Below are 52,981 nucleotides of genomic sequence, written 5' to 3'. Positions count from 1 at the left end.
GCGAAGACGAAGGGGTAGCGGCGGATATAGGCCGGGATGTAGATGCCCGGATCGAACAGGCCGTTCTCGCCCACGAACATGTTGTCGCCGGCGTTCAGGCCCATGACGGCGATCGGGGTCTTGTCGTCACCCACGAAGATGATCGGGCCGGAGACCGCGGCCAGCGGGAACTCGCCCACGGTCAGCGGAACGGCGTGGCCGGCCTTGGCGAAGCGGAACGGCTTGTCGCTCTGGACCACGCCCAGCTTGCCGTGCAGCTCGGGGCTCAGCGGCTCGGGCTTGGAATAGAACAGGACGTTGCCGGAAATCTGGCCGGGCATCTGGGCGGTGGTGGTGGTCATCGAAGCCTTCGAAAATCGAGGAGCTGGGCCGTGGCGAGCACGCCACGGCGCAAGGTCGCCGCTTCTAACCGATCGGGGCCGGGGCGGCAATTGAGGCGCCACGCCGCTTGCCGCCGGTGCGCTTCGGGGCTTCAATCGCCGCTATAGAGACGACGCCCCTCGCCCATACTCCGGAGGACCGATTTCATGCCGATCTATTATCCCGACATCCTCGAGCAGAAGACCGAGCCCCGCACCTTCACCTATGGCGACAAGGACGTGATGCTCTACGCGCTTGGCGTCGGCATGGGCCGCGACCCGATGGACGAGCGCGAGCTGCCGTTCGTCTACGAGAAGGACCTCAAGGTGGTGCCGACCGCGGCCACGGTGCTGGCCGCCGGCGCGGGCCGCCGCGCCGCGCAGAACGTGGAGCAGAAGCAAGGCCTGCGGGTCAGCCAGCTGAACTATCTGATGGTCGTCCACGGCGAGCAGAAGGTGGAGCTGCACAAGCCCCTCCCCGCCGCCGGCTCGTTCACCGCCGCCAGCCGCACCATCGGCGCCTTCGACAAGGGCAAGGACAAGGGCGCGGTGGTGGTCAACGAGACCGTCTGGACCGACGACAAGGGCGAGAAGGTCGCCACCCTCACCGGCTCGACCTTCGCGCGCGGCGACGGCGGGTTCGGCGGGCCTTCGGACGGCGCGCCGGAGCCGCATGCGACGCCGACCCGCAAGCCGGACATCTCCGTGCCCATCGAGACGCGGCCCGACCAGGCGCTCATCTATCGCCTGAACGGCGACCGCAACCCGCTGCACTCCGATCCGGACGTGGCCAAGCGGGCCGGCTTCCCGCGGCCGATCCTGCACGGGCTGTGCACCTATGGGATCACCTGCCGCGCCGTGCTGCAGGAGATCTGCGACTACGATCCGCAGCAGATCCTCAGCCACCAGGCGCGGTTCTCGGCCCCGGTGTTCCCGGGCGACACCGTGACCGTCGATCTCTGGAAGGACGGCGACGTGGTCTCCTTCGAGGCCCGGGTGCTGGACCGCGGCGCGACCGTGATCCGCAACGGCAAGACCGTGCTGCGGAGCTAGAGGCAAGACGTTGATCAGGTACGGAGTTCTCGGTGCGGCGGCCGCTCTGACGGTCGCCGCCATCGCGTCGGCGCAGGGCGCGAAGCTTGCGGGCTATATGCACAAGGGTGAGCTGGACGGGACCCTGATCCTGGGGCCGCCGCCGGCCGCGGACAGCCCGCGGGCTCGCAGCGACCGGCAGACCTACCTCGACACCCGGACGCTGGCCGGATCCAAGCGCTGGACGCTGGCGGAACGGGACAACGACCTCTGGCAGGGCGGCGCGGTTCACCGCTTCTCCTGCGCCCTGGGCGCCGAGATCGGCCCGAAGACCACGCCGGTCGCCTATCGTGTCCTGCAGCGCGTGGAGCTGGACGTCCGCACGGTCGGCACGCCGCCCAAGGATCACTACAACCGCACCCGCCCGCCGATCGGCGACGCCCAACCGCTGTGCGTGCCGCGCGAGGACTGGATGCGGACCAACGCCTCCTATCCGTCGGGCCATTCGATGGCGGGCTGGGCCTGGGGGCTGATCCTCAGCGAACTGCGGCCCGACAGGGCGAGCGAGCTGATGGTCGCAGGCCGCGAAATCGGCCAGAGCCGGGTGGTCTGCGGGGTGCACTTCCAATCCGACGTCGACGCCGGGCGCGAACTGGGCGCGGCCATGGTGGCGAAGCTCCACGACCATCCGGAGTTCCGCCAGGACTTGGAGACCGCCCGCGCCGAGCTGGTCCGCGACCGCACGCCGCCCACCGATTGCGACTACTGAGGCGACCTCGCCACGAAGACGATGTGGCGTTTCAGCGGATGGTCGTCCGCGAGGCCCGGATGATCGAAATCCTGGTCGGGGTCCCGACTCATGCCCAGCCGCCGGGCCACCGCCTGCGAGCGGTGGTTCAAGACCCCGGTGAAGGCGAGGATCTGCGGCAAGCCGAGGCGACTGAAGCCGTCGGCGAAGACCGCCCGCGCGGCCTCGCTGGCGTAGCCCTGGCCCCAGCCGCCCTGGGCGAGGCTCCAGCCCACCTCGAAGCCGCCGTCGAATGGCAGGGTCTCGGCGATCGGCATCAGGCCGCAGTAGCCGAGAAACGCCCCGTCGGAGCGGCGCTCCATGGCCATGCGACCAAAGCCGTGAGCCTCCAGCGCCGCCTCGTTGCGCGCAATCCGCGCCAAGGCCTCCGCCTCGTCGAACGGGCCGCCCAGCCAGCGGCTGACGTCCGTATCCAGCATCATGGCCACGTAGGGCTCGGCGTCGTCCTCCCGCCAGCGCCGCAGGACCAACCGTTCGGTCTCGATCTGCGGCGCGCGCGTCACTGAGGCCGGCCCTGGGCCAGCACTCCGTAGAGGTCGGGCCGCCGGTCGCGGAAGAAGCCCCAGGCCGCGCGGTGGGTCGTGAGGAAGTCGAGATCGAACTCGGCGCTCAGCACGCCTTCGTCCTCGCGCCCGAGGGCAGCGACCAGATCGCCGCGATGGTCGGCGATGAAGCTGGAGCCATAGAACTGCTGGCCGCCGTTCGGATAGTTCGCCCAGGGTTCGAAGCCGGTTCGGTTGGCGCCCACCACGGGGATCACGTTGGAGACCGCGTGGCCCTGCATGGCGCGCCGCCAGGGCGCGGCGGTGTCCAGCGCCGCATCGTGGGGCTCCGAGCCGATGGCCGTCGGATAGAACAGGATCTCCGCGCCCATCAGGGCCATGGCGCGCGCCGTCTCCGGGTACCATTGGTCCCAGCAGATGCCGACGCCCAGCCGTCCGAACCGCGTCGGCCAGACGCGGAAGCCGGTGTCGCCCGGCCGGAAGTAGTACTTCTCCATATAGCCCGGCCCGTCGGGGATATGGCTCTTGCGGTAGACGCCGAGCGGGCTGCCGTCGGCGTCGATCATCACCACGCTGTTGAAGTAGTGCGGCCCCTCGCGCTCGAAGATCGAGACCGGGATCACCACGCCCAGCTCGGCCGCCAGCGGCGCGAGGGCGGTGACGCAAGGGTGCTCGCGCCAGGGATAGGCCTGGGCGAACCAGCGTTCCTCCTGGGCCACGCAGAAATAGGGTCCCTGGAACAACTCGGACGGCAGGACGACCTGCGCGCCCTTGGCGGCGGCCTCGCGCACGAAGCCGGCGGTCTTGGCGATATTGGCCGCCATGTCGTCGCCGTAGGACGACTGGATCGCCGCCACCGTGACCTTGCGGCTCATCAGGCGGGCTCCTGCTGGGTGATGCAGTGGAACGACCCGCCGCCGGTCAGGATGGCGGTGGACGGCAGCCCGATCACCTGGCGGTCGGGAAACAGATGCTCCAGCGCCTGGATGGCGAACTCCCCCGGCTGTTCGGCATAGATGGGCACGATGACCGCCCGGTTGGCGATCAGGAAATTCATGTGGCTGGCCGGGGCCGGCCGCTCGCCGTCGTCGCCGATGAAGCCCGGCGAGGGGATCCGCATCACGCTGAGCGGTCGTCCCGCCGCATCGGTCATGGCGGAGAGCCGGCGGGCGGTCTCGTCATAGACCCGGGCATTGGGGTCGCCACGCCCCCAGCCGATCGGGCAGGCCACCACGCCAGGCGCCACGAAGCGGGCGAGATTGTCCACGTGGCCGTCGGTATGGTCGTTCAGCAGGCCATCGCCCAGCCAGAGCACGCGCCGCGCGCCGAGCGCGTCGGCGAGCGCGGCTTCGGCCGCCTCGGGGGTCCAGCCGGGATTGCGGTTGCGGTTGAGCAGGCACTGGGTCGTGGTCAGCACCGTGCCTTCGCCGTCGTGGTCGAGGGCGCCGCCCTCCAGCACGAAGTCGTGGCGGATCAGCGGGACCTGCGCGGTCTCGGCGACCTGCCGGCCGACGGTGTCGTCGTGCTCCAGCTCGTACTTGCCGCCCCAGCCGTTGAAGCGGAAGCCGTGCGCCTCGGGGTCCCCGTCCCGCTGGCCGAAGATCGGGCCGGTGTCGCGCAGCCAGATGTCGCCGAACGCGCCCGGCGTGATCTCGACGCCGTCCACGTCGCCCAGCAGGCGCTGAGCCGCCGCCTCCCCGTCCGGATGGCCGGTCATCAGGCGCACGCGCTCGGCCCCGGGGCCGGCCAGGGCGCGGGCCAGCGCCGCCACCTCCTGCTGGGCGGGCTCGAGGTCGGCCTCCCACAGCGCCGCATGGCTCGGGAAACCCAGCCACATGGCGCGGTGCGGCGCCCACTCCGGCGGTACGGTGAAGCTCATCCAGCCCTCGACCTGAAACGACGCGCGCAGATGGGCGCGGCCGGGCGCGGCGTCAAGCCGGCACGGAAAAGGGCGGCCCGTCGCCAGGCCGCCCCTCCTCGTTCCAAAGATGACGCTGAGTCTAGAAGTTGACACCCAGGGTCAGGACCGCGGTGCGCGGCGCGCCGACCTGAAGGGAGGACGTCGAGGCGAAGAAGGTCCGCGGCGGCGTGGTGTTCGGGATCGGGAACGCCACGTTGGTCGCGTTGGTGGTCGCCCGCGAAATGTATCTGCGGTCGAACAGGTTCTGCACGTTGAACTGCAGATAGGCGCCGTCGTACCAGGGCAGGTTCCAGCGGGCGTCGGCGCCGAACACCGCGTAGCCGGGGATCCGGTCGGTGTTCAGGTCGTCGAGCCAGCGCGAGCTCATGTACTTGGCCTGCAGGCCCAGGGTGACAGGACCGGCGTCGTAGGAAATCCGGCCGTTGAAGATTCGGTCGGGGGTCAGGACCAGTTCCTTGCCCGCCACCGGCAGCTGGAAGCTGATGCCGGAGGTGCTGAGCGTGTAGCTCTTCAGCACCTTGCTCTTGTTGAGGTTGGCGCTGGCGTACAGGTGCAGGTGATCGATCGGGGTGTAGCCGAGCTCGAGATCGACGCCCTGGATCCGCACATCGCCCACGTTGCGGTCGATGGAGAGGGTGGGGTCAAGCGGGTCCGGCGAGGACACGATCCGGTTCTTGTAGTCGGTCCGGTAGAGGTTCGCCGAAACGTTCAGCGCGTTCGTCTGGTACCGATAGCCGGCGGCGTAGTTGTTGCTGGTTTCCGGCTGCACCAGGTTGGGGGACGAGGTGTAGAGGTTGTCCGTCTTCGGCGCCGCCAGACCCTTGGCGTAGGACGCGTAGATCAGGTGATCCTCGGCCAGGCGGAAGCTGATGCCGGCGTTCGGCAGGGTCTTGCGGTACTTCAGGTCCGCCTTGAACGGGAAGCGGAAGTTCGGAAGGCCGTTGGGACCGATGGTGGGCGTGATGCCGCCGCGGAACACCGCGGCGAGATTCGTCGCCGTCGTCGGCGGCGCCCGGCCGGCGGCGACGGCGGCATTGACCGCCGCCACGTCGGCGTTGAACGCCGTCTGGACAGCCGCCGGGTCGATGGTGTCGCAATAGGCGCTGGTGCCGTTGAAGGTGTAGCAGAACTGGTTGAGCTTGCGCTCGAAGTCCGGCATCCGCACGCCCAGGTTGATGTGCAGCCGGTCGTCGATGAACTTGCCGATGTAGTTGGCGGAGACCTGGTTCAGGATGGCGATCGAGAAACGGTCGCGGCCCCGAAGGATCGCGCCGTCGGCGGTCTTGATATCCGCGCCGCCGCCCGCCGGGCTGCCGCCGAACACGTCCTGCGGAAGGCCGGTGTTGAGGTCGACGGGCGTGAATTCGCCCGTCTGGCGGTGCCGCCCGTAGTCCAGGGTGTAGGCGAGCTGGAAGTGGTTGCTCTCGTTCAGGTCATACAGCAGCGAGGTGGTCAGGCCGACCCGGTGCGTCCGGGTGTTGCTGGGGCCGTAGGCCACCAAGGTGTCCAAGGTGTCCCCGTCGCCGTTGAGGTCGACGCCCGAGGCGGTGGAGTTGCCGATCAATCGCGGATCGTTCTCCTTCAGGGTGGTGCCGCCGCCCCCGTTGGCCAGGGTGTAGAACAGGCTGGGGTCGACCGTCAGCACCAAGTTCTTGGCCAGCGTGAAGTGCGACTGGCCGCGGAGGCTGCCGAAGTTCACCGGGTTCGGGAACAGGGCGTAGAAATTGTTGTCCGCGCCCGATGGGCCGGCATTGGCAGGAATGAGGTCCGCCCTGCCAGGGGTGACCGTTTCCGGCGTGAAGCTCGGGTTGTCTCCGAAATACCAGAAGCCAAGCGAGGAGATCTGCGCCCGGGTCAGGCGGAAGGCCGGATATTGGCGCTCCTGCACATAGATGCCGGCGAGGCTGAGGAAGTCGTTGCCGCTCAGCGGCTGGTAGATACGCCCCGAGACGTCCCAGCGCTTGCTCGTGCCCGGACGGCCCTTGAAGTTGTGCTCCGTGCCGTACTCGCCGGCCACGAAGGCGCGTGTGCCCCAAGGCCCGATCGCCCCGGTGTCATACTCACCGAAGCCGCGCAGGTATTTGTAGCTGCCGGCGCTGGCGCGGAGCATGCCGCCGGGGGTTTCCTTCGGCAGCTTGGAGACGGCGTTGATCGTCGCGCCCAAGGCCGAGGCCGAGGGGCTGTCCACGTCGGCGGAGCCGACGTTGACGGTGATGTGGTCGATCAGTTCGCCGATCATGTATTCGCCGGGGAACACCGCGTAGTTGCCGGTGTCGTTCAGCGGGGCGCCGTCGAGGATGACGGCCACGTGGTTGCCGTCGAAGCCGTGGATCCGCAGATCGCCTGAGTTGAAGCCGCCGGGGTCTTCGGTCGAATAGCTCACGCCCGGCAGCACGTTGATCAGCTGGGCGATGTTGGCGCTGGGCATCTGGGTCTCGATGAACGCCTTGCCGACGATCGAGACGTCCTTGGCTTCGTTCACCTGAGTCGCCAGACCCGCCGTCGAGGGCGCCTGGCGATTGCCGGTGATAATCAGTTCCTGCACCTGCGTCGCGGTGGACTGCGCGAACGCGCTCCCCGCCAGCAGGAGTCCCGTAGCAAGCGCCGTCGTCGCGCAAAGCGCGCGGCTAAATCTGTTCATCGAGTAACCCCCTTCATCGACCCCTCAGGTCAGCCCCCTGGCGCGCCTGAACCTTCGAGCCGTATAGCGCGGAAGATAAGACTGGTGGTGACGGTTTTGCTACGGTGACGCTCCGTCGCACATCTTGTCCACAACTGTGGCGCCGGCGCCTTTACAGGCGACGTTGGAGCCTTAGGGTCCGCCCGCAGACGAAGGACAGCTGATGGCGCGTAGCGCGAGCCTGCGGAGCCCCGATGCCGACTGGACGGCGGCGATCCTGCTCACGGCGGGTCTGACGCTCGCCCGCTTCGTCGCGCTGTTCCGGAGCCCGCTGGAGCTCTACCCCGACGAGGCCCAGTACTGGCTTTGGTCGCGGACGCTCGACTTCGGCTACTATTCCAAACCGCCGATGGTCGCCTGGGCGATCTGGGCCACCACCCAGCTGGGCGGCGATTCGGAAGCCTTCGTGCGGCTCTCGGCGGCCCTGTTCCAGGCCGGAGCGACGCTCTGCGTCTTCGCGTTGGGCCGCAGGCTCTACGGCGGGCCGGCGGCGCTGGCTGCGGCCGCCCTCTACGCCTTGATGCCGGCCGTGCAACTGTCGGGCCTGGTGGTGGCGACCGACGCGCCGCTGCTGTTCTTCCTCGGCCTGACCATCCTCGCCTACGCCGACCTGCAGCCGGCCGCGGGCGGGCGGCGTCTGGCGCTGGCCTCAGGGTTCGGCGCGGCGCTGGGCCTGGCCTTCCTGAGCAAGTACGCCGCGCTCTATGTCGTCATCGGCGTCGCCCTGCACCTGGCGCTCAGCCGCGAGGCCCGGCGGGCGTGGAGCCTTGGCTCGGCCCTGTTGGCGCTCGCCGTGTTCGGCCTTGTGCTGTCGCCCAACCTGGTCTGGAACGCCCAGCACGGCTTCGCGACCCTGCACCACACCGCCGCCAACGCGGCCTGGGGCCAGCACACGCCGTTCAACCCGGCCAATTTCGGGACCTTCCTGGTCAGCCAGTTCGGAGTGTTCGGGCCGATCCCGTTCGGCGTGCTCATCACAGGCCTGATCCTGGCGGCGCGGCGGCGCGCCCTGCCCCGCGAGGACCTGCTGCTGCTCTGTTTCATCCTGCCGCCGATCGCCGTCGTCGCCATCCAGGCGTTGCTCAGCCGAGCCAACGCCAACTGGTCGGGGGCGAGCTACCTCGCGGGCTCGGTGCTGGTGGCCGGCTGGATGATGCGCTGGCGGGCGCGGCGCTGGCTGACCGCGGCGATCGCCATCCAGGCGGTGCTGGCGGCCTTGGTGCTGCTGGTGCTCGTCGAACCAAGGGCGGGCGACGCGCTCGGGGCCTCCAACAGCCTGAAGCGGGTCCGCGGCTGGTCACAGACGGCCAGGATCGTGGTGGACCGCGCCAGGATCGAGGAGGGCGCCGGCCTCTCGGCCGTGGCGGTCAACGACCGCTTCACCTACTACGCGCTCGCCTACTACGGCCGCAGCTACTTCGGGGCGGCCGGATCGCCGCCGCTGGTCTACTGGCTTCTGACCGGCAAGCCGGAGAACCAGGCCGAGAGCAGCGCCCCGCTCACCCCGCAGCTCGGCGCGCGCGTCCTGGGCGTCGCCTACGAGGGCTGGTTCCTGCGCGACATGGAGGGCGACTTCTCGAGCGCCGTTGGTCACGAGATCGACAGCGTCTTCCTGGATCCCAAGCACGAGAGGCGCGTCGAGATGTTCGTCGGCCGGGGTTTTCACGCCCAGCCGCGCGATCCGGTCACCGGCCGCCCCAGACCACCCTCAAGGTAGCGTCGCGCCCGCAGCCGACGCGGTAGGCGTTGTAGGCGCCCGGGTTCTTGCGCGCGTAGTCCTGATGGTAGTCCTCGCCCATCCAGAAACGGGCGGCGGGGCGGATCTCGGTGGCGATCGAATGGCGCAGTTCCTTGCCGATCTGGGCCTTCACCTGTTCGGCGGCCTGGCGTTCGGCGGGGTCGGCGGCGAACACCGCGGTGCGATAGGTAGGCCCGCGGTCGCAGATCTGGCCGTCGGGGTCGGTCGGGTCGATGTGGTGGAAGAAGGCGTCCACCAGCTTGGGATAGCTGATCTTGGCCGGGTCGTAGGTGACCTGGATCGATTCCAGATAGCCCTCGTGGTTCTCGTAGTTCGGGCCGGGCCGCGTGCCGCCCGCATAGCCGACCGCGACCTTCACCACGCCCGGCGTGTGCTCGATGTCGTGCTGGGCCGACCAGAAGCAGCCGCCGGCGAAGACGGCGGTTTTCAGCGCCTGCGCCGCGGGCGCGGCCTGGGCGGAGAAGATGGCGGCGGCCGCGATGGCCGCGAAGAGGCGAGTGTTCATGGGATCAGTATCTCACATGACGATGGGAACGAGGCGCGCGAAGGCGCCGGCGGCGATGAAGGCGGCGAAGGTGTCGGCGAGCCTCAGGTCCGATTGGGCTTCGAGCGCGGCCTCGCCGGCCGCCGCCAGGCTCAGCCCGGCGCGGCAGGCGTCCAGGAAGCCGAGACCGCCGGGACTCAAGAGCTCGGTGCGGACCTCCAAGTCCGGGCGCGTGAGGAGCAACCCCTCCGGCTCCGGCGAGAGCTCGACATCGGCCGGCGGATCGTCGCCCTGCAGGGCGCGCCACAGGCTGGGAGCCCCGTCGGCAAAGCGCAGGACGCGCGCCGCCGGGTGCAGCTCAGCGGCCAGGCCGACGTAGGCGTCGGCCGGCAGCGCCGCGACCGCCTCGGCGCGCAGCGGCGGCAGGTCGCGGGCGAACAGCGCCTCGCCGCGCGCCCAGTCGATGCGGGCGAGGCCCGCGAGCCACGGCATGTCCGCGGCCGGCGGGAAGGCCGCCAGCCAGGCCGGGAAGCCCTCGCCGTAGTCCGCCAGACTGGCGCTGAGCGGCGGATGAGCGCGGGCGAACAGCGCCGCGGCGGCGCGCAGCCAGGGCTCGCCCACCACGCTCGCGAGCGTCGGGAACTGCGCGGCGACGGCGTCCGCGCAGCCCTTGGCGACCGTGTTGCGATAGACCGCGAAGCGCGGCGCAGCCTCCGGCGCGATCCAGGGCGCGAGGCCGGCGACATCGCCGCTGAGGGCCTCGGCGAAAGCGGTCTGGAAGCGGGCGAGGTCAGACATGTTCGACCACCGGTGCGGCGGCGCGGACCAGTATGGCCTGGGCCCGCGCGCGCTCGGCCATCAGCTCGGCGAACGCCGGCAGGTTGTCGTCCCGCTCGATCAGCGTCGGCCGCGGCCCGATCCGCCCGATCAGCCGCTCGTAGAGGCGCCAGACGGCGGCCGCGACCGGCGCGTCATGACTGTCGATCAACAGCTCGCCGCCGAGCTGCGGGTCGGCCGTGTGACCGGCCAGGTGGATCTCCCCGATCGCCTCGGCCGGCAGGGCCTGCAGATAGGCCTCGGCGGCGTAGCCGAGATTGTGCGCGCTGACGAAGACGTTGTTGACGTCGACCAGCAGGCCGCAGCCGGTCCGGCGGACCAGCTCGGCGAGGAACTCGGTCTCCGGCAGCTCATGGCCGGCCAGGGGCAGATAGAGCGCGGGGTTCTCGATGAGCACCGGGCGGCCGATCGCATCCTGAAACCGTGAGACATTCTCGGCGATACGGCCAAGCGCCTCCGCCGTACGCGGGAACGGCAGCAGATCCGGCAGATAGCGCCCGGCGCTTCGCGACCAGGCCAGGTGCTCGGACACCAGGGCCGGATCGAAGCGGTCCACCAGTCGCTTCAGCGCCGCCAGGTGCGCGGCGTCGGGCGGCGCATCGCCGGCCAGGGACAGGCCGACGCCATGCAGCGAGATCGGATGGCGTTCAGCGATCGCCGCCAGCCCCGCCAGCCGCGGCCCGCCGGCCGCCATGTAGTTCTCGGGGTGGACCTCGAACCACAGGCCCTGCGCTGTCGCGGCCAGCGCCTCGGCGACGTGCGGCGGCTTCAGGCTCAGCCCGGCGGTCAGGCCCTGGCGCATGGGCGTCTCATCAGGCCTTCGGGGTCAGCGAGCCCATGCCCTTCGGCGTCTTGATGGTGACGCAGGTCCCCTTCGGGACCTCCTTCCAGGCCTTGCCGTCGTAGTCGGTCTTGGCGGTGCCGGCGCAAGAGGTGCCGGGCCCGGACATGCAGTCGTTCTGGCCCGCCTTGGCGATGCCGAAGCATTTCTCCTTGGCGGCCGGAGCGGCGTCGGTCTTCTCGTCGGCGGCGGCCGCGGCGCCGGCCATCAGGGCGAGCACCGCGGCGGCGGCGAGCGTCGTCTGGGTCTTGGTCATCGGCTTGGCCTCCTCGGGCCCGCGATCCTGCCATCGCCAGGCTTCGAGGCCAATTCGCGATCGGGAGCGAGCCGGTTACACCGGTATTCGGCTCTTTTTATGTCGCCGTCGGCCTCAAACGGGCGCCAGCGCCTTGGCCACCTGGAAGCCCGGCTCGGTCTTGGCCTTGACCTCCTCGAGGGTGACGCCCGGCGCCAGCTCCAGGAGTGTGAGCGGCGACTTGCCCCGATTGACCTCGAAGACGCCCAGGTCGGTGACGACCAGATCCACGACGCTGCGGCCGGTGAGCGGCAGGGAGCAGGCGTTAACCAGCTTCGGCGCGCCGGACTTCTCGGTGTGCTCCATGACCACCACCACGCGCTTGACGCCGGCCACCAGGTCCATGGCCCCGCCCATGCCCTTGACCATCTTGCCTGGCACCATCCAGTTGGCGAGGTCGCCCTGGGGGCTCACCTGCATGGCGCCCAGGATCGAAAGGTCGATGTGGCCGCCGCGGATCATGGCGAAGCTGTCGGCGGATGAGAAATAGGATGAGCTCGCCAGCTCGGTGATGGTCTGCTTGCCGGCGTTGATCAGGTCTGGATCGGCCTCGCCCTCATAGGGGAACGGGCCCATGCCCAGCATGCCGTTCTCGCTCTGCAGGGTCACCGAGACGCCGGGCGGGATGTAGTTGGCGACCAGGGTCGGGATGCCGATGCCCAGGTTCACATAGAAGCCGTCACGCAGCTCGGTCGCGGCGCGGGCGGCCATCTGTTCACGCGTCCAGGCCATTATGCGGTCTCCTGCTCGCGCGGCCGGGTGGTGACCCGCTCGATGCGCTTCTCGAACACCGCGCCTTCGAAGATGCGGTCCACGTAGATGCCCGGGGTGTGGATGTTGTCGGGGTCGAGCGAGCCCACCTCGACCAGCTCCTCGACCTCGGCGACCGTCGCCTTGCCGGCGGTGGCCATCATCGGATTGAAGTTCCGCGCGGTCTTCCGATAGACGAGGTTGCCCGCCGCATCGCCTTTCCAGGCCTTGACGATGGAAAGGTCGGCCGTCAGGCCGCGCTCCATGACATAGGCCTCGCCCTCGAACTCGCGGACCTCCTTGCCCTCGGCCACCAGGGTGCCGACGCCGGTCTTGGTGAAGAAGGCCGGGATGCCCGCCCCGCCCGCCCGGATGCGTTCGGCCAGCGTGCCCTGCGGATTGAACTCCAGCTCCAGCGCCCCCGACAGATAGAGCTGCTCGAACAGCTTGTTCTCGCCCACGTAGCTGGAGATCATCTTTTTGATCTGGCCGCCGGCCAGCAGGATGCCGAGGCCGAAATCGTCGACCCCGCAATTGTTGGAGACCACGGTCAGGTCCTTGACGCCTGAGGCGCGGATCGCCGCGATCAGGTTCTCCGGGATACCGCAGAGGCCGAAGCCTCCGGCCATGATGGTCATGCCGTCGAACAACAGGCCGGCCAGGGCCTCGTCGGCGGTCTTTTGCAGCTTGTTCGCCATGGGCGCTCTTTAAGCCGCGGGCCTGGATTTGAGAACGGGTCTTGCGTGAAAAGGCGGCGACGGGGGCCGAACGCCCGGATTCCAGGCGGTTGGAGGCGCTCGGTTTCCGGGTGTAGAAATGAGTTCATGAGCCAAGCCCCGACCCTGCCGCGCACCATCGCCCCCGTATCCTTCACCGGCTTCAGCCGCGACTTCTCCGGGTTTTCCAAGGCCCTGGGCGACTCGTTCGCCCGGTACGGCTTTGCGGTGATCTCCGACCACGGCATCGCGCAGGCGAAGATCGACGCCGCCAACGAGGCCGCGAAGCGGTTCTTCGCCCTGCCGGAAGACGCCAAGCGCAGGTACAAGCTGCCGGTCTCCGGCCAGCGCGGCTACACGCCGTTCGGCGTCGAGACCGCCAAGGGCGAGACGCACTACGACCTCAAGGAATTCTGGCACGTGGGCCGCGACCTGCCGGCCGGCCACCGCTATCGCGACCACATGCCGGACAATGTCTGGCCCGACGCCGAGGTGGCGGAGTTCCGCGAGACCGTCGGCTGGCTGTTCGGCGCGCTCGACGAGATGGGCCTGAAGGTCCTGGAAGCGATCGCCGTCTGGCTCGGCCTCGACCGCCACTTCTTCGATCCCACGGTGAACGAGGGCAATTCGATCCTGCGCCTGCTGCACTATCCGCCGGTGCCGAAGGACGGGCCGCACATCCGCGCCGCCGCCCACGAGGATATCAATGTCATCACCCTGTTGCTCGGCGCCGAAGAAGCCGGGCTGGAGGTCATCGAGAAGGACGGCGGCTGGCTGCCGATCAATCCGCCGCCGGGCTCGCTGGTCTGCAATATCGGCGACATGCTGCAGCGGCTGACCAACCACAAACTGCCCTCGACGACCCACCGAGTGGTCAATCCGGCGCCGGAGCGCCGCGGCTTCCCGCGCTACTCCACGCCGTTCTTCCTGCACTTCAATTCGGACTATCTGATCGAGACCCTGCCGAGCTGCATCGACGCCCAGCACCCGGACCGCTACCCGACCCCGATCACCGCCGATGCGTACCTGCAGGAGCGGCTGCGCGAGATCAAACTGGCGTAGGCCTTTTTGCTCGGTCGCGCATCCGGACGGAAAAGCGGTTCCCACTTTTCCTGGCTGTCGCTCCTAGGCGTCGTCGAGACCCGCCAGCGCTTCCGGGCCGCCGACGTCGATGCCGAGGTCGTTCACAAGGCCGTCCTCGATCGAATAGACCCAGCCGTGGACGCAAAGGCTCTGGCCGCGCGCCCAGGCGTCCTGGACGAAGACGTCGGAGGCGACGTTGCGAACCTGGCGGATCACGTTCAGCTCGCAGAGCCGGTCGAGGCGGGCGCGCTCCTCAGGGATGGCGTCGAGCTCGTGGCGATGCTCGTGATGCACCTCGCGGATCGGGTGCAGCCAGTGGTCGACCAACCCACGCCGCTGGCCGTCGACCGCCGCCGCGATGCCGCCGCAGCCATAGTGGCCGACCACCAGGATGTGCTTCACCTTGATCACGTCGACGGCGAACTGCAGCACGCTGAGATAGTTGGCGTCCTGCGGCGGGGCGAGGTTGGCGACGTTGCGGTGGACGAACATCTCGCCGGGATCGAGGCCGACGATCTCGTTGGCCGGCACGCGGCTGTCGGAGCAGCCGATCCAGAAGTATTGCGGCGCCTGCTGGCCCACCAGCCGCTTGAAAAAGCCCGGATCGCCGGCCGTCTTGCGTTCGGCCCAGGCTCGGTTGTTGTCCTTAAGGTCTTCGAGCATGGGCGCGCTCTAGAGCGCCCGCGCCCGCGCCACAACCCCTCTCACGCGGGCTTGGCGTCCGGCTGGTTGTTCGGATGGGCGCTCTGGAAGGCGGGATGCTCGGCCGCCCGCTCTGCGACCGCCCCGATCGCCGGATAGGGCGCAAGGTCCACCTCATAGCGGTTGGCCGAATAGATCTGGGGGATGAGGCAGCAGTCAGCGATGGTCGGTTGTTCGCCGAAAGCGAAGCCCTTGCCATGCTTCGCCACCATGGGTTCGAGCGTATCGAAGCCGTCTTTGATCCACCGCTGGGTCCAGGCGAGGATGCCCTCCGGGTCGATGCCGCGCTTGTGCAGCTCGCGGCCCACGCGGGTGTTGTTCAGCGGGTGGATGTCACAGGCCACGATATCGGCCATCGCGCGCACCACGGCCCGGTCCAGCGCGGCCTTCGGCAGGATCGCGGGCTCCGGCCGGGTCTCTTCCAGCCACTCAAGGATCGCCAGGCTCTGGGTCAGCACATGGCCGCCGATGTCCAGCGCCGGCGTCAGGCCCTGCGGATTGACCGCGCGATATTCGGGCTCGCGCTGGTCGCCCTTGATCAGGTCCAGCGCCACATAGTCGTAGCCGACGCCCTTCAGCGCCAGGCCGATGCGCACGCGGTAGGGCGCCGTGGCGCGCCAGGCGGAGTAGAGGGTGTAAGCCATCAGACGACCCTGAAGGCGAGCTTGCCCACGCCCTCGACTTCGCCCGTGACGGCGTCGCCGCGGACCAGCGGACCGACCCCTTCCGGCGTGCCGGTGAAGATTAGGTCGCCCGGCGCCAGGCGCCACAGCTTCGAGGCCTCGGAGACGATCTCCGGAACGTTCCAGATCATGTCGGCGACGACGGCCTCCTGCTTCACCTGGCCGTTCACCGAGATGGCGATGCGGCCCTGCGGCGGGGAACCGGCCCAGCGGCGGACCGGCGACATGGGCGCGGACTGGTCGAAGCCCTTGGCGGCTTCCCACGGCTGCATCTTCTCGCGGGCGGCGGCCTGCAGGTCGCGTCGGGTCAGGTCGACGCCGACCGCGTAGCCGAAGATCATGTCGAGCGCCTGGTCGACGGCCACGTCCGCGCCGCCCTTACCGATCGCGACGATCAGCTCGATCTCGTGGTGCAGGTTCGCCGTCGCTTGCGGATAGGCGACGTCGGCGCCCGGCGCCACCAGGGCGTCGGCGGGCTTGGCGAAGAAGAACGGCGGGTCGCGGTCGTCGCCGCCCATCTCGCGGCGGTGGGCGGCGTAGTTACGGCCGACGCAGAGGATGCGGCGCACCGGGAAGCGGGCGTCTTCGCCCTCGATGGGGGCGGAGACCTGGGCGGGCGGATCGAAGACGTAGGAAGCCATGACCAGCGACTTAGCGCTCCGGCGGGATGATGGGAAGCCAGCGCTGCCGGGGCGTTGACAAGGGGCCCGCCGCGCGGCTCCTGGCCCCATGACCGACGCCGACACCCCTACCGCGCAAGGCCCGCTCGCCGACCTTCGGGTGATCGAGATGGGGACCCTGATCGCCGGTCCCTTCTGCGGCCAGATCCTGGGCGACTTCGGCGCCGAGGTGATCAAGCTGGAGGACCCCAAGGTGGGCGATCCGATGCGCCAATGGGGCCGCAGCCTGCCCAAGGGCCTGTCGCCCTGGTGGCCGGTGATCGGCCGCAACAAGAAGTCGGTGGGCCTCGACCTGCGTACGCCGCAGGGCCAGGAGATCGCGCGCGCCCTGATCCGTTCCGCCGACGTGGTGGTCGAGAACTTCCGACCGGGCGCCCTGGAGAAATGGGGCCTCTCCTATGAGCGCCTCAGCGCCGAGAACCCCAGGCTGGTGATGGCCCGGGTCTCCGGCTTCGGCCAGACCGGGCCCTATTCGCAGCGCGCCGGCTACGGCCTGATCGGCGAGGCCATGGGGGGCTTGCGCTATGTCACCGGCGAGCCGGACCGGCCGCCGGCGCGGGCCGGCATCTCCATCGGCGACAGTCTGGCGGCGATGCACGCGGTCATGGGCGTGCTGATGGCGCTGCATTCGCGGGCGCGGACGGGCAAGGGTCAGGTAATCGACGCGGCCCTGTTCGAGAGCGTGCTGGCGGTGATGGAGAACCTGGTCACCGAATACGACCTGACCGGCTATGTCCGCGAGCGCTCCGGCTCGGTCCTGCCGGGCATCGCGCCCTCCAACGCCTACCCGTGCGCGGGCGGCGAGCTGATCCTGATCGGGGGCAACGGCGACACGGTGTTCGCCAGGCTCTGCGAAGCCATGGGACAGCCGGCGCTGACGTCCGAACCGAAGTTTCTCGACCATGCCTCGCGCGGGCGGAACCAGGCCGAGCTCGATCAGATCATCGCCGGGTGGACCGGCCCCCAGAGCTTGCCAGACCTGCTCGCGCTGCTCGAATCGCACGGCGTGCCGGCCAGCCGCGTGTTCCGCGCGCCGGACATGCTGGAGGACCCCCAATATCGGGCGCGCGAGGCGATCGTCGAGGTGCCCCACCCGGTGTTCGGGCAGGTGAAGATGCAGAACGCCTTCCCGAAGCTCTCCGCCACGCCGGGCCGTGTCCGCTGGCCGGGCCCGGCGCTGGGGGCGCATACCGATGAGGTGTTGCGGGAGATCGTGGGCTTCACGCCCGAGAAGATCGCGGCCTTGAAGGCCAAGGGCGTCATCTGACGCCGGCGTGTTGGTATGAAGGCGGGGTCGCGTGAACCGGGCGATGTCCCTCGGCGGCCGGTCCCGCCCCTGCAGCTGGGCCGCAGGTCCTCCATGCGCCCGTTGATAGGGCTACGCTTGCTGCGCCGCGAGGCGGCGCCTTGTCTCAGCGGCACGCCGCCTCAGGGTCAGCGCGCCGCAAGCAGCTCGGCGACGGCGTCGGCGACCTGGGTGACGTCGTAAGGCTTGCGGATGACCGGCGCGTCGAAGCCGCCCGGCGCGCCGCCGGCCTCGCCATAGCCGGTGGCGAAGACGAAGGGCACGTGGCGGGCCGCCAGGGCCTCGGCCACCGGCATCACCGAGCGGCCGTTGAGGTTGGCGTCGAGCACCGCCGCGTCGATCGGCCGATCGAGCAGCGCCATGGCCTCCTCCAGCTCATAGGCCGGACCGATCACCTCGGCGCCGGCTTCCGAGAGTCCGGTCTCCAGCTCCAGCGCCAGCAGCACCGCATCCTCGACGATAAGGATCCGCGCGCCCTTCAGGCTCAAGGCCCGGTTGGCGACGGGCGTCGCCTCGACGGGCCGCGGGGCCGGCGCTTCGGGTAGGTCGTCGGGACGCGGCGCGAGCGCAGCCGCGCCGGCCGTCAGGGTCGCGCGCAGGCCGGAGGGCCGGTACTCGACGGAGGTCTCGCCGTTCAGCTCGCGTCCGGTCACCTGGCCCAGCAGGGTCGCGCCGAAGCCACGCCGCGTCGGGGTGCTGGTCCGCGGACCGCCGCTCTCCGACCAGATCAGCTCGAAGCCGCCATCCGGCAGCTGCGTCCAGCGCAGGTCCACCCGGCCGCTCTCCACCGAGAGCGCGCCATGCCTCACCGCGTTGGCGGAGAGCTCGTGCAGCGCCAGGGCGAGCGCATTGGCCGCCCGCGGCGTCAGGAACAGCTCCGGCCCGTCCCAGCGGGTCTGGCCAGGCGCGATGGCCCCGAGCTCGGCGGCGGCCAGATGATCGATGGCGGCCCCGCGCCAGCGGGCGGCGGTGAGCAGCTCGTTGGCGCTCGCCATGGCCTTCAACCGGCCGCCGAAATTGGCCAGGAAGGCGTCGAGGGAGGTGGTCTGTTTGGCCGTCTGGACGGCGAGCGTCTGAACGGCGGCCAGCACGTTCTTCACCCGATGGTCCAGTTCGGCCATCAGCGCCTGGCGCCCGTCGTCTTCGACCTGGCGGGCGGTGATGTCCTCGACGATGCCGGTCAGGCCCGTGGGGCGTCCCTTGGCGTCGCGCGCCATGATCCCGGCGATGCGCATATGTACGGTGCGCTGGTCGTCCGGCCGGATATGGCGGTACTCCACCTCGAAGGTGTCGCCCGAGGCCAGGTTCGCGGCGCGCGAGCTGCGGACCCGCTCGAGATCGTCCGGATGCACGAAGCGGTCCAGCGCCGCGCCGCGTTCCGCCGCCCGCTTGCCCGCCGGCAGGCCGGCGATGGCCGCCATCCGCGGGCTGATGATGAGCAGGTCGCGCGCCACGTCCCACTCGAACTCGCCCAAGCCCGCGGCCTGCAGGGCGAGTTCCAGCCGGCTCGGGTGGGAGGGCGGAGGGACGTCTTGGCGCGTCATGGCCTGAACATAGGATGCGTCGGCGAGGAGCGCGACAAGGAACCCGGCCGGCAGGGCTGCGTTTGGTTCGCCGCGGGGATGGGGCGCCACGGCTCCGTCTTTGCGCGGCGGCTGGAACCGTCCTACCATGTCCGACGTTCAGGCAAGCGCCTCCCCGCCGCCTCGCCGGGGCTTCCCTTTCCGGAGACATGACATGCCCGCGAACGCCGCAGATTTCGCCGACGAAGCCAAGAATGGCGTGGACAAGGGTGTCCGCATGACGGCCGAGGCCCAACGGACCTTCGCCGACGCCCGTGCGCGCATCGAGCAAGCGGTCCAGGACGGCCTGGAGCAGCTGCGCACCCAGTCGCGCGCCTACGCCGACACCGCCGGCGAGCAGCTCGAACAGGCCCAGCAGTACATGGTCGAGCGCGTGCGCGAGCGTCCGCTCGCCGCGACGGGCGCCGCGCTTGGCGTGGGCGTCCTGATCGGCCTGCTACTGTCGGCCGGACGTAAGTGATCTTCAACAAACTGCTTTCAATGATGGCCGCCGTCGCCGCCCTGGTTGCGGCGGCTGTCGTTGTCGTCATAGCCTTGTCGTTCGCGCTCTACGCGGCGCTGCGCGACATCATCGGCCCGGCCTGGGCGGCGACCGCGGTCGCCGGCGCTTTTGCGTTGCTGGCGCTGATCCTCGCCTTCATCCTGACCCGCAAGGCCAAGCCGAAGCCGGTCAAGGGCGACCAGCAGAACCTCACCTCGCGGCTCGTCGAACTGGCCCGCGAACGGCCGCTGGTGGCCGCCGGCGCCATGGCCGCGGCGGTGGCCGTGGTCATCCGCAATCCGCGCATACTGACCGCGGTCGTCACCGCCGCCTTCGCCAGCCGCAAGCCGCCCCCCCGGCGCTGAGCGCCGCCAAAGCCACGCTCCGGGTGGGAACGGCCGCGCCTGAGCGGGCGTTGACATGGGCGCAGGTCAGCCGACCTGCACCGTTTGCGTCCGCTAGGGCGCGCTTGGAGATAACGCAATGCTAGGCTGGGCCCTGACATTCCTGGTGGTGGCGCTGATCGCCGCCGTGCTCGGCTTCACGACGATCGCCGGCGCGGCGATGGGCGTGGCCAAGATCCTCTTTGTCGTCTTCCTGGTGCTGTTCCTGGTCTCGCTCGTCATGCACTTCGTGCGCGGCGGCCGAAGCCCCACGCTCTAGGATACACGTCGATCTAACGACCAGGTGCGATACGGCTCGAAATGCGAGCCGGTCCACCCGAGGGCGGCGATGCGAATCGCCGCCCCTTCTATTTCGACCACGTTGAAGCCGGCCGGCACGCCGCGTTCGCGCACCGACAGGGTGCCGGCGCCCACCGCATAGGTGCGTCCGTCGCCGTAGGGATAGGGCCAGGTGAAGGGCGCGTGGATGTGCCCGGACAGCACCAGATCCACCTTCGCCTCGGCGAAGGCGCGGGCCGCGCCCTGGCCGCCCCAGACGCGCGCGGTCATTGGACCCCCGATCATTTCCATCAGCGGGTGGTGGCAGACCACCAGCCGAAAGCATTCGTGGGGTGCGGTCTCGAACCAGTCCGCGGCGGCGCGCGCCTGGGCCGGGGCCACCTGGCCCTTCGACCAGTTGATCCGTGGCTGGACGCCCCGCGCGGTGTTCAGCCCGCGCACCGCGAAGCCGGACCCGAGATGCGTCTGGGTCGCCGCGGGGCCGATCGCTGCTTCGAAGCGGCGGAATGGGGTGAAGATCCGCTCGGACCAAGCAAGATAGGGGGCGTCGTGGTTGCCCGGCGTCACCAGTCGCGGTCCCTTGAGCGTCGACAGCCAGGCCGCGGCGGCCTCGAACTCCTGCGGCTCGCCGTAGCGGGTCAGGTCGCCAGACACCACGATCAGGTCGAACTCGCCGGAATTCACGTAGTCGGCCGTGGCCGCCACCGCGGCGACGTTCTCGCCGCCGAAGTGGATGTCGGAGAGATGGGCCAGGCGGATGGCCACGGGCTTCAGGTGTCCTTGGGGATGGCCAGCATGCGCGCCACCGCCGGACGATAGACCACCTCGGCGGCGCTGTGCAGGCGCACCAGCTCGCCGTCGAGCAGGGCTGGGATGCGGCTGGCTGCCCAGACCCGCGTCGAGCGGGCGTGGCGGGACTCCACCGCCGGGTCGTCGCGCCAGTCGCGCACCAGGGCGTTGATCCCCAGCCGGAAGGCGTCGGCCGCGCCGCGCACGTCGAGGGCGGCGGCCTCCAGGGCGGCCTCCTCGTCGGCCATCACGCGTGAAACCAGAGGGCACATGAACACCAGGGCTTCGGCCTTGTCCGCCACACCGCCGTCGAAGGCGTAGCGGAGCCGCCCGGTGAAGGCGCGGCGTAGCGCGCGGCGGGCGCGCGCCAGGGCCAGGATCGGCTCGTGGTAGCGGGCGGCCTCGCGCGCGGCGCCCCAGAGCGCGGGCGAACCGAGCACCGCAGCCACCAGGAAAGTATTCCCCTCCACCTCGCCGCCGCCGATGGTGCGCCTCTCGCCCTCGGACAAGGCGACGTTGAGCGCGTCCTGCCAGGAGCGTGTCCCGTAAAGGGCGCGCGGCAGCATATTCATGGTGCCGCCCGGCAGGGTGGCGAGCAACGGACCGTGGGGGCCGCAAAGCTCCGCGGCGGCGCGCGCCGTCCCGTCGCCGGCCAGGGTGACCAGCAGGTCGGGACCCGCGTCCACGGCGGCGCGCAGGCAGTTGGTCAGGTCGCGGGTTTCCGGCGCGCAGACATGGGCCGTCAGGCCGTGGTCGGCCAGGATCTTCTCGATCTCCGTGGCGGCGTCCTTGCCCACCCCGCCCGAGGCGAGGTTCGCCACGACCTCGACGCGGCTGATACGCCCCACGGGGCTACGCGCTTCTATGGGATCAGCCGGCGTTGGAGGCCTTGGCGCGCGCCTGGGCGGCGGCGTCGCGAAGTTGGTCGCCGGCGTTAGACGCCGCCTGGCTGGCCACCGGCTTGGCGATCTGCAGGCCTTGGTCGACCTGGAGGCCGGCCGCGCCGAACGAGCCGTTCACCAGGGCCAGGGCCAGCATCGCCACGCCGACCGCGGCCGCGGCGAAGGTCAGGGTCATGCCGATCGGGTGGCGCTTGCGGCGGGCCCGCTCGTCGCTCCGGCCACGCTCATAGGCTTCGCGCAGATCGGCCTTGTCGAGGGCGTCAGGGGCCCGCGTGTCGTCGTTCAGGCGTCCGCCGACCATGGGAGATGCTCCGCTTGAGAAGGGTGTTGCGCCCTTCCAACGGTGGGGGACGGTGGAGGTTCCGCTTTCCGCCTTCGACGGAACTGCGGCGTTGGGCTGGCGTTAGGCCCGGCAGGGGACACAAAAGGAGAGCCATGATGCTCAAGCCATTGATCGCGCTTGCCGGCGCCAGCGTACTGGTCGCGGCCTGCGCTGACGACCCGCACACCACCAACACGGCCCTCGGCGGCGCAGCGCTCGGCGCTGTGGCCGGGGCGGTGATCGGGAACAACGTCGCGCACGGCAGCACCCTGGGCGGTGCGGCGATCGGCGCGGTCGTCGGCGGCTCGCTCGGGGCCGTGAAGGGCTGCCACGACGAAGGCGGCTGCGGCGCGGCCGCGGCTCCGAACCGTCGCCAGTACTATGACGACCGTGCGGGTCGCTATTACTACTACGACTCGGCCACGGGCCGGTACTTCTGGGAAGACGGCTCGCCGCGCTACTAGGCGACGCCGACACCGAGATGTCAGGGGCGGTCGGATTTTCCGGCCGCCCTTTGGCGCGCCCGCTAGCGGGCTGGAGGGGAAGACGATGAGAACGGCGCTGCTCTTGACGGCCGCGGCCGCGATGGCCCTGGGCGGCTGTGCGACCATGCAGACCGCTCGCGCGCGGCTGGTGAAGGCGACGCCGCGTTGCGAGGACCAGACGGTGCAGATCTACTTCGCGCCCGACCAGGCCGAGCTGACGCCGGAGGGCCGCATGGTGATCGCCCAGGCCGCCTCCAACACCCGGGCCTGCAAGATCCTCGGCGTGGACGTACTCGGGCTGGCGGACGGGGCCGGCCAGGCGGGCGCCAACCTCGAGCTCTCGCGCCGCCGGGCCCAGTCGGTGACCGCCGCCCTCGCCGCCAACGGCCTGCCGTCCGCCGAATTCAAGATGACGGCCGCCGGCCAGGCGGGCGCCGTGACCTCAGGCGGTCAGGCCGCGCCCCTGCGCCGCCGCGCCGACGTGACCCTGCACCTCGCTCCGCGCTAGGTCGAAAGCGCGAGCGCAAAAGAAAGGGCGGGCCCTGGGGCCCGCCTGAGGTGTGCATCATCGAGAAAAGGGGTGCGGAGACGGCAGACTGGCATGCTCGCCAGTCTCAAGTCGGGGGGGGCGTCGCCGCCTCCGCACTCGACTAAACACGCACTCCCACGAGTGCGTTCCGCCATCGCCCCACTTTTTTCGAAAAAAATACATCGCGGCGGTTCACCGAGCGCCCGACGCGGCGGCAGCACGTCCCGGCCGGCGCAAGACTCGTCCGCAGGTGTTGAAAGATCAAGACTTTCTGGAGGCCTGGCCATGGCGGCCCTGCGGCAGGGAACGTCCCGCGCAGGCGAGGCGTTGAAACCTTGGCGGGCGAAGGGACCCCGCGCGAGGGAGGGCTCGCCAATGCGCTCAGGCTACGGATTCCGCGGCGGCTTCGCCCTGATGAAGACGCCGAACTATCGCCAGCAGGCCGCGCGACGGCGGTTGATGGTGATCTGCGCCGTGCTCGGCCTGGCGCTCGCCAGCGGCCTGATCGGCACCCTCACCTCACCCAAGGCCGCCGTCGTGGCGAAGATCACGACTGGCCCGTTCAGCTATTTCCCACACCAGTAGGAGGCGGCTTTCCCGATGGCCTATTCGCAAGACGACGGACAGACCGTCGGCGCCACCCGCGCCCGGCAGGGCCGGACCGGTCGCAACATCTTCTGGGTGCTGGTGTTCGGGATCGCCCTGACCGTGCTCGGCTTCGCCGCCACCTGGGCCTGGAAGGCGGGCGACTTCGGGTCGGCCGATGCGAAGAACACCGCCCAGGCCGCCGGCGCCGCCCCCTTCGCCGCGCCGCGCCCCGACGCGGCGAGCCGGCAGAACTATCAGAAGGGCGGCCCGCTCGCCCCGCAGAACGGCGGCAATCCGCCATCGTGATCTGAATCCGGACATAGGGGACACGACAACGGCCGCTCGCAAGAGCGGCCGTTTCTGCGTCCGAGATACGCAGCCTAGAGGACCGAGCGCCCCTGGAAGGCGCGGATGATGAAGTTCACCACCAGCAGCACGAGGAAGACGACGAACAGGATCTTGGCGATCGAGGCGGCGAGGCCCGCCAGGCCGAAGAAGCCGAAGAAGCCGGCGAGGATCGCCAGCACCGCGAAGAGAATTGACCAGCCGAGCATCGGATCGCTCCCTCTAGAAACCAGAAAGGGCGCCGCGGGAGGCGACGCCCTCTTGGGTGTTCAACGCAAGCTGGACCCTTTGGGTTCAGGCCGCCTGTTTCGAGGCTTTGCGCGGATGGAAGAACAGCGCCTGGCCGATCGCCGCCTTCACCGTTTCCGGCTGGAAGGGCTTGGTGATCAGGAAGGTGGGCTCCGGCCGCTCGCCGGTCAGCAGGCGCTCGGGGAAGGCGGTGATGAAGATCACCGGCACGTCGAAGCGCGCCAGGATATCCTTCACCGCATCGATGCCCGAGGAGCCATCGGCCAGCTGGATGTCGGCCAGGACGAGGCCTGGCGTCTTGCGGGCTACCGCGTCGATGGCCTCGGTGCGGGTGGCGGCGATATCGACCACCGAGTGGCCGAGTTCCTTGACCAGCGCCTCGATGTCGGCCGCGATCACCGGCTCATCCTCGATGATCAGGACGTCCGTCGCGAGTTCGGCGTCGATCTCGGTCTGCGCCTCGGCGATCAGTTGCTCGACCTCGGAGAAGTCGGCGCCCAGGATCTGCGCGGCTTCGGAGGGGGTGAAGCCTTCCAGGGCGGTCAGCAGGAACGCCTGGCGCGAGCGCGGGGCGATCCGCATCAGGCGCCGCGTGGTGTCGTCAGTCGCCAGGTCCTCGTCGGTCGGGCCTTCGAGTTGGGCGCCGGAGGAGCACCAGATGGCGTGGAACACGTGATAGAGCGCCACGCGCGGGGTCAGGCCGGGATCGAGCACGCGTTCGCCGGCGGCCAGCGCTTCGAGCGCCACGCGGACGTAGTGGTCGCCGGTCGTCTGGTCCCCGGTGAGCGCGCGGGCGTACCGGCGCACGTAAGGCAGATGCGGCGCGAGGCGAGCGAGTAGACTCAAGGGTGACCCCTCCCTGGTATTCAAAGCCAGCGGCCACGCGGGAAGTCTCCCCCACCGCGAACCCCATGATGGGACAAAAACGTCACCAGGGGGAACTTGTTCCCATTTCCCGCGGTTTTTCGCATCTTGTCCGACGATCTGCGGGAACCTGGCGCGGAGTCGGACGTTGAGCGACAACGAGAATGCCAAGAGGGGGCGGCCGCCGCGAGAGCGGCACGCCAGTAACATGATAGAACAACGGCCTCCTGGCGAACGACGCAAGTCGTCCGCCGCCCTGGACGAAGCCCGCCTGCGCCAGCAGGCGATTGGCGTGCGCCTGCGACAGATGTTCGACCAGGTGGTCAACGAGGACGTCCCGGACGAATTCCTCGACATCCTGCGCAAGGCCGACAGCCGCGCCTCGGAGAAGGGCTGATGCCCGAGGCCCAGCCACAGCGGGCGCCGTCCTCGGAGCCCCGGCCCGACGACGAAGCCTTCAAGCGCGAGCTCGTGCAGCTCATCCCGCACCTGCGGGCCTTTGCGCGCACCCTCTGCGGCGACCCCGCGGCGGCCGACGACCTCGCCCAGGACGCGATGATGAAGGCCTGGGACGCCCGGGCGAGCTTCCAGATGGGCACCAACATGAAGGCCTGGACCTTCATGATTCTGCGCAACCAGTTCTATTCCGAGAAGCGCCGCTCCTGGCGCCAGAGCCAGCTCGACCAGGAGGCCGCCGAGCGGACCCTGGTGGCGGTGGACGATCCGGAAGCCCCGGTGGCGCTGGACGAACTGCGCCAGGGCCTGGCCATGCTGCCGCCCGAACAGCGCGAAGCGCTGATCCTGGTGGGCGCCGGCGGCTTCGCCTACGAAGAGGCGGCCGACATCTGCGGCTGCGCGGTGGGCACGGTGAAGAGCCGGGTGAGCCGGGCGCGCCGGGCGCTGCATGCGATCCTCGAGGGCGGGGACTACGACCGCGACGGGGAGCCGGCGAGCGAAGCAATGCGCTCTATCCTCGCCGATGCGGAGCGGCTAAGCACCGTCCGGTGAGGACGGATACGGGCTCGCAATGGCCGGCCTGCCCTGGGCATCCTTGAGCACCATCCGGGTCCGCTTGACGCTGGCCCTGGCGGCAGCATTGCTGCCGGTGCTGCTGCTTGGCATCCTGCAATCGGCGATCGCCTTCAACCGTGAGCGGGTCGACCTGCGCCGCAACCTCGGCTTCGCCGCTGAGCGCAGCGCCGCCACCGCGCGCGCGCGGATGGAGGCGGCCGACATCCTGCTGCAGACGCTGGCGCCCGGGTCTGTGGGCTTCCAGTGCGCCCAGCGGCTGGCGGAGGTCACCCAGCGTATCCCGGGCTACGCCAACCTGATCCGCTTCGACAGCCGCGGGCGGGTGGCCTGCGCCGCCGGCGACGTCCCCGCCGACGAACAGCGCGCGATGCGCCCCTGGTTCCAGCAGCTCTCGGTCGGCCAACCGCTGGTCATCACCCGCGATCCCGGCTCGCCCTACGCCCAGGAGCCCGCGGTGCTGGCCGCGGTCCGCGCCGCCGCCCCCGATGGGCGCTTCGACGGCGCCTTCGTCGCGGTGATCCGGCTGAACAGCCTGGAGCCCTCGGTCGCCGATCCGATCCTGCCGGCCCATTCCGAGGTGGCGCTGGCCGACCCGAGCGGCCGCTATATCACCGCGACCAATCCGAAGGCCTTCACCACCCTGCCGGCCGATTGGCGCGCCCGCACCCGCGCCCAGGGCTCCTACGTCTGGTACGACCGCGACGCCGGCGGCCAGCGCAGGGTCTTCTCCGCCGCGCCGGTGGTCGGCGAGGCCGTCTATGTGGTGCTCTCCGCCCGCTCGCCCGGCCTGCTATCCTGGGCCTGGCTGAACCCACTATCCGGCATCGTCTTCCCGCTCCTGACCTTCGCCCTGGCGCTGACGGCGGTGACGGTGGTCACCGAGCAGGTGGTGGTGCGCTGGATCGCCTACCTGCAGCGGATCGCCTCGCTCTACGCGCGCGGCCGCCTCAGCGTGCGGCCGGTCCAGGCCGACCAGATGCCGCCGGAGATCCGCGAACTGGCCGAGACCCTGGAGGACATGGCCGACGCCATAGTCGGCCGAGACGCCAGCCTGCGGGATTCCCTGGCCCAGAAGGACGCGCTGATGCGCGAAATCCACCACCGGGTGAAGAACAACCTGCAGGTCATCTCGTCCCTGCTCAACATGCAGCAGCGCTCGCTCACCGACCCGGCCGCGCGGGCGGCGATGAGCGACACCCGCCAGCGGATCACCGCGCTCGCCCTAATCTACCGGGCGCTCTACCAGGGCCCCGATCTGAAGCGCGTCGACCTGCGGCCGTTCCTCGAGGAGCTGACCGCCCAGCTGGTGACCGGCGAGATGCTGCACGGGCCGGCCGTACAGACCGTGCTGGCGGTTGACGCGTTGGTCATCGATCCAGACCGGCTGGCGCCGCTCGCGCTGTTCGCGGTCGAGGCGATCACCAACGCCCAGAAGCACGCCTTCCGCGAACGCGGCGGCGTCCTGACCGTCAACTTCCGCGTCCGCGGCGAGGAGGCGGAGCTGGAGATAAGCGACGACGGCCAGGCGCCGGACGATGCGCTGGTCTCCTCCGGAGTCGGCCGCACCTTGATGACCGCCTTCGCCCGCCAGCTGCGCGGCCACGCCGACCTGGTGCGCAACTCCTCGGGCGGGATCACCGCGCGCCTGACCTTCCCCAATCCGGCGGCGCTTCCGGAGCGTCCGGAGGCCGGGGACGGGAACCAGGCCGCGGCCTAGGCGTTCAGTGGATGCGACTTTCAGCACATCCTCGGGAGAATTCCAAAATGCGCAAACTCATGGTCCTGGCGGCCCTGGCCGTCAGCCTTGGCGTGGCCGCCTGCAACACCGTTCAAGGCGCCGGCAAGGACGTCTCGGCCGCAGGCCACGCCGTCTCCGACACCGCGCAGGACGCGAAGCACTAGCCCCACTCGGGTTCAGTGTTGGAGAAACCCCGCCGTGCACACGGCGGGGTTTTTTGCGGTCTGGACTCAGGCGGCGGCCCGCACGCGCTCGGGGATCTCGAACCTCCCCGGCGCGCCCGCAACCGGAACCAGGCCGAGGGATGTCGGCGGAGCTTCGCCCGCGCCCAGCACCAGCTGTCCGCCGGGCCGTAGCGCGGCGGTGAGATGGGCCATGACCCGCTCGCCCGCCGGCGGCAGCAGCGAGCCGAGCAGATGGCGGCAGAGGATCACGTCGAAGGTCCCGACGCCCGGGGCGACGTCCAGCAAGTTCAGGCGGCGCCACTTCACCTGCCGGCGGATCTCCGGATCGAGCAGGAACTCGTCTTCGACATTGGCGAAGTGCCGGACCAGGCGGCGCGCCGACAGGCCCTGCTGCACCTCGAACTGGCTGTAGAGGCCGACGCGGGCCTTCTCGACCGACCGCTGCGACAGGTCCGAGGCGAACAGCTCGACGCCGTCGACCCCGCGCTCCTCCAGCAACATGGCGATGGAATAGATCTCCTGCCCGGAGCCGCAGGCCGCGCTCCAGACCCGCACGGCGCCGCGCGCCGCGGCGGCTTCCAGATGCTCGCCCAGCGCGGCGAACACCTCGGGATCGCGGAAGAAGGCGGTGTGGGCCGGCGCCAGCGCCTCGACCACTTCCCAGACCAGCCGCTGGTCGCCGCGGTCGCGGACCGAGCGCACGAGCTCGGCGATAGAGCCATAGCCTTCGCGGCGGGCGACCACGCCCAGTCCGCTCTCGAGCAGATAGCCGCGGTCGGTCTCGATGTTCAGGCCGGCCAGCGTGGCGCACAGCCCGGCCACATGGTCGCGCTCCCGGGGCGTCATGCCAGCCCCGCCGCGGCGAACTTGCCGACCACGATCTCGGCGTCAAAGGGCTTCATGATGAATTCATCGGCCCCGGACTCGAGCGCTTCTCGAATCCTTTCAACCTGGCTCTCGCCGGAGCAGTAGACCACCCGCGGAGCCTCGCCGCCCGGCTCCAGCCTCAGCCGTCGCAGGAACTCCGGTCCGCCCATCACCGGCATGTGCCAGTCGAGCAGGATGGCCTCGGGCATGGTGGCGCGGCAGAAGGCGAGCGCATCGGCGCCGTCGCCGGCCTCGGCCACCTGGAAGCCCAGGTCCTCCAGGATCCGGCGCGCGACCATGCGGATCACGCGGCTGTCGTCGACGACCAGGCAGGTCTTCAAGCGCTGAGGCTCCTTCACCCCACCCTTGTCGCGCCAGGATGGTTAAGGAGCGGTAGCCGAGCGGTTGGCGGCGACGGTTTCCGAGCCGGTCCAGCGCCGCATCCAGTCCTCGACGTTGCGGTACCACTCCACCGAGTTCTGGGGTTTGAGCACCCAGTGGTTCTCGTCGGGGAAATAGACCAGCTTGGAGGGGACGCCGCGGCGCTGGGCGGCGGTGAAGGCCGCCAGGCCCTGGCCGAGCGGCACGCGGAAGTCCTTGCCGCCATGCACCACCAGGATCGGCGTCTTCCAGGCGGCGACCCTGTTCAGCGGATTGAACCGCTCATAGGCCTCGCCCTTCTCCCAAGACAGGCCATCGGTCTCATATTCCGCGAAGCCGGTGATGTCGGTGGTCAGCGCCATGGTGCGGGTCTCGAAGACGCCGTCGTGATCCACGAGGCACTTCCAGGGCGCGTTCCAGGCGCCGGCGATCCAGGCGACCATATAGCCGCCGTAGGAGCCGCCGAGCGCGCAGGCGCGGCTGCCATCGAGGTAGGGATATTTCGCCAGGGCGGCCGACCAGCCCTTTTGCAGGTCCTCCAGCGGCCGGTCGCCCCAGTGGCCGACGATCGAATGGCCGAAGGCCTCGCCGTAGCCGGACGAGCCGTGGAAATCGACCATCACCACGGCGTAGCCCATGCCGGTCCAGACCTGCGGGTTCCAGCGGGTGGACCAGGCGTCGCCGAACGAGCCGTGCGGGCCGCCGTGGATCAGGAAGGCGACCGGGTACTTGCGCCCCGGCTGATAGCCCTGCGGCGGCAGGACGTAGGCCATCACCGGCTCGTCGTTCCAGCCCTTGAAGCTGAACTGCTCGGGCGTGGAGAAGGCGAAGTCCGCCAGCCGGGCGGCGTTGTGGGCGGTGAGTTGGCGCTCGCCGCGCGGGCCGACCTCATAGAGCTGGGCTGGACCCATCAGGCTGTCTTGCGAGACCACGATGCGGTCGCCGCCGGCGGTCACGCCTGTGACCTGGCCGCCTGTGGTCAGCGGGCGGACCTTGCCCGCCGCCGGATCGATGGCGAACAGGCGCACCCGGCCCTGGTCCTCGGCGGTGGCGTAGAGCGTGTGGCCGTCCGGCGACCAGGCCAGGCCGGCCGCGGAGCGGTCGAAGCCGGGATCGGCCTCATGGTCGGCGCCGGTGCGCAGGTCGCGCACCATGACCGCGGCGCGGACGTCGCCGCCGCCGCGGGCCTTCTGCGCCAGGTAGGCGAGCTGGGTTCCGTCCGGCGAGAGGGTGGGCTTGCCGTAGGCGCCGGGCGCGACGGGGCTGATGCGCCGAGGCGGCGCGGAGCCGTCGAGGGGAGTGCTGTAGAGCCCTTCGAGGTCGGTGACGCCCCAGGCGGCGCCGGGCTCCAGGGCGGAGAACACCACCGCCTGGTTGGAGACCGCGAAGTCGCTGTCGCCGCCGAACGGACGCCCCGGCGCGTCGGCGTCGAAGCCGGTCATCAGCCGCGTGGGCTCGCCCGCCACGCCGCCTGCCGCGTCGAGCTTGAGGGCGAAAAGCTGCGCCCGTTCGCCAGCTTGCCAGTCGTCCCAGATGAACAGCGGCAAGTGCTCGAAGGTGACGGCGGAGACCTGGTTGGCCTTGCGCGCATCCTGGCGACCCTTGGTGCAGGCGAGCGTCGGGCAATCGGCGAAGACGCTCAGCGCCACCACCAGCGTCCGGCCGTCGGGGCTGAGCCGATAGCTGCGCACGTCGATGGGCAGGTTGGTGACCTGCACGGCCGCCGCGCCCTCGGGATCGGTGCGCCAGACCTGCTGGGTCCCACCGCGGTTGGAGAGGAAGTAGAGGTGCGTCCCGTCCGGGCTCCAGCGGGCCTGGCCGGCGGGCCGCGTGGAGATCTCCAGCATGCGCGGCGGCTGGGCGGGCGCGCGCCGGTCGGCGATCCACAGCGTGCCGTTCACCCGGTTGGCGGCCCAGTCGACCACGCCCACCGAATAGGCGAGGTATCGGCCGTCGGGCGAGAGCTGCGGGTCGGACACCCGATCAAGCGTCGCCATGTCCTTGGCGGTGAACGGCCGCGCCGCCACGGCGCCCGTCGCCATCGCCGTCGCCGCCAGCATGCCGAGCGCCAACCCGCGCACCGCGCGGCCCAATCCCATGAAGCTGTGCACGAAGACGTCCCCTACCCTGACTGCCGGCGGAGCTTAGGCCCCGAGCGGCCGGCGGGGCAATGTCAGGCCGGCACGGTGGCGGCGAACACCACCTTCTCATCGCTCACGTCGGCGAACACCCGTCCCCCGGCGTCGGTGAGGAACAGGTGCACATAGTAGGCCTGCACCCAGTGACCGTGCAGGCCGTCGCCGAGCGGCTGGCCCTGCAGCCCGCGCAGCACCTCCGGCCGCAGGCGCGCGCGGGGGCCTGAAGCCTCGGCGGCGATGGCGATGGCGCCGGCTTCCTGCACCGCCCGGATCGACGCCACACCGCCGGTCGGCAGAGCCGCGCCGGTCATCTGCGCCAGGTTGAGGATCGCCCGGGCGGCCGGCTTGTTGAGCGCCGGCGCCTCGACCGTCCACTGCAGCTCGGCGCGCATGTGGGCGAAAACGCCCTGCGCCAGCTTCTCCAGGTCGCGGGCGTCGAAGGTCTCCGCCGAGGCCGAGGCGCCGAACGCCACGCGGCTGAACTGCAGCAGGTCGGCAAGCTTGCGCGCCGAGCTGGAGATCAGCGACATGGCTTCTTCGCGCATGTCCTGCGCCGAGGGGTCTTCCAGCAAGTCGAGCCCCGAGACGATGGCGCTCGCCGGACTGATGAAGTCGTGGCACATGCGGCCCGCCAGATAGGCGGCGAGCTCAGCGGCGCGCACGCTCGAAGCGGGCTCGGGAGCGGCGATGTCGTCGGGGGCCGGCGGCTCGGTCATGGGACGACCTTGGCGTGATTTGAGCCTTTGGAAAACGCCCCCGGCCTCATAAGAGAACCCCTGCCCAGAAGGCGGCGAAGGATTGGCGATGAACGAGGTGGGCCCCGAACTGGCAAAGATCTGCGAGGCCGCCGCGCAGCTGATCCTGCCCCTATGGCGCTCGGGCCTGTCGGTGACTCACAAGGCCGACGAAAGTCCGGTCACCGAGGCCGACCATCGGGCCGAGGCGCTGATCCTCGAGGCGCTCAGGAGCCGCTTTCCGGATATCCCGATCATCTCGGAGGAGGACGCGGCCCAGTTCGGCACGCCCGACGCCATCGGACCGCGGTTCTTCCTCGTCGACCCGCTGGACGGCACCAAGGCCTTCGTGCGCGGCGACCCGCATTTCACCGTGAACATCGGCCTGATCGACAACCATCGGCCGGTGGCCGGCGCCGTGGCCTGCCCGCCCACGGGCGAGCTCTGGTTCACCTCCGGCGGGCAGGCGCTGAAGCGCAGACAGGGCGGCGCGGACCAGCCGGTGCGCGTGCGGCCCTGGCCGGCCGGCGAGGCCCTGGTCCTGATCAGCCACACCATGAAGGAAGAGACCATCCAGGCGCTCGCCGAGCGCTATGGCTTCGACCGGCGCGAAGCGATGGATTCCTCCATCAAGCTTTGCCGCATCGCGGAAGGCGCGGCGGACATCTATCCGCGCCACGGCCCGACCATGGAATGGGACATTGCCGCCGGCCATGCGGTGCTGGCCGCCGCGGGGGGCAGCGTCCTGACGCCCGAGGGCCAGCCGTTCCTCTACGGCAAGGCCAGCGAGGGATTCCGCAACGGCTGGTTCGTGGCCCGGGGCGGCTAGGTCGTCAGATGTGGTGCGGCAGGTTCCAGTCTTCGGACGCGGGGCCGGAGGCCACGATCGGCTGCGCTGCGATCTCGGCGACGGCCCGGCTGGGCTGGCCAAGCGCCAGATAGCCGAAGAAGCCCGCCACGAAGGCGATGGCCGCCAGCAGCGCGAAGGGTCGGAGGAAGGCGAAGGCGCCGGACATTCGGCTGTTCCTTGCGAGAACGGATCCCCACAGGAACACCGTAGCGGCCGCCGGGTTGCGCTCACGGCTCGCGAGACGCCGCGATTCCGTCCGCCGGCCGGGCAAGATCGCTTTCCCTCGCGCTCCTTCGGCGCGATGCTTTGGCCAACGATAGAGAGCGCGGAGGACCGGCCATGGCCTACGAAGCGGGCGACTACGAGACCCTCAGCCTGGAGCGGCGCGGCCATGTGGCGGTGCTGACGCTGAACCGGCCCGACCGGCTGAACGCCATCTCGGTGAGCCTGCGCGAAGAGGTGCAGGCCGCTGTCGCCGCGGTGAAGGCCGATGACGAGGCGCGCGCCCTGGTGCTGACCGGCGCGGGCCGCGGCTTCTGCGCCGGCGCGGACCTCCTGGGAACCGGCCCGGTGGCCACCGGCCGCGTTGAGGAGCCGGCGTCCCAGGGCGGCCGCCTCGATGAGATGGGCTGGGTCGGGCGCTGGGCGCTGATGTGGCAAGGCTTCGACAAGCCCATCGTCGGCGCGATCAACGGCGTGGCGGCCGGAGCCGGCATGTCGACGGCGCTCGCCTGCGACGTGCGCCTGGGATCGCCCGCGGCCCGCTTCAAGAGCGTGTTCATCGAGCGCAGCCTGTCGCCGGACTCAGGCCTCTCCTACTTCCTGCCGCGCGTCGTGGGCTATGCGGCGGCGGCCGACATCATCTTCACCAGCCGCACCCTCGAGGCGGAGGAGTCCCTGCGCATCGGCCTCTTGAACCGCATCGTCCCGGCCGAGAGCCTGGTCGACGACGCCGTCGCCTACGCCGACCTGATGACCCAGTGGCCGCCCGTGGCCCTGCGCATGTCCAAGCGGGTGCTGCAGCACAACACCGACGCCGAGCTGGAGGCGGCGCTGCGCTACGAGACGGTGGGCCTGGGCCTCGCCCGCAAGTCGCCCAACGACGTCAAGGAATCCATGGCGGCGTTCCGCGAGAAGCGCAAAGGCGTCTACACGGGCTCCTGATTTCCGGTCATAAGGCGCCGCATTGATTTAGGAGATTTCCCGATGCCGCTCGACACCGGCGCCAGCCAGAAGACCTTCCGCTGGGACGATCCCCTGGATCTGACTTCGCGCCTCTCCGAGGACGAGCGGATGGTCTCTGAGGCCGCCCGCGCCTACGCCCGCGAGAAGCTCCTGCCCCGGGTGGTCTCGGCCTTCGCCGAGGAGCGGTTCGACCGCGAGATCATGACCGAGATGGGCGCGTTGGGCTTCTTGGGTCCCACCCTGCCGGAGGAATACGGCTGCGCCGGCGTCAACCACGTGGCCTACGGCCTGATCGCCCGCGAGATCGAGGCGATCGATAGCGGCTACCGCTCGGCGATGAGCGTGCAGTCCTCGCTGGTCATGTACCCGATCTACGCCTTCGGCTCGGAGGCCCAGAAGACGCGCTTCCTGCCGGGCATGGCCAAGGGCGAGATCATCGGCTGTTTCGGCCTCACCGAGCCGGACGGCGGCTCCGATCCCGCCTCGATGCGCACGGTCGCCAAGACGGTTGACGGCGGCTTCGTGCTGAACGGCGCCAAGATGTGGATCACCAACTCGCCGATCTGCGACGTGGCGCTGGTCTGGGCCAAGCTCGACGGCGTCATCCGCGGCTTCCTGGTCGAACGCGGCTCCAAGGGCTTCGAGACCCCGAAGATCCTGAACAAGCTCTCGCTACGCGCCTCGGTGACCGGCGAGATTGCGCTCGCCGACGTGTTCGTGCCGCAGGACATGATGCTGCCCGAGGTCTCGGGCCTGCGCGGGCCCTTCTCCTGCCTCAACAAGGCCCGCTACGGCATCGCCTGGGGCGCGATGGGGGCGGCGGAATTCTGCTTCCACGCCAGCCGCGACTACGTCTCGAGCCGCTCGCTGTTCGGCCGCACGCTGGCCTCGCGCCAGCTGGTGCAGAAGAAGCTCGCCGACATGCAGACCGAGATCGCTCTGGGTCTGGAGGGCGCGCTCGCCCTGGGTCGACTTATCGACGATGGCGCCTGGGTCCCGGAAGCCATCTCCCTGATGAAGCGAAACAATTGCGGCAAGGCGTTGGATATCGCCCGGGTTGCGCGCGACATGCACGGCGGCAACGGCATTTCGGGCGAGTACCATGTGATGCGCCACGCCGCGAACCTCGAGACGGTCAACACCTACGAGGGCGCCCACGACGTCCACGCCCTGATCCTCGGACGCGCCATCACCGGCGAGAGCGCCTTCTAAGGGCGGGCCGAGGCGAGGAGGGCCGCAGCTCGCCCAAACCTTGTGTTTACCTCGCGGGCGTATGGGGTTCGGCTGGACTCTAGGATCCCTCTATGGCCGGCAAGCGCCCTTCGCGCGGTCCCGACAAGGCCGATCTGATCCGGCTGCTGTTCGAGAACAGCGGCGACATGATGTTTCTTGTCGACGCTGACCTGAAGGTGCGGCTGGTCAATCCCGCCTGGGAACGCATCACCGGCTGGAGCGAGGCTGAAATCCTCGGACAGTACGCCCTGGATTTCCATCATCCGGACGACCTGGCGAGCATGCGCGCCCGCATGGCGGCCAACGGCCCGGGGCGGATCGTCGAGTCCGAGGTTCGCTTCAGGCTGAAGAGCGGCGACTATCTATGGGTCGCGGCGCGCCGGCAGATGAGCGACGACGGCTACCACGTCGTCAGCATGCGCGACGCCACGGCCGAGCGGGCGCGGAGCGAGGAGCTCGAGGACGCGCGCCGCACCCGCAAGATGCTGGGGGCTTCGGCCGGCGTCGGCATCTGGAGCTACGATCCGACCACCAACCGCATCTGGTGGTCCGATGAGCTCGTGGCCATGCTCGGCATCGATCCGACGCAGGTCGACGCCCCCGACGCCTTCTCCAAGCTGGTCCACTGGCGCGACCGCAAGCGCACGCAAGGCTTCCTCGCACGCGCCGTGCGCACCGGGGCGCCGGCACAATTCGAGCACCGCATCCGCGCGCACGGCGGCTGGATCACCGTGCGCGTCACCATCCAGACGGAGCCGACCGGCGACGGGCGCTTCGTCCTGAAGGGCATGTCCGAGGACATCACCGAACTGGCCGGCGCTCGCGACGCGGCCCGCCGCGGCGAACAGCAGATGCGCCGCGCCCAGCGCGAGGCCCAGGCCAGCGCCACCCGCCTGAAGCTCGCCCTCGAGGCCGCCGAGGCCGGGGTCTATGAGATCGATCACGTGGCCAAGACCTTCTGGGCCTCCCCGGAGTTCGAGCGGCTGACCGGCCAGAAGAACGCCACCTACGAGGAAGCCACGCACCTGCGCTTCCCCGGCTTCCATCCCGACGACCTGGAGCATGTTCGCGGCTCCTTCCGGGCGCTGCACTCCGGCTCGAAACAGTCCGGCGAGGCCTTCGAGGCGCGCATCGTCCGCCCGGACGGCGAGACCCGCTGGATCCGCGTCTCCCATCACCTGAAGGTAGGCCGCAACGGCCGCTGGCTGAAGGCCGTGGGCCTGGTGCAGGACTTCGACGACCGCAAGCGCCAGGAGCTGGCGCTGATCGAGGCCCAGCAGGCGGCCGAAGCCGGCGCCGAGGCCAAGGCGACCTTCCTGGCCAATATGAGCCACGAGATCCGCACGCCGATGAACGGCGTCATGGGCGTGTTGCACCTCCTGAAGTCCGAGCAGCTGACCGAGGATGGCCGGCGGATGCTTGAGGAGGCGCTGTCCTGCGGCCGGATGCTGGCCGAACTGCTCAACGACGTCATCGACTTCTCCAAGATCGAGGCGGGCCGGCTTGAGCTCGCGTGCGAGCCGGTGGACGTGGCCGCCGTGGTCGAGGGCGTCGCCCGGCTGCTGCGCCCGCAAGCCGACGCCAAGGGCCTCCAGCTCGCCATCAACGTCGACCCGCAGGTGGGCTGGGTGCGCGCCGACCCCGTGCGGCTGCGCCAGGCGCTGTTCAACCTGGTGGGCAATGCGGTGAAGTTCACCGAGCGCGGCTCCGTGACGATCACCTGCTACACGCCGACCCGCGCCACCCTGCGCTTCGAGGTGGAGGACACCGGGGTCGGGATCCCGGCGGCGGCCCAGGACCGCATCTTCCAGCGCTTCGACCAGGGCGACGCCTCGACCACCCGCCGCTTCGGAGGCTCGGGCCTGGGCCTGGCGATCACCAAGCGGCTGGCCGAGATGATGTCGGGCGACGTGGGCTTCACCTCCTTGGAGGGCCGAGGCTCGGTCTTCTGGCTGGAGATCGCCGCCGAGCCGGCCGCGGCCCAGACCATCCAGCCCGACGACCTGTCGCCGGTGCTCGACGGCCTGAAGATCCTGGTGGTCGAGGACAACAGCACCAACCGGATGATCGCCACCAAGCTGCTGGAAAGCTTCGGCGCGGCGGTGGAGACCGCGGCGGACGGCTATCTGGGCGTGGAGGCCGCCGAGCGCGGCGTCTTCGACGTGATCTTGATGGACGTGCAGATGCCGGGGATCGACGGCCTGGAGGCCGCGCGGCGGATCCGCAATCTCGGTGGCGACGCGGCTGCGACCCCCATCGTCGCCCTGACCGCCAACGTGCTGGCCCACCAGCAGCGGCGCTACCTCGACGCCGGCATGGACGGCGTGGTCGGCAAGCCGATCTCGCCCGGCGCCCTGATCGCCGAAATCGCCCGCCTGAGCCGGGCGGCTGCGACCGACGACAAGGACGACAGCGCCGTCGCCTGACGGCAGTCTTCCAACCGCTTGCGAGCCAGTGTTAGAGCTTCTCCCGAAGCGTTCGGGAGGGTTTGCGCATGGCGGAGTTGGCGGTGGAGGGCATTGCGACGCCCGTGAAGGCCACATCGCTGAAGACCGTCGTCGCGGCCTCGGCCGCCGGCACCACCTTCGAATGGTACGATTTCTTCGTCTTCGGCAGCCTGACCCAGGTCATCTCCAAGACCTTCTTCTCGGGCCTGCCGGAGACCGCCGGCTATGTCGCGGCGCTGGCGCTGTTCGGCGCCGGCTTCCTGTTCCGCCCGATCGGGGCGCTGGTGTTCGGCCGGGTCGGCGACCGGCTCGGGCGCAAGGGAGCCTTCCTGGTCACGGTGACCCTGATGGGCGGCGCGACCTTCCTGATCGGCGTGCTGCCGTCCTATGCCAGCGTCGGCATCCTGTCTCCGGCGCTGCTGGTGCTGATGCGCATCGTCCAGGGCTTCGCCTTGGGCGGCGAGTATGGCGGGGCGGCGATCTATGTGGCGGAGCACGCGGCCACAGGCGCCCGCGGGCGGTCCACCGGCTGGGTGCAGACCTCGGCGGCCTTCGGCCTTTTCGCGGCCCTGCTGGTGATCCTCGTCAGCCGCCTCGTGCTGGGCAGGCTGTTCGGGCCCGCGGCGTTCGACGCCTGGGGGTGGCGCATCCCGTTCCTGGTGTCCGCGGGGCTGCTCGCCATCTCCATCTACATGCGCCTGAAGCTCTCGGAGAGCCCGGAATTCGCGCGGATGAAGGCGCGCGGCGAAGGCTCGCAGCGACCGTTCGCCGAGAGTTTCGGCCAGTGGCCCAACCTGAAGATCGTGATCCTGTCGCTGGTGGCGATCATGAGCGCCCAGGGCGCCGTCTGGTACACCGCCTTCTTCTACGTCCAGACCTTCATGGAGAAGTTCCTGAAGGTCGAGCCGGCCACCATCAACACCCTGATGATGGCCGCCGCCGCGGTCAGCGCCATCGGCTATGTGCTGTTCGGCTGGCTCTCCGACAAGATCGGCCGCAAGCCGGTGATGCTGTTCGGCATGACCCTGATGCTGGTCGCCTATTTCCCGGGCTTCCACGGCCTGGCGCGAACCCTCAACCCGGCGCTCGCCGAGGCGCAGGCCGCGACGCCGGTGAGCGTGGTCGCCGATCCGGCCGACTGTTCGCTGCAGTTCGATCCCATCGGCAAGGCGAGCTTCACCTCCTCCTGCGACATCGCCAAGAGCGCGCTGGCCAACGCCGGCGTCAGCTACGAGAACGTCGCCGCCCCGGCCGGCTTCCCGGCCCAGGTGCGGGTGGGCCTGATCACCATCCCCTCGGCGGACGCCCGTGGGCTGCCGAAGGACGTGGCCAAGGCGGTGAAGATCACCGTCGAGGGCAAGATCAAACAGGCCCTGGCGCATGGCGGCTATCCGGCCAAGGCGGACCCCGCGCGGATGAACCTGGCCGGCGCGTTCGGGGTGCTGATGGTCTTCGTGATCGCCGCCACGGCGCTCTACGGCCCGATCGCGGCGTGCCTGGTGGAGCTGTTCCCGACCCGCATCCGCTACACGGCCATGTCGCTGCCCTACAACATCGGCACGGGCTGGATCGGCGGCTTCGTGCCGTTCACGGCCTTCGCCATCGTGGCGGCGGTGGGCAACATCTATTCGGGGCTCTGGTACCCGTTCGCCTTCACGGCGCTCTCGGTGGTGACCTGCCTCCTGCTGCTGCCGGAGACCAGGGGCCGGCCGCTGGACCGCTAGATCGCGACCACCTCCACGCCGAGTTCGGCAAGCCCGCGCAGTTCCGCCGGCGCCGGCGGGCCGGCGGTGACGCGCACCACGTGCAGGCCGCGAAGCGTCAGGTTTGACAGCTGCTCCGGGGTCGCCTGGTCTGGGGCCAGCCGCTCGGCGTCGCGCCGCGCCAGGGCCAACACCTGCGCATCCGCGCCCGTGTCGGCCGCCAGCACATCGGCGGCGGCCAACGCCCGGCAGGCGGCGAGCGTCAGGCGCTCCGCCGGTCCCGAGCCCAGCACGAAGCTCACCATCCCTTGCGGAGCGAGGCCGTTTGCCAAGGCCTCGCGCAGCTGGGTCTTGGCCTCCTCCATGTCGCCGGCCAAGGCGGCCTGGGCGGCGGGGCCGGTCAGGGCGGCGCGCAAGAAGGCCCGGCGCACATGCGGCTCGGGCAGGGCCTTGCGGACCTCGTCCTGCAGGCTGCGGAACAGGGCCGCCACCCGGCCCGCGCCTTCGGGCACGCGGGCCTCGATGTCTTGCCTGAGCAGGGCGGCCAGCATCGGCGAGGCGCCGCCGGTGCCGACCGCCGCCACCACCTCGCCCCGGTCGATCACCGCCGGCGTGATGAAATCGCAGAGCGCCGGCCGGTCGACCACATTGACTGGCACATGGGCGGCCTTGGCCGCCTGGGCCGCGCGGTTCGCGAAGTCGTCGTCGTCCGAGGCGACGAACGCCAGGGCCGCGCCGACATAGGCCTTGGGCGAGAGCGCCGCCTGGCCCGCCAGGCGGATCACCCGGGCGGGGGAGCCGTCGAACAGCCTGAGCTTCGCCTCCGCCGCCGGTCCCTCGCCCGCCACCACGATGGTGCGGCCGGCGAGTGGGAAGAAGGCGGGGAAGGCGTCCATGGGCTCCGGGTTATTTCAGCGTATGCAGGTAGGCGACGATCGCCGCCCGCGCGTCGTCGGCCGGCACGGGCGCCTGCATCCGGGCGCCCGGCGCAAACGCCATCGGAGCCTTCAGGAAGGCGTCCAGGTTGGCGTCCGTCCAGGCGCCCTCCTTGGCTTTCAGCGCCGGCGAATAGGTGAAGTCGGGCCGCGCGGCGATCTTCGCGCCGGCCACGCCGGTGAGCGCCGGGCCGAGCGGTGTCGAAGCGGCCTGGTGGCACATCTTGCACCGCATGTTGAAGAGCGCCCCGCCGTCCTGGGCGAGCGCCGGGCCGGCGGCGAGGCTGAAGGCCGCGGCGGCGAGGGCGTAGCCAAGCATGGTGTCTCCCGGGATCGCTGCGTCGCTGCGTAACTAGCGGCTTCGGCGGCGTGGCGGCAACCGTGGCGGCATTTACGCTCGAGTCTGAACGGCGTTAGGATGATCGATGGCTGGTTCGGAAGGGGTTCGCATGGCGACGCTGCAGATCAATGGAAAGCCGGTGAGCGTCGCGGCCGCGCCGGACACCCCCCTGCTCTGGGTGCTGCGCGACGAGCTCGGCATGACCGGCTCGAAGTATGGCTGCGGGGTCGGCCAGTGCGGGGCCTGCACCGTGCTCGCCGACGGCCAGCCGATTCGCGCCTGCTCGACCCCGATCTCGGTGCTCGGGACCGCCAAGATCACCACCATCGAGGGACTGGGCGGGACGCACCCGGTGCAGGTCGCCTGGGTCAAGCACGACGTGCCGCAGTGCGGCTACTGCCAGTCCGGCCAGATCATGAGCGCCGTCGCCCTGCTGGCCACCAAGCCGAAGCCGTCCGACGACGAGATCAGCGGGGCCATGGACGGCAACATCTGCCGCTGCGGCACCTACCAGCGCATCCGCGCGGCCATCAAGGACGCCGCCGGCCTGCCGCAGGTGGCCGCAAACGCGCCGCCGCTCGACGTCCCGCCGGCGCCGGCCGCCGCGGCGACGAACTGAGAGGGGATGGGATCATGAACAAGCCTCTGAACCGCCTCGCCTCCACCGGCGCCACCCGCCGCGAGGCCCTGGTGATCGGCGCAACGCTGACCGGCGGCGCCCTGGTGGTCGGCTGCTCGCCGGCCGATATCCTCGCGCTGGGCGCGCCGCACGATTTCGGCGCCTTCGGGCCGTTCGTGAAGGTCGCGCCCGATGGGATCGTCACCGTGGTGTCGAAGCACATCGAGTTCGGCCAGGGCAACCACGCGGGCCTGGCGGCGATCGTCGCCGAGGAACTGGACGCCGACTGGGACAAGGTGAAGGTCGAGTTCGCGCCGGCCAACGCCAAGGTCTATTCCAACTCGCTGATGGGCGTGCAGGGGACCGGCGGCTCCTCCGCCATCGCCAACTCCTGGGCCCAGCTGCGCACGGCCGGCGCGGCGACGCGGGCCATGTTCGTACAGGCCGCGGCGACCCGGTGGAACGCCCCGGCCGGCCAGATCACCGTCGCCAATGGCGTCGTCACCCACGCCGGCAGTGGCAAGCAGGCGCGCTTCGGCGACCTGGTGGCCGACGCGGCCAAGGTGAAACCGCCGCAGACGCCTGTGTTGAAGGACCCCAAGAGCTTCACCCTGATCGGCACGGACAAGGTCCGGCGCAAGGACAGCGTTCTGAAGAGCACGGGCACGGCGCCCTACACCCAGGACGTCCACCTGCCGAATATGCTGACCGCGATGGTCGCCCACCCGCCGAAGTTCGGCGCGACCGTGGCCTCGGTGGACGACGCGGCCGCGCGCAAGGTCGCCGGCGTGGTCGATGTGTTCCAGGTTCCGAACGGCGTGGCCGTGGTGGCGAACAACACCTGGGCCGCCCGCCAGGGCCGCGATGCGTTGAAGGTGAAGTGGGACTTCGCCAAGGCCGAGAAACGCTCGACCGACCAGATCCGCAAGAGCTACGCCGACCTCGCCGCCGGCAAGATCCAGCCGCAGGACAAGGCCGCCTGGCAGGCCTTCGACGCCAGAGGCGGGGCTCAGGCGTCCGGGGGAACGGCCGCCATCGAGACCACCTACGACTTCCCTTATCTCGCGCATGCGGCCATGGAGCCGCTGAACTGCGTGGCCATCGTCAAGGGTCAGAGCTGCAAGCTGATACACGGCTCGCAGTCGCCGACGCTCGATCAGCTCAACGCCGCCAAGGTCGTCGGCAACCTGCCGGGCAATATCGAGGTCGAGACCCTCTACGCCGGCGGCTCGTTCGGGCGGCGGACCAACTTCCAGTCCGACTACGTGGCCGAGGCCGTTCACATCGCCAAGCACGTCGGCGGCGGTCGCCCGGTGAAGCTGGTCTGGACCCGCGAGGACGACATGCGCGCCGGCTACTACCGGCCGATGGTGCACCATGCGGTGCGGATCACCACCGACGCCGACGGGATGCCCGCCGCCTGGCGCCACCGCATCGTCAGCCAGTCCATCATGAAGGGCTCGCCCATGGGCACGCCGAAGATCGACGACACCTCCGTCGAGGGCGCCAAGGGATCGCCCTACCTCAAGGCGACGCCGGTGGTCGACGGGCAGGTGATCAATGCCGAGGTCGGCGTACCGGTGCTGTGGTGGCGCTCGGTGGGGGCGACCCACACCGCCTTCGTCATGGAGCACACCATCGACCAGCTGGCGAAGAAGGCCGGCAAGGACCCGGTGGAGTACCGCCGTGCGCTCTACGCCAAGGCCGGCGCCAACCGGCACCTGGCGGTGTTGAACCTGGCCGCGGAGAAGGCGGGTTGGGGCAGTCCGGCGCCCGCCGGCTGGACCCGCGGCGTCGCAGTGCATGAGAGCTTCGGCTCAGTCGTGGCCCAGGTGGCCGAGGTCAAGCTGGAGAACGGCGTGCCCAAGGTGGGCCGCGTGGTCACCGCCATCGACTGCGGCACGGTCATCGCGCCGGACCAGGTGAAGGCGCAGATGGAGGGCGGCACCTGCCTCGGCCTCTCGGCGGCGCTCTACGGCAAGATCGAGCTCAAGGACGGCGAGGTGCAGCAGGCCAACTTCGACGGCTATCGCGTGCTGCGCAATTCCGAGGCGCCGACGGTGGAGACCTATTTCGTCGCGTCGGCCAATCCGCCCAGCGGGGTGGGCGAACCGGGCACGCCGGTGATCGCGCCCGCCGTCGCCAACGCCTTGCTGGCCATGGGGCAGCCCGCGACCACCAGCCTGCCGTTCGTGAAGACCTGAGCGCACAGGGTCCGTGCGATTTAATCGCCCCGCGCAGCCGGCGAAGGCTGTTATGCGAGGGCGAGCGGGGATCGGAGGCTGTCCTGTCGAGCACGACGCAACGATGGATGGCGGCCTGCACCTGCGGCCAGGTTCGTCTGGAGCTCGCCGGGCCGCCGATCCTCTGCGGCGTCTGCTATTGCGACGATTGCCAGGCCGCCGCGGGCAAGCTTGAGGCGGACGGCGCATCGGGCGAGTTCCACGACGCCTGGGGTGGGACCCCCTATGTCACCGTCCGCGACGATCGCCTGGTGGTGGCGCAGGGCGCGGACCGCCTGACGGGCGTCAAGCTTCGCGACGGCGCGCCGACCACCCGGTTCATCGCCACCTGCTGCAACTGCCCGGTCTATCTCAAGTACCGCCCGGGCTGGTGGGCCTCGGTCTATCGCGCGCGCCTTGGGCCGGACGCCCCACCCAACGAGATGCGCTCGCAGACGCGCTACGCGCGGGAGACCGATCGCCTGCCCCACGACGTTCCGGCCTATCGCGGCATCCCGCTGCGGCTGTTCGCCCGCCTGCTCGGGGCGCGAATGGCGATGTGGCTAAGGCCAGGGCCCTGACGAGGGGGCTAGCGGGCCGGAAGGTCGCCCGGCTCGTCCACGTCGAACAGCACCCCGGCGTCGGGGGCTTCGACCCGCGCCAGGCGATCCCCCAATCCCTGCAGCACCGCGCGCGCACCGGCGTCACCGGTCACGTGGAGGAGTTCGGGAAAGAGCTCGCGGCCGAGCAGCACGGGGTTGCCCCGGCGGCCTTCGAACATCGGGGCGGCGGCCGCGGCGCCGGTCGCCAGCGCCTCGGCGAGCGGCTGCAGAACCCCATGGGGCACGCGCGGCATGTCGCCCAGGAAGACGAAGGCGCCCGCCGCATCGGTCGGCAGGCTGGCGATGGCGGTGCGGAGCGACGCGCCCATGCCTTCGGCGTGATCGGCCGCGTGGACGACGCGGACCCGGGGATCGTAAGCCCGCGCGGCGACCGCCATGGCCTCGGCGTCGGACCCGGTCACCACCGTCACCGAACGCGCGGGCGCGGCGAAGGCGGCGGCGAGCGCGGCGTCCAGCAGGACCCCGTCGCCCCAGGGCGCCAGCAGCTTGCGGCCCCCGAACCGGGAGCCGGATCCGGCGGCCAGGACAACGGCCTCCAGGGTTTCGATGCGGGCCGCCCCTGTCGCCAAGCCCTGATCCTCTCTATGTTTGCCCCGGCATGACGCCCTACGACGACACATCTTCGCAAGGCCAGCCCGCGCTGGTGGACGGTTTCGGCCGCACGGTGACCTATCTGCGGGTCTCCGTCACCGACCGCTGCGACCTGCGCTGCGTCTACTGCATGGCCGAGCACATGGTCTTCCTGCCGAAGGCGCAGGTGCTGACGCTGGAGGAGCTGGATCGCATCGCCTCGGCCTTCGTGGCCTTGGGTGTCCGCAAGCTGCGCATCACCGGTGGCGAGCCCCTGGTCCGCAAGGGCGTCATGGGCCTCTTCCAGAACCTCGGCCGTCACCTGAAGACCGGCGCCCTCGACGAGTTGACCCTGACCACCAATGGCACGCAGCTGGCCGCCTTCGCCCAGGCGCTGGCCGATCTGGGCGTCGAGCGGATCAATGTCTCGCTCGACACGCTCAACCCCGACCTGTTCCGGGCGATCACCCGCGGCGGCGACCTTGCCAGGGTGATCGGCGGGATCGACGCCGCCCAGACCGCGGGCCTGAGGGTCAAGATCAACGCCGTGGCCCTGAAGGACGGCAACGCCGCTGAACTGCCCGAGCTGATCCGCTGGGCCCACGGGCGCGGCCTCGAGGTCACCCTGATCGAGACCATGCCCATGGGCGAGGTCGACGTGGACCGCACCGACGAATACCTCTCGCTGACCGAGTTGCGGGGCGACCTCGAAAGCTTCTGGACGCTCACCGATCTCGACGTCACCACCGGCGGCCCGGCGCGCTATGTGGAGGTCAAGGAGACCGGCGGACGGCTCGGCTTCATCACCCCGCTCAGCCACAATTTCTGCGAGGCCTGCAACCGGGTGCGGCTGACCTGCACCGGGACGCTGCACACATGCCTGGGCCGCGAGGACGCCTGCGACTTGCGCGCGGTGATCCGGGGCGGGGCCTCCGACGCCGACCTGGTGACGGCGATCCGCGGCGCCGTCGACGCCAAGCCCAAGGGCCATGACTTCAAGATCGCGCGGTCGGCGGGACCCGCCGTGGCGCGGCACATGTCCACCACGGGCGGCTGAGCCATGGCGCGTGTGCTGCTGTTCGGCCCCTTGCGCGACCTCGCCGGCTGGCGCGAACGCGAGGGCGTCGAGGCGGCCTCGATCAGCGCGCTCAAGGCCCTGCTCACGAAGGAAGACGCTCGCCTCGGCGCCGCGCTCTGCGGACCCGGCGTCCAGGTGGCGCTCGACCAGGCCATCGTGCGCGGCGACCGCGAACTGAGCCCCGGGGCCGAGGTGGCCTTCCTGCCGCCGATGAGCGGTGGATGATCGCCCTGTCCGAAATCCCCTTCGATCCCGGCGCCCTGCTCTCGGAGTTCGCCAAGGGCCACAGCGAAGTGGGCGCCATCGCCACCTTCACCGGCATCGCCCGCGCCGAGGCCGGCGAGACCGTCATCCTCGAACTGGAGGCCTATCCCGGCTTCACCGAGGGCGAGATCGGCAAGATCGCCGAGGCGGCCCGTGAGCGCTTCGGCCTCGACGACCTGATGATCCGCCACCGGGTCGGCAAGATCGCGCCGGGCGAGCCTATCGTCTTCGTGGCCACCGCCGCCAAGCACCGCCGCGCAGCCTTCGAGGCCTGCGACTTCCTGATGGACTACTTGAAGTCCCGCGCGCCCTTCTGGAAGAAGGCGCACGGACCCGACGGCGCGCGCTGGATCGAGCCGCGCGCCGAAGACCACGTCGACATCGCCCGTTGGGAGGAAAAAGCCCCATGAACGCAGCAACTCCCGCTTCTGGGCTGCAGCCCGGCGGCCGCATCAACGAGGCCCTGCCGATCAAGCCGGTGAAGATCGCGGTGCTGACCATCTCGGACACCCGCGACGAGGAGAGCGACACCTCCGGCCACGTGCTGGCGGGCCGCGTCACCGAGGCGGGCCATCAGCTCGCCGCCAAGGCCATCGTGCCCGACGATGTCGAGGCGATCCGCAGGCAGGTGCTGGCCTGGGTCGGGGCCGGCGTCGAGGCCATCGTCACCACCGGCGGCACCGGCATCACCGGCCGCGACGTGACGCCGGAGGCCATACGGCCGCTGTTCGACAAGGAGATCGATGGCTTCTCGGTGATCTTCCACCTGGTCAGCTATCAGTCAGTGGGGCTCTCGACCCTGCAGTCCCGGGCGCTGGCCGGCATCGTGAAGGGCTGCTTCGTCTTCTGCCTGCCGGGCTCCAACGGGGCGGTGAAGGACGGCTGGGACAAGGTGATCTCAGCCCAGCTCGACAGCCGCCATGGGCCCTGCAACATGGTCGAGCTGATGCCTAGGCTGATGGAGACCTAGCCGAGTGGCCAAGCTCACCCACATGGACGAGACCGGTCGCGCCCGCATGGTCGACGTCTCGGACAAGGCGTCCACGGCGCGCGAAGCCGTCGCCGAGGGTTTCGTGCGGATGAGCGGGCAGACCCTGGCGCTCGCCTTGTCCGGGCAGGGCCGAAAGGGCGACGTGCGCGCGGTCGCCGAGGTCGCCGGGGTGATGGCGGCGAAAAAGACCTCCGAGCTGATCCCCATGTGCCACCCCCTGGCCATCACCAAGGCCGAGGTGCGGATCGAACCGGTCGACGATGGCCTGATGGTCACCGCGCGGGTCAAGACGACCGGCCAGACGGGTGTGGAGATGGAGGCGCTGACCGCCGTCTCGGTCGCCTGCCTGACGCTCTACGACATGCTGAAGGCGGCCGAAAAAGGCATGGTCATCGAGACCGTGCGGCTGACTTCCAAGACCGGCGGCAAGTCCGGCGCCTGGCGGGCATGAAGCTCCTCTCCGTCGACGACGCGCGGGCCCGCATGCTGGCGGAGATCGCCGCCCTGCCGACCGAGCGGGTGGCGCTGGCGCAGAGCCTCGGTCGGGTGCTGGCCGAGGAGGTCCGCGCGGTGCGCGACCAGCCGCCATTCCCGGCCTCGGCCATGGACGGCTGGGCGGTGCGGGCCGCCGACGCGCCCGGGCGACTGAAGATCGTCGGCGAGAGCGCCGCGGGTCATGGCTACGCCGGAAAAGTCGGCGCTGGCGAGGCGGCGCGGATCTTCACCGGCGCGGCGGTCCCCGAGGGCTGCGACGCGGTGGTGATCCAGGAGGATGCGACGCGCGACGGCGACGATGTCACGGTCCCCGAGGTCGAGGCCGGCAACCACGTCCGCCCCGCCGGCGGCGACTTCAAACAGGACCAGATCCTCCTGGAGCCGGGCGCGCGGATCGATCCCTGGCGGCTGTCGCTGGCCGCCTCCGCGGGTCGCGCGCAAATCGAGGTCCATCGCCGGCCGCGGGTGGCGCTGCTGTCCACCGGCGAGGAGATCGTCGAGGCGCCCGCGACGCCCGGGCGCTTTCAAATCTATGATTCAGGGGCTCCGGCACTGGCCGCCATGGTCGCCGGCTGGGGAGCCGACGTCACCCGCGCCAAGCCGATCCGCGACCAGCTCGAGGCGGTGATCGAAGCGATGCGCTCGGCCGACGCCGACCTGATCGTCACGGTGGGCGGAGCCTCGGTGGGGGACCACGACCTGGTGCGCGCCGCGGCGCAGGCGCTGAGGATGTCCTACCGCGTCGAGAGCGTGGCGGTCCGCCCGGGCAAGCCGACCTTCTTCGGGGTGCTCGGCGATGGGCGGCGGCTGCTGGGCCTGCCGGGCAATCCGGCTTCGGCCTTCGTTTGCGCCGAGATGTTCCTGCACCCGATCCTCAACGCCTATCAGGGCGCTTCGCCGGAGCCGGTCACGATTTCTGCGAAGCTCGCGCACGACCTGCCAGCCAATGGCCCGCGGGAGCACTGGATGCGGGCCAAGCTCGGCTATGCCCGCGGCGAGGTCTCCGTGCGCCCCTACCGAGATCAGGACTCGTCGCTGGTCAGCGTCTTCGCGGCTTCGGACGCGTTGCTGAGGCGATTGGCCGGAGCGCCGGCCGCCGCCGCCGGCGAGGTCGTCGAGGTCCTCCCGCTGGCCCGCGCATAGCGCAGCGCCATGATCTCGCCGATCACCGAGACGGCGACTTCCCAAGGCGCCTTGCCGCCGATGTCGAGGCCGATCGGGGCATGCAGCCGGGCGATGGCGGCCTCGGCCATCCCCTCGGCCTTCAGCTCGGCCAGTCGGCCCATCAGCCGGCGCCGCGCGCCCAACAATCCGACGTAGCCCGCCCGCGACGGCAGGGCGGCCTGCAGCGCCGCGTGGTCGGTCTCGATGTCGTGGGTGGCGATGGCGATGGCCGTCCAGGGATCGACGTCCAGCGCCGCCAGCGCCTGTCCGACCTCGTCGCGCCGATAGGCGAGGCCGGCGATCGGCGGCGGGGTCTCGGGACCCTTCGGCCGGAGCAGGGTGGTCTCGAACTCCGCCTGGGCGCCTAACTGGGCGATGGCCAGCGCCGTCGGATCGCCGCCCACCACCACCAGCCGCTGCACCGGATCGTAGGCCTTGTCGACGGCGGCCTCCGGCCAGGGCGACAGGTCAGGGGCGCAGGCGCGCGTGTAGCCGTCGCTGACATAGACCACTGGGCGCCGTTCGATCTCCGCGGCCAGCAGGTCCCTCAACGCCGCATCGTCGGCCGGCACGCGCTCCACGAAGATCTCGATGCGGGCGCCGCAGAGCAGGCGGATGTCGGGCCAAGGGCTGCCTTCGCCATAGACGAGGGTGCGTGGGCTCCCGTCCGCCAGGCATCCGAAGGCGTGGTCGGCGATGTCGCTCTCCACGCAGCCGCCGGAGAAATAGCCGGCGACGATCCCCTCGGCGAAGACCATCTGGGTTCCCGCCGGCCGCGGCCCCCCGCCCTCGACGCTGATCAGGGTGGCGAGCGCGCAGGCCTGGCCGGCGTCGCGGGCTCGCCGCAGCGCCGGGCGCACGTCCTCGGCCATTCCAAACAGCGGCCATTCGGGGAGCGGCGCTCGCGGCTTCAAGATTTAATCACCGGTTCAGGTCCTGGATACGGGTTCTTAGGCATCTTGCGCCCAAGATGGCGGCTCATAGGAAGCTTACCAAGCTCAAGCCCGTCATGACGTCACCGATTGCGAAGCTGGGCCTCGGCTCCGGCCAGTTCAGCCTCGACCAGCCGTCGAGCGCCCGCGGCCGCCCGCGGGACGCCGAGGCGCGCGACATCCTGTCGATCGCGGCGCGCGCCGGCGTGAGCGTGCTGGAAGTCGGCCGCCATTCGCAGGGTGTTGAGCTGACCATGGGCCAGCTGATCCCCAAGCCGAACCCATTTCGCCTGACCGTCACGACGGTGCGCCCCGATCGCGGCGCCGATTTCGCCGAGGCCGAGGTGCGCGCCCAGATCGCCCGCCTGGGCGTCGACGCGGTTGACGCCATCTTCGCCCCCTCGGCCACCGACATGCTGAGCCCCGGCGGACCGGCGCTCTGGGACCGGCTGCGGGCGCTGAAGGCCCAGGGGCTGTGCCGCAAGATCGGCGTCTCGGTCTATGCCTCCGACGATCCGGTGGGCCTGTCGCGCCGCTTCAAGCCCGACGTGGTCCAGGCGCCGGCCTCGCTGCTGGACCAGCGCCTGCTGCTCGACGGGTCGCTCGCCGAGCTGGCCTCGATGGGCGTCGAGGTGCACCTGCGCTCGATCTTCCTGAACGGCGTGCTGTTCCTGCCGCCCGACCGCGCGCCCAGCCACCTGAAGGCCGCGGCCGGCCGCATCTCCCGCGCCCGCCGGCTGATCGCCGAGGGCCGTTCCGATCCGCTGCAGGCGGCGCTGGGCTTCGCCCTGTCGCGGCCCGAAGCGTCCGCCGTGCTGGTCGACGTGGCCTCCGCCGCCGAGATGAGCGCCGTCATCGCGGCCGCGGCCAGCCCGCCCCCGGACCTCGACTGGGACGAGATGGCGCTCGACGACCCGACGGCGCTCGACACCTGGGCCGCGGCTTAGTCCCTGAGCTGCAGGCCCACGTACACGGCCCGCCGGCTCTCGTTGAAGCCGAAGCTCTCCTCGTAGCGCTTGTCGGTGAGGTTCTCGAGGCGGGTGGTGAGCCTGATCTGGTCGTTGAGCCGGTATGAGCCCGCCAGGTCCGCCACCGCGAAGCCCGGCCGCCGGACGGGTGAGAAGCCGTCGCGCGCCACGTCGGCCTGCTCGGACTCGGCCCGCACGGTGAAGGCCGCCCCCCAGGGCCCCGCGTTCCAGAACAGGCTGGCCGCGCCGGAATCCTTCGGTACGCGCAGCAGTTCCTTCCCGGTCGTCGCGTCGGTGGCGTCGGTCCGCGCATAGGCGAGCTTCAGACGAAGCGTCTCCGTGAGCCTGGCGTCCGCCTCGGCCTCCAAGCCCGTCGATCGGGTCTGGGCGATATTGATGTAGCGCAGGGCGACGTAGGCGATCTGGTCGCGGACCTGGAGCTTGTAGCCGGTGAGCGCGGCCGACAGCCGCCCGTCGCCGGAGGCCCAGCCGAGGCGCAGGTCGTAGCCCTCGGCCCGTTCGGGCCTCAGCGGGACCGGTGGGGCGAAGCAGAAGTCGCATATGACTTCGCTGATCGAGGGGACCTTGAAGCCCTGGCCGGCCGAGGCGGTGACGGTGAAGCCTTCCCCTACGTCAACCGCGGCGGAGAGGCGGCCGGTGGTGCGGCTCTGGAAACGGTCGGGATCGTCGAAGCGCAGGCTGCCGGTCAGGGTCAGGGGCTTCAGGGGCGAGAGGCGGCCGACCACGAAGGCCGAGGCCGTCGAGAGGTCCGCCTGGCCGCGGCCGGAGAGGTCGGCGCGGGCGTCGGCGCGTTCTGCCCCCACCACCACAGCCCGGGCGTCGGCCGGGCCGCCGTATTCCGCGGTCCAGCGCCAGACCCTGCGCTCGGCCCGGTTGTCCGCCGGGAAGCTGGACTGTTCGCCGAGCCAGAAGTGGTAGTCCGAGAGGCTGAAGGTCTGCTTCCAGCCGTAGGCGTCGACGAGGGCGCGCAGGTCCCCCTGCCAGGTGCGGATGCGGTCCACGTCGGGCGTGTCGGCGAGCGTAAAGTTGGGCGGCGGGAAACCGTCGATGGCGATGCGGCTGTAGGAATAGCGGCCCCGCGCCTCGAGCTGCAGCCCGTCGGTCAGCCGCAGCCGGCCGGAGAGGTTGGCCGTCAACGTCCTGTAGGGGTCCTTCTCGGTCCCGGTGTCGGCCTTGGAGACGCCGTCGGTCTCAAGGCCCGCGACGGTGGCGGTCACCGCGTAGCGGTCGTCGGCCACGCCGGCGCCCACGAAGCCGCGCGCCGTGCCATAGGTCCCGCCCTCGGCGGCGACCTCGACGCCCTTGATCTCGCGCGTGGTGATCGAGACCACCCCGCCGATCGCATCGGAGCCCCACAGCGAGCCCTGCGGCCCGTTCAGCACCTCGATCCGTTCGATGTCGGCGGTCTGCAGGGAGGAGGGATCGAAGGTCCCGTTGGGTTCGCTGGCGTTGCCCACCGGCACCCCGTCGATCAAGACCAGGGTCTTGTCGGGCGAGGCGCCGCGGATGCGGATCGCCGCCAGCCCCCCGAAGCCGCCGTTGCGGGTGACGCCGACGCCCGGGATGGTCGCCAGCACGTCCTCCAGAAACGGCGCCTGCCGCGCGTCGAGCTCATCGCGCTCGACGACGTGGGCGCCGGTGACCAGGTCGAGCCGGCTCGGCAGGCGGGTGGCGGTGATCACCAGCTCGCCGACGGGGGTGGCGCCGGGTGTCGGGGGCGCCGCCTGGGCGAGCGCGCAGGCGGGGAGAAGGGCGGCCCCCAAGGCAGGCAGGGCCGCCGTGGAAAACAGGATGGAAATCAGGTGATTACGCATGGTCGTTCAGCCTCCGTCTTCATGGAGTCGCTGCGACTGGAAGGGGATGAAGCCTTCCTGCGCCGATGGTCTGGACCCGGACCCCGGACGAGCGACGGAAGACGGCAGGTCTCCTGGCTCACGGGTCAACGGTCAGCGGCCTCGCCTTCCCGGTGGCCCTAAGGCCTCCCAGTGGCGCCCTCCTTCGCTCCAA

The 52,981-nt window shown here is 70.3% G+C and carries 60 protein-coding genes, 1 pseudogene and 1 riboswitch (1 of these 62 cut by a window edge); of the genes and pseudogenes, 31 read left to right on the top strand and 30 right to left on the bottom strand.

What is annotated here, in order from left to right; genetic code table 11:
- A protein-coding gene (locus tag VGT80_RS03235; RefSeq protein WP_327452824.1) for a SapC family protein crosses the window boundary here: on the bottom strand, positions 1-341 show its start. It extends 457 nt beyond the left edge of the window; only the first 341 of its 798 coding nucleotides appear in the window; it begins with the start codon at positions 339-341; its stop codon lies off the left edge, out of view.
- Positions 342-527: 186 nt separating this feature from the next.
- Between VGT80_RS03235 and VGT80_RS03230 the strand changes: the two genes are divergently transcribed.
- Entirely contained in the window at positions 528-1,412 is an 885-nt protein-coding gene (locus VGT80_RS03230; RefSeq protein ID WP_327452822.1) for a MaoC/PaaZ C-terminal domain-containing protein, read from the top strand.
- Positions 1,413-1,422: 10 nt separating this feature from the next.
- Positions 1,423-2,160 (top strand): phosphatase PAP2 family protein, encoded by a 738-nt coding sequence (locus VGT80_RS03225; protein WP_327452820.1) that lies wholly within the window; start codon positions 1,423-1,425, stop codon positions 2,158-2,160.
- On the opposite strand, the gene VGT80_RS03220 is transcribed toward VGT80_RS03225, so the two are convergent.
- The 4 genes from VGT80_RS03220 to VGT80_RS03205 all read right to left on the bottom strand — a co-directional run bounded on the left by VGT80_RS03220 (position 2,154) and on the right by VGT80_RS03205 (position 7,264).
- Complete coding sequence (locus VGT80_RS03220; RefSeq protein WP_327452818.1) at positions 2,154-2,702, bottom strand: GNAT family N-acetyltransferase; 549 nt, start codon at positions 2,700-2,702, stop codon at positions 2,154-2,156. The genes VGT80_RS03225 and VGT80_RS03220 overlap by 7 nt on opposite strands.
- Positions 2,699-3,577: an N-carbamoylputrescine amidase gene (gene aguB / locus VGT80_RS03215; protein WP_327452817.1), complete on the bottom strand. Its 879-nt coding sequence runs from the start codon at positions 3,575-3,577 to the stop codon at positions 2,699-2,701. Before aguB ends, VGT80_RS03220 begins: the two co-directional genes overlap by 4 nt.
- Positions 3,577-4,581, bottom strand: a complete 1,005-nt coding sequence (locus VGT80_RS03210; protein WP_327452815.1) for an agmatine deiminase family protein — start codon at positions 4,579-4,581, stop codon at positions 3,577-3,579. Before VGT80_RS03210 ends, aguB begins: the two co-directional genes overlap by 1 nt.
- Before the next feature lie 121 nt (positions 4,582-4,702).
- Positions 4,703-7,264 carry a TonB-dependent receptor gene (locus tag VGT80_RS03205; protein WP_327452813.1) on the bottom strand — a complete coding sequence of 854 codons (2,562 nt, stop codon included), beginning with the start codon at positions 7,262-7,264 and terminating at the stop codon, positions 4,703-4,705.
- Between the two features lie 202 nt (positions 7,265-7,466).
- Between VGT80_RS03205 and VGT80_RS03200 the strand changes: the two genes are divergently transcribed.
- Complete coding sequence (locus VGT80_RS03200; protein WP_327452811.1) at positions 7,467-9,020, top strand: ArnT family glycosyltransferase; 1,554 nt, start codon at positions 7,467-7,469, stop codon at positions 9,018-9,020.
- Here VGT80_RS03200 and msrA read toward each other — a convergent pair.
- The 6 genes from msrA to VGT80_RS03170 form a co-directional block, all read right to left on the bottom strand.
- A complete protein-coding gene (gene msrA / locus VGT80_RS03195) occupies positions 8,989-9,567 on the bottom strand; it encodes a peptide-methionine (S)-S-oxide reductase MsrA (protein ID WP_327452809.1) in 579 nt (192 codons plus the stop codon). The two genes, VGT80_RS03200 and msrA, sit on opposite strands and share 32 nt — an antisense overlap.
- Positions 9,568-9,579: 12 nt before the next feature.
- Positions 9,580-10,344: a DNA-binding domain-containing protein gene (locus tag VGT80_RS03190; RefSeq protein ID WP_327452807.1), complete on the bottom strand. Its 765-nt coding sequence runs from the start codon at positions 10,342-10,344 to the stop codon at positions 9,580-9,582.
- Positions 10,337-11,185 carry a DUF692 domain-containing protein gene (locus VGT80_RS03185; protein ID WP_327452805.1) on the bottom strand — a complete coding sequence of 283 codons (849 nt, stop codon included), beginning with the start codon at positions 11,183-11,185 and terminating at the stop codon, positions 10,337-10,339. Before VGT80_RS03185 ends, VGT80_RS03190 begins: the two co-directional genes overlap by 8 nt.
- A 10-nt stretch (positions 11,186-11,195) precedes the next feature.
- A complete protein-coding gene (locus tag VGT80_RS03180; protein ID WP_327452804.1) occupies positions 11,196-11,480 on the bottom strand; it encodes a DUF2282 domain-containing protein in 285 nt (94 codons plus the stop codon).
- A 114-nt stretch (positions 11,481-11,594) separates the two neighbouring features.
- Entirely contained in the window at positions 11,595-12,251 is a 657-nt protein-coding gene (locus VGT80_RS03175; protein ID WP_327452802.1) for a 3-oxoacid CoA-transferase subunit B, read from the bottom strand.
- Positions 12,251-12,967, bottom strand: coding sequence for a CoA transferase subunit A (locus VGT80_RS03170; protein WP_327452801.1), 717 nt, complete (start codon positions 12,965-12,967; stop codon positions 12,251-12,253). The genes VGT80_RS03175 and VGT80_RS03170 overlap by 1 nt, the downstream gene beginning before the upstream one ends.
- A 126-nt stretch (positions 12,968-13,093) precedes the next feature.
- Between VGT80_RS03170 and VGT80_RS03165 the strand changes: the two genes are divergently transcribed.
- Positions 13,094-14,047, top strand: coding sequence for an isopenicillin N synthase family dioxygenase (locus VGT80_RS03165; RefSeq protein ID WP_327452800.1), 954 nt, complete (start codon positions 13,094-13,096; stop codon positions 14,045-14,047).
- Positions 14,048-14,110: 63 nt separating this feature from the next.
- Here VGT80_RS03165 and VGT80_RS03160 read toward each other — a convergent pair whose 3' ends face one another.
- Genes VGT80_RS03160 through VGT80_RS03150 form a run of 3 tightly spaced genes read right to left on the bottom strand, consistent with a single transcriptional unit; the run spans position 14,111 to position 16,094 of the window.
- On the bottom strand, positions 14,111-14,731 hold the full coding sequence (locus tag VGT80_RS03160) for a carbonic anhydrase (protein WP_327452799.1): 621 nt from the start codon (positions 14,729-14,731) through the stop codon (positions 14,111-14,113).
- A 41-nt stretch (positions 14,732-14,772) separates the two neighbouring features.
- The gene (maiA, locus tag VGT80_RS03155) at positions 14,773-15,414 is read right to left on the bottom strand and encodes a maleylacetoacetate isomerase (RefSeq protein ID WP_327452798.1); all 642 of its coding nucleotides are present in this window, start codon (positions 15,412-15,414) and stop codon (positions 14,773-14,775) included.
- The gene (locus VGT80_RS03150; RefSeq protein ID WP_327452796.1) at positions 15,414-16,094 is read right to left on the bottom strand and encodes a fumarylacetoacetate hydrolase family protein; all 681 of its coding nucleotides are present in this window, start codon (positions 16,092-16,094) and stop codon (positions 15,414-15,416) included. Before VGT80_RS03150 ends, maiA begins: the two co-directional genes overlap by 1 nt.
- An 88-nt stretch (positions 16,095-16,182) precedes the next feature.
- Between VGT80_RS03150 and VGT80_RS03145 the strand changes: the two genes are divergently transcribed.
- Positions 16,183-17,400, top strand: coding sequence for a CaiB/BaiF CoA-transferase family protein (locus VGT80_RS03145; RefSeq protein ID WP_327452795.1), 1,218 nt, complete (start codon positions 16,183-16,185; stop codon positions 17,398-17,400).
- Between the two features lie 167 nt (positions 17,401-17,567).
- Here VGT80_RS03145 and VGT80_RS03140 read toward each other — a convergent pair whose 3' ends face one another.
- Positions 17,568-18,983, bottom strand: a complete 1,416-nt coding sequence (locus VGT80_RS03140; protein WP_327452793.1) for an HWE histidine kinase domain-containing protein — start codon at positions 18,981-18,983, stop codon at positions 17,568-17,570.
- A 193-nt stretch (positions 18,984-19,176) separates the two neighbouring features.
- Between VGT80_RS03140 and VGT80_RS03135 the strand changes: the two genes are divergently transcribed.
- The 3 genes from VGT80_RS03135 (at position 19,177) to VGT80_RS03125 (ending at position 20,166) form a co-directional block, all read left to right on the top strand.
- Positions 19,177-19,482 (top strand): glycine zipper domain-containing protein, encoded by a 306-nt coding sequence (locus VGT80_RS03135; RefSeq protein WP_327452791.1) that lies wholly within the window; start codon positions 19,177-19,179, stop codon positions 19,480-19,482.
- A 23-nt stretch (positions 19,483-19,505) separates the two neighbouring features.
- Positions 19,506-19,868, top strand: coding sequence for a hypothetical protein (locus VGT80_RS03130; protein WP_327452789.1), 363 nt, complete (start codon positions 19,506-19,508; stop codon positions 19,866-19,868).
- Between the two features lie 118 nt (positions 19,869-19,986).
- Positions 19,987-20,166 (top strand): DUF1328 domain-containing protein, encoded by a 180-nt coding sequence (locus VGT80_RS03125; RefSeq protein WP_327452787.1) that lies wholly within the window; start codon positions 19,987-19,989, stop codon positions 20,164-20,166.
- Here VGT80_RS03125 and VGT80_RS03120 read toward each other — a convergent pair.
- From VGT80_RS03120 to VGT80_RS03110, 3 genes are read right to left on the bottom strand one after another with little or no spacing between them, the layout of a single operon-like run.
- Positions 20,163-20,951 (bottom strand): metallophosphoesterase, encoded by a 789-nt coding sequence (locus VGT80_RS03120; RefSeq protein ID WP_327452785.1) that lies wholly within the window; start codon positions 20,949-20,951, stop codon positions 20,163-20,165. The genes VGT80_RS03125 and VGT80_RS03120 overlap by 4 nt on opposite strands.
- 5 nt (positions 20,952-20,956) lie before the next feature.
- Positions 20,957-21,823 (bottom strand): diacylglycerol/lipid kinase family protein, encoded by an 867-nt coding sequence (locus VGT80_RS03115; protein ID WP_327452783.1) that lies wholly within the window; start codon positions 21,821-21,823, stop codon positions 20,957-20,959.
- A gap of 22 nt (positions 21,824-21,845) precedes the next feature.
- On the bottom strand, positions 21,846-22,178 hold the full coding sequence (locus tag VGT80_RS03110) for a hypothetical protein (RefSeq protein ID WP_327452782.1): 333 nt from the start codon (positions 22,176-22,178) through the stop codon (positions 21,846-21,848).
- A gap of 137 nt (positions 22,179-22,315) precedes the next feature.
- Between VGT80_RS03110 and VGT80_RS03105 the strand changes: the two genes are divergently transcribed.
- From VGT80_RS03105 to VGT80_RS03090, 4 genes are all read left to right on the top strand, one after another.
- Positions 22,316-22,663, top strand: a complete 348-nt coding sequence (locus VGT80_RS03105) for a glycine zipper domain-containing protein (protein ID WP_327452861.1) — start codon at positions 22,316-22,318, stop codon at positions 22,661-22,663.
- Between the two features lie 85 nt (positions 22,664-22,748).
- Complete coding sequence (locus VGT80_RS03100; RefSeq protein WP_327452781.1) at positions 22,749-23,192, top strand: OmpA family protein; 444 nt, start codon at positions 22,749-22,751, stop codon at positions 23,190-23,192.
- 396 nt (positions 23,193-23,588) lie between these two features.
- Positions 23,589-23,798 (top strand): hypothetical protein, encoded by a 210-nt coding sequence (locus VGT80_RS03095; RefSeq protein WP_327452780.1) that lies wholly within the window; start codon positions 23,589-23,591, stop codon positions 23,796-23,798.
- Between the two features lie 15 nt (positions 23,799-23,813).
- Complete coding sequence (locus VGT80_RS03090) at positions 23,814-24,107, top strand: hypothetical protein (protein ID WP_327452778.1); 294 nt, start codon at positions 23,814-23,816, stop codon at positions 24,105-24,107.
- A gap of 74 nt (positions 24,108-24,181) precedes the next feature.
- Here the strand turns inward: VGT80_RS03090 and VGT80_RS03085 are convergent, their stop codons facing one another.
- A complete protein-coding gene (locus VGT80_RS03085; protein ID WP_327452776.1) occupies positions 24,182-24,355 on the bottom strand; it encodes a DUF1328 family protein in 174 nt (57 codons plus the stop codon).
- 85 nt (positions 24,356-24,440) lie between these two features.
- Positions 24,441-25,241, bottom strand: a complete 801-nt coding sequence (locus VGT80_RS03080) for a response regulator (RefSeq protein WP_327452774.1) — start codon at positions 25,239-25,241, stop codon at positions 24,441-24,443.
- 166 nt (positions 25,242-25,407) lie between these two features.
- On the opposite strand from VGT80_RS03080, the gene VGT80_RS03075 reads away from it, so the two are divergent.
- From VGT80_RS03075 to VGT80_RS03060, 4 genes are read left to right on the top strand one after another with little or no spacing between them, the layout of a single operon-like run.
- Entirely contained in the window at positions 25,408-25,656 is a 249-nt protein-coding gene (locus VGT80_RS03075; RefSeq protein ID WP_414693887.1) for a NepR family anti-sigma factor, read from the top strand.
- Positions 25,656-26,267 carry a sigma-70 family RNA polymerase sigma factor gene (locus tag VGT80_RS03070; protein ID WP_327452772.1) on the top strand — a complete coding sequence of 204 codons (612 nt, stop codon included), beginning with the start codon at positions 25,656-25,658 and terminating at the stop codon, positions 26,265-26,267. Before VGT80_RS03075 ends, VGT80_RS03070 begins: the two co-directional genes overlap by 1 nt.
- Before the next feature lie 43 nt (positions 26,268-26,310).
- Positions 26,311-28,008 (top strand): sensor histidine kinase, encoded by a 1,698-nt coding sequence (locus VGT80_RS03065; protein ID WP_327452770.1) that lies wholly within the window; start codon positions 26,311-26,313, stop codon positions 28,006-28,008.
- Positions 28,009-28,055: 47 nt separating this feature from the next.
- Complete coding sequence (locus VGT80_RS03060; protein WP_327452768.1) at positions 28,056-28,193, top strand: entericidin A/B family lipoprotein; 138 nt, start codon at positions 28,056-28,058, stop codon at positions 28,191-28,193.
- Positions 28,194-28,259: 66 nt separating this feature from the next.
- On the opposite strand, the gene VGT80_RS03055 is transcribed toward VGT80_RS03060, so the two are convergent.
- The 4 genes from VGT80_RS03055 to chpT all read right to left on the bottom strand — a co-directional run bounded on the left by VGT80_RS03055 (position 28,260) and on the right by chpT (position 32,316).
- Positions 28,260-29,060: a CheR family methyltransferase gene (locus VGT80_RS03055; protein WP_327452766.1), complete on the bottom strand. Its 801-nt coding sequence runs from the start codon at positions 29,058-29,060 to the stop codon at positions 28,260-28,262.
- Positions 29,057-29,422 (bottom strand): response regulator, encoded by a 366-nt coding sequence (locus tag VGT80_RS03050; RefSeq protein WP_327452764.1) that lies wholly within the window; start codon positions 29,420-29,422, stop codon positions 29,057-29,059. Before VGT80_RS03050 ends, VGT80_RS03055 begins: the two co-directional genes overlap by 4 nt.
- 42 nt (positions 29,423-29,464) lie before the next feature.
- Entirely contained in the window at positions 29,465-31,573 is a 2,109-nt protein-coding gene (locus tag VGT80_RS03045; RefSeq protein ID WP_327452762.1) for a S9 family peptidase, read from the bottom strand.
- A gap of 62 nt (positions 31,574-31,635) precedes the next feature.
- Entirely contained in the window at positions 31,636-32,316 is a 681-nt protein-coding gene (gene chpT, locus VGT80_RS03040; RefSeq protein WP_327452760.1) for a histidine phosphotransferase ChpT, read from the bottom strand.
- A gap of 88 nt (positions 32,317-32,404) precedes the next feature.
- Between chpT and cysQ the strand changes: the two genes are divergently transcribed.
- Positions 32,405-33,163, top strand: coding sequence for a 3'(2'),5'-bisphosphate nucleotidase CysQ (gene cysQ, locus VGT80_RS03035; protein ID WP_327452759.1), 759 nt, complete (start codon positions 32,405-32,407; stop codon positions 33,161-33,163).
- A gap of 4 nt (positions 33,164-33,167) precedes the next feature.
- Here the strand turns inward: cysQ and VGT80_RS03030 are convergent, their stop codons facing one another.
- Positions 33,168-33,350, bottom strand: coding sequence for a hypothetical protein (locus tag VGT80_RS03030; protein ID WP_327452757.1), 183 nt, complete (start codon positions 33,348-33,350; stop codon positions 33,168-33,170).
- A 173-nt stretch (positions 33,351-33,523) separates the two neighbouring features.
- Between VGT80_RS03030 and VGT80_RS03025 the strand changes: the two genes are divergently transcribed.
- From VGT80_RS03025 to VGT80_RS03010, 4 genes are all read left to right on the top strand, one after another.
- The gene (locus tag VGT80_RS03025) at positions 33,524-34,348 is read left to right on the top strand and encodes an enoyl-CoA hydratase/isomerase family protein (protein ID WP_327452756.1); all 825 of its coding nucleotides are present in this window, start codon (positions 33,524-33,526) and stop codon (positions 34,346-34,348) included.
- A gap of 42 nt (positions 34,349-34,390) precedes the next feature.
- On the top strand, positions 34,391-35,581 hold the full coding sequence (locus tag VGT80_RS03020; RefSeq protein WP_327452755.1) for an acyl-CoA dehydrogenase: 1,191 nt from the start codon (positions 34,391-34,393) through the stop codon (positions 35,579-35,581).
- 92 nt (positions 35,582-35,673) lie between these two features.
- Positions 35,674-38,028: a PAS domain S-box protein gene (locus VGT80_RS03015; protein WP_327452753.1), complete on the top strand. Its 2,355-nt coding sequence runs from the start codon at positions 35,674-35,676 to the stop codon at positions 38,026-38,028.
- A 68-nt stretch (positions 38,029-38,096) separates the two neighbouring features.
- Positions 38,097-39,773, top strand: a complete 1,677-nt coding sequence (locus VGT80_RS03010; RefSeq protein ID WP_327452751.1) for an MFS transporter — start codon at positions 38,097-38,099, stop codon at positions 39,771-39,773.
- Here VGT80_RS03010 and VGT80_RS03005 read toward each other — a convergent pair.
- Positions 39,770-40,648 (bottom strand): bifunctional precorrin-2 dehydrogenase/sirohydrochlorin ferrochelatase, encoded by an 879-nt coding sequence (locus VGT80_RS03005; RefSeq protein ID WP_327452749.1) that lies wholly within the window; start codon positions 40,646-40,648, stop codon positions 39,770-39,772. The two genes, VGT80_RS03010 and VGT80_RS03005, sit on opposite strands and share 4 nt — an antisense overlap.
- A 10-nt stretch (positions 40,649-40,658) precedes the next feature.
- Positions 40,659-41,006, bottom strand: coding sequence for a c-type cytochrome (locus VGT80_RS03000; protein WP_327452747.1), 348 nt, complete (start codon positions 41,004-41,006; stop codon positions 40,659-40,661).
- A 130-nt stretch (positions 41,007-41,136) separates the two neighbouring features.
- Between VGT80_RS03000 and VGT80_RS02995 the strand changes: the two genes are divergently transcribed.
- From VGT80_RS02995 to VGT80_RS02985, 3 genes are all read left to right on the top strand, one after another.
- Positions 41,137-41,646, top strand: a complete 510-nt coding sequence (locus VGT80_RS02995) for a (2Fe-2S)-binding protein (protein ID WP_327452857.1) — start codon at positions 41,137-41,139, stop codon at positions 41,644-41,646.
- Between the two features lie 14 nt (positions 41,647-41,660).
- Positions 41,661-43,850, top strand: a complete 2,190-nt coding sequence (locus VGT80_RS02990; protein WP_327452745.1) for a xanthine dehydrogenase family protein molybdopterin-binding subunit — start codon at positions 41,661-41,663, stop codon at positions 43,848-43,850.
- A 107-nt stretch (positions 43,851-43,957) separates the two neighbouring features.
- Complete coding sequence (locus VGT80_RS02985; RefSeq protein WP_327452743.1) at positions 43,958-44,449, top strand: GFA family protein; 492 nt, start codon at positions 43,958-43,960, stop codon at positions 44,447-44,449.
- Between the two features lie 8 nt (positions 44,450-44,457).
- On the opposite strand, the gene VGT80_RS02980 is transcribed toward VGT80_RS02985, so the two are convergent.
- Entirely contained in the window at positions 44,458-45,060 is a 603-nt protein-coding gene (locus VGT80_RS02980) for a nucleotidyltransferase family protein (RefSeq protein ID WP_327452741.1), read from the bottom strand.
- A gap of 29 nt (positions 45,061-45,089) precedes the next feature.
- Between VGT80_RS02980 and moaA the strand changes: the two genes are divergently transcribed.
- Genes moaA through glp form a run of 6 tightly spaced genes read left to right on the top strand, consistent with a single transcriptional unit; the run spans position 45,090 to position 49,032 of the window.
- On the top strand, positions 45,090-46,118 hold the full coding sequence (moaA, locus tag VGT80_RS02975) for a GTP 3',8-cyclase MoaA (protein ID WP_327452739.1): 1,029 nt from the start codon (positions 45,090-45,092) through the stop codon (positions 46,116-46,118).
- Between the two features lie 3 nt (positions 46,119-46,121).
- Complete coding sequence (locus tag VGT80_RS02970; RefSeq protein ID WP_327452738.1) at positions 46,122-46,364, top strand: MoaD/ThiS family protein; 243 nt, start codon at positions 46,122-46,124, stop codon at positions 46,362-46,364.
- Positions 46,361-46,813: a molybdenum cofactor biosynthesis protein MoaE gene (locus tag VGT80_RS02965; RefSeq protein WP_327452736.1), complete on the top strand. Its 453-nt coding sequence runs from the start codon at positions 46,361-46,363 to the stop codon at positions 46,811-46,813. The genes VGT80_RS02970 and VGT80_RS02965 overlap by 4 nt, the downstream gene beginning before the upstream one ends.
- Entirely contained in the window at positions 46,810-47,373 is a 564-nt protein-coding gene (moaB, locus tag VGT80_RS02960; protein ID WP_327452734.1) for a molybdenum cofactor biosynthesis protein B, read from the top strand. Before VGT80_RS02965 ends, moaB begins: the two co-directional genes overlap by 4 nt.
- Positions 47,374-47,377: 4 nt before the next feature.
- On the top strand, positions 47,378-47,845 hold the full coding sequence (moaC, locus tag VGT80_RS02955) for a cyclic pyranopterin monophosphate synthase MoaC (RefSeq protein WP_327452732.1): 468 nt from the start codon (positions 47,378-47,380) through the stop codon (positions 47,843-47,845).
- On the top strand, positions 47,842-49,032 hold the full coding sequence (glp, locus tag VGT80_RS02950; RefSeq protein ID WP_327452730.1) for a gephyrin-like molybdotransferase Glp: 1,191 nt from the start codon (positions 47,842-47,844) through the stop codon (positions 49,030-49,032). The genes moaC and glp overlap by 4 nt, the downstream gene beginning before the upstream one ends.
- A 23-nt stretch (positions 49,033-49,055) precedes the next feature.
- On the opposite strand, the pseudogene VGT80_RS02945 reads toward glp, so the two are convergent.
- Positions 49,056-49,925, bottom strand: a pseudogene (locus VGT80_RS02945) (XdhC family protein); the annotation flags it as partial.
- 137 nt (positions 49,926-50,062) lie between these two features.
- On the opposite strand from VGT80_RS02945, the gene VGT80_RS02940 reads away from it, so the two are divergent.
- Positions 50,063-50,932 carry a bifunctional regulator KidO gene (locus VGT80_RS02940; RefSeq protein WP_327452728.1) on the top strand — a complete coding sequence of 290 codons (870 nt, stop codon included), beginning with the start codon at positions 50,063-50,065 and terminating at the stop codon, positions 50,930-50,932.
- Here VGT80_RS02940 and VGT80_RS02935 read toward each other — a convergent pair.
- Positions 50,929-52,788, bottom strand: a complete 1,860-nt coding sequence (locus VGT80_RS02935; RefSeq protein ID WP_327452726.1) for a TonB-dependent receptor plug domain-containing protein — start codon at positions 52,786-52,788, stop codon at positions 50,929-50,931. The genes VGT80_RS02940 and VGT80_RS02935 overlap by 4 nt on opposite strands.
- 86 nt (positions 52,789-52,874) lie before the next feature.
- Positions 52,875-52,981: riboswitch (cobalamin riboswitch) on the bottom strand. This riboswitch is flagged as partial in the annotation.

The organism is Phenylobacterium sp., from assembly GCF_035944335.1.
GTDB lineage: Bacteria > Pseudomonadota > Alphaproteobacteria > Caulobacterales > Caulobacteraceae > Phenylobacterium.
The sequence above is the reverse complement of the archived record's forward strand: the minus strand, read 5'-3'. Positions and strand labels throughout refer to the sequence as shown.

What these genes read in the sequence shown, in the direction of transcription:
- VGT80_RS03230 (WP_327452822.1), top strand. Translation starts at nt 528, where the DNA reads ATGCCGATCTATTATCCCGACATCCTCGAGCAGAAGACCGAGCCCCGC.
- aguB (WP_327452817.1), bottom strand. Translation starts at nt 3,577, where the DNA reads ATGAGCCGCAAGGTCACGGTGGCGGCGATCCAGTCGTCCTACGGCGAC.
- VGT80_RS03210 (WP_327452815.1), bottom strand. Translation starts at nt 4,581, where the DNA reads ATGAGCTTCACCGTACCGCCGGAGTGGGCGCCGCACCGCGCCATGTGG.
- VGT80_RS03205 (WP_327452813.1), bottom strand. Translation starts at nt 7,264, where the DNA reads ATGAACAGATTTAGCCGCGCGCTTTGCGCGACGACGGCGCTTGCTACG.
- VGT80_RS03200 (WP_327452811.1), top strand. Translation starts at nt 7,467, where the DNA reads ATGGCGCGTAGCGCGAGCCTGCGGAGCCCCGATGCCGACTGGACGGCG.
- msrA (WP_327452809.1), bottom strand. Translation starts at nt 9,567, where the DNA reads ATGAACACTCGCCTCTTCGCGGCCATCGCGGCCGCCGCCATCTTCTCC.
- VGT80_RS03190 (WP_327452807.1), bottom strand. Translation starts at nt 10,344, where the DNA reads ATGTCTGACCTCGCCCGCTTCCAGACCGCTTTCGCCGAGGCCCTCAGC.
- VGT80_RS03185 (WP_327452805.1), bottom strand. Translation starts at nt 11,185, where the DNA reads ATGCGCCAGGGCCTGACCGCCGGGCTGAGCCTGAAGCCGCCGCACGTC.
- VGT80_RS03180 (WP_327452804.1), bottom strand. Translation starts at nt 11,480, where the DNA reads ATGACCAAGACCCAGACGACGCTCGCCGCCGCCGCGGTGCTCGCCCTG.
- VGT80_RS03175 (WP_327452802.1), bottom strand. Translation starts at nt 12,251, where the DNA reads ATGGCCTGGACGCGTGAACAGATGGCCGCCCGCGCCGCGACCGAGCTG.
- VGT80_RS03170 (WP_327452801.1), bottom strand. Translation starts at nt 12,967, where the DNA reads ATGGCGAACAAGCTGCAAAAGACCGCCGACGAGGCCCTGGCCGGCCTG.
- VGT80_RS03165 (WP_327452800.1), top strand. Translation starts at nt 13,094, where the DNA reads ATGAGCCAAGCCCCGACCCTGCCGCGCACCATCGCCCCCGTATCCTTC.
- VGT80_RS03160 (WP_327452799.1), bottom strand. Translation starts at nt 14,731, where the DNA reads ATGCTCGAAGACCTTAAGGACAACAACCGAGCCTGGGCCGAACGCAAG.
- maiA (WP_327452798.1), bottom strand. Translation starts at nt 15,414, where the DNA reads ATGGCTTACACCCTCTACTCCGCCTGGCGCGCCACGGCGCCCTACCGC.
- VGT80_RS03150 (WP_327452796.1), bottom strand. Translation starts at nt 16,094, where the DNA reads ATGGCTTCCTACGTCTTCGATCCGCCCGCCCAGGTCTCCGCCCCCATC.
- VGT80_RS03145 (WP_327452795.1), top strand. Translation starts at nt 16,183, where the DNA reads ATGACCGACGCCGACACCCCTACCGCGCAAGGCCCGCTCGCCGACCTT.
- VGT80_RS03140 (WP_327452793.1), bottom strand. Translation starts at nt 18,983, where the DNA reads ATGACGCGCCAAGACGTCCCTCCGCCCTCCCACCCGAGCCGGCTGGAA.
- VGT80_RS03135 (WP_327452791.1), top strand. Translation starts at nt 19,177, where the DNA reads ATGCCCGCGAACGCCGCAGATTTCGCCGACGAAGCCAAGAATGGCGTG.
- VGT80_RS03130 (WP_327452789.1), top strand. Translation starts at nt 19,506, where the DNA reads ATGGCCGCCGTCGCCGCCCTGGTTGCGGCGGCTGTCGTTGTCGTCATA.
- VGT80_RS03125 (WP_327452787.1), top strand. Translation starts at nt 19,987, where the DNA reads ATGCTAGGCTGGGCCCTGACATTCCTGGTGGTGGCGCTGATCGCCGCC.
- VGT80_RS03110 (WP_327452782.1), bottom strand. Translation starts at nt 22,178, where the DNA reads ATGGTCGGCGGACGCCTGAACGACGACACGCGGGCCCCTGACGCCCTC.
- VGT80_RS03105 (WP_327452861.1), top strand. Translation starts at nt 22,316, where the DNA reads ATGCTCAAGCCATTGATCGCGCTTGCCGGCGCCAGCGTACTGGTCGCG.
- VGT80_RS03100 (WP_327452781.1), top strand. Translation starts at nt 22,749, where the DNA reads ATGAGAACGGCGCTGCTCTTGACGGCCGCGGCCGCGATGGCCCTGGGC.
- VGT80_RS03095 (WP_327452780.1), top strand. Translation starts at nt 23,589, where the DNA reads ATGCGCTCAGGCTACGGATTCCGCGGCGGCTTCGCCCTGATGAAGACG.
- VGT80_RS03090 (WP_327452778.1), top strand. Translation starts at nt 23,814, where the DNA reads ATGGCCTATTCGCAAGACGACGGACAGACCGTCGGCGCCACCCGCGCC.
- VGT80_RS03085 (WP_327452776.1), bottom strand. Translation starts at nt 24,355, where the DNA reads ATGCTCGGCTGGTCAATTCTCTTCGCGGTGCTGGCGATCCTCGCCGGC.
- VGT80_RS03070 (WP_327452772.1), top strand. Translation starts at nt 25,656, where the DNA reads ATGCCCGAGGCCCAGCCACAGCGGGCGCCGTCCTCGGAGCCCCGGCCC.
- VGT80_RS03060 (WP_327452768.1), top strand. Translation starts at nt 28,056, where the DNA reads ATGCGCAAACTCATGGTCCTGGCGGCCCTGGCCGTCAGCCTTGGCGTG.
- VGT80_RS03055 (WP_327452766.1), bottom strand. Translation starts at nt 29,060, where the DNA reads ATGACGCCCCGGGAGCGCGACCATGTGGCCGGGCTGTGCGCCACGCTG.
- chpT (WP_327452760.1), bottom strand. Translation starts at nt 32,316, where the DNA reads ATGACCGAGCCGCCGGCCCCCGACGACATCGCCGCTCCCGAGCCCGCT.
- cysQ (WP_327452759.1), top strand. Translation starts at nt 32,405, where the DNA reads ATGAACGAGGTGGGCCCCGAACTGGCAAAGATCTGCGAGGCCGCCGCG.
- VGT80_RS03030 (WP_327452757.1), bottom strand. Translation starts at nt 33,350, where the DNA reads ATGTCCGGCGCCTTCGCCTTCCTCCGACCCTTCGCGCTGCTGGCGGCC.
- VGT80_RS03025 (WP_327452756.1), top strand. Translation starts at nt 33,524, where the DNA reads ATGGCCTACGAAGCGGGCGACTACGAGACCCTCAGCCTGGAGCGGCGC.
- VGT80_RS03020 (WP_327452755.1), top strand. Translation starts at nt 34,391, where the DNA reads ATGCCGCTCGACACCGGCGCCAGCCAGAAGACCTTCCGCTGGGACGAT.
- VGT80_RS03015 (WP_327452753.1), top strand. Translation starts at nt 35,674, where the DNA reads ATGGCCGGCAAGCGCCCTTCGCGCGGTCCCGACAAGGCCGATCTGATC.
- VGT80_RS03010 (WP_327452751.1), top strand. Translation starts at nt 38,097, where the DNA reads ATGGCGGAGTTGGCGGTGGAGGGCATTGCGACGCCCGTGAAGGCCACA.
- VGT80_RS03005 (WP_327452749.1), bottom strand. Translation starts at nt 40,648, where the DNA reads ATGGACGCCTTCCCCGCCTTCTTCCCACTCGCCGGCCGCACCATCGTG.
- VGT80_RS03000 (WP_327452747.1), bottom strand. Translation starts at nt 41,006, where the DNA reads ATGCTTGGCTACGCCCTCGCCGCCGCGGCCTTCAGCCTCGCCGCCGGC.
- VGT80_RS02995 (WP_327452857.1), top strand. Translation starts at nt 41,137, where the DNA reads ATGGCGACGCTGCAGATCAATGGAAAGCCGGTGAGCGTCGCGGCCGCG.
- VGT80_RS02990 (WP_327452745.1), top strand. Translation starts at nt 41,661, where the DNA reads ATGAACAAGCCTCTGAACCGCCTCGCCTCCACCGGCGCCACCCGCCGC.
- VGT80_RS02985 (WP_327452743.1), top strand. Translation starts at nt 43,958, where the DNA reads ATGGCGGCCTGCACCTGCGGCCAGGTTCGTCTGGAGCTCGCCGGGCCG.
- moaA (WP_327452739.1), top strand. Translation starts at nt 45,090, where the DNA reads ATGACGCCCTACGACGACACATCTTCGCAAGGCCAGCCCGCGCTGGTG.
- VGT80_RS02970 (WP_327452738.1), top strand. Translation starts at nt 46,122, where the DNA reads ATGGCGCGTGTGCTGCTGTTCGGCCCCTTGCGCGACCTCGCCGGCTGG.
- VGT80_RS02965 (WP_327452736.1), top strand. Translation starts at nt 46,361, where the DNA reads ATGATCGCCCTGTCCGAAATCCCCTTCGATCCCGGCGCCCTGCTCTCG.
- moaB (WP_327452734.1), top strand. Translation starts at nt 46,810, where the DNA reads ATGAACGCAGCAACTCCCGCTTCTGGGCTGCAGCCCGGCGGCCGCATC.
- glp (WP_327452730.1), top strand. Translation starts at nt 47,842, where the DNA reads ATGAAGCTCCTCTCCGTCGACGACGCGCGGGCCCGCATGCTGGCGGAG.
- VGT80_RS02940 (WP_327452728.1), top strand. Translation starts at nt 50,063, where the DNA reads ATGACGTCACCGATTGCGAAGCTGGGCCTCGGCTCCGGCCAGTTCAGC.
- VGT80_RS02935 (WP_327452726.1), bottom strand. Translation starts at nt 52,788, where the DNA reads ATGCGTAATCACCTGATTTCCATCCTGTTTTCCACGGCGGCCCTGCCT.